The organism is Flavobacterium sp. XS2P24, assembly GCF_030010285.1.
Classification (GTDB): Bacteria; Bacteroidota; Bacteroidia; order Flavobacteriales; family Flavobacteriaceae; genus Flavobacterium; species Flavobacterium algoritolerans.
In genome coordinates this window covers 1-57671 of sequence record NZ_JASCRU010000010.1, presented here as the reverse complement: position 1 = coordinate 57671, position 57671 = coordinate 1, and the positions used below count along the sequence as shown (strand labels likewise).

Genomic DNA, 57671 nt, shown 5'->3' with positions numbered 1-57671 from the left:
TTGATATTCTTCAGGTTTGAAAATAGGGTCGTAACCAAATCCTTGATCTCCCGATTTTTCTAACGTAATTTCGCCTCGTGCAATTCCTGTAAAAAGATGCTGTTTTCCGTTTAAATTCAATGCAATCACTGTTTTGAATTGTGCTTTTCGATTACTTTTATCTGATAAGCATTCTAATAATTTATTCATATTATCATCAGCATTGCGTTGCTCTCCGGCATATCTTGCAGAGTAAACGCCAGGTTCACTATTCAGGGAATCTACTTCCAGTCCGGTATCATCAGCAAAACAATTGTAACCGTATTTTTGTGTAACGTAATTGGCTTTTAGAACTGCATTGCCTTCTATTGTTGCGGCAGTTTCCGGAATATCTTCGTAACAGCCGATACTTTCTAAACTAAGAATTTCAATCGTTTCAGGAAGTATACTTTGTATTTCCAGTATTTTATTTTTGTTGTTGGAAGCGAAAACAAGTTGCATTTTATTGGGTTTAATTTTAAAGTTCAAAGATACATTTTTTTAGACAGTGTGTTATGATGTGCGAATAACTGTATGAAGAGTCTATATAGTAATAAGAATAGCTGTGTATTTGGATTTTAAAAGTATATTCGGTTGTAATTAATTGAAATTCAGTACGTTAATTAATAGTTAAAGTGTTGAATTTTAATTATTTAACGAACATAAGTTGTATCTTTGAGTGTGATTTTGATTAATCACTTGAATAAAAACTATCTGCAAGGAGAAGAGTATTCAAATTGTCATTTCATACTGAACGGTATGTTTGATAAATGGTAAATCAAAATTTACAATCGGAGGTCCTTTAAAAAGACCTCCTTTTTTTATGGTTTAATTCTAAGGATTTTACTTTTTCAAATAAGAATTAGAGAAATAATTTTTAAAGGTATGGAATGATTATTTTATTGTGATTTCTAACGCAATGAGCTTGTGCGTTAATTATTAGTTAAACGTATGTTTTTCAATGTTTTGAATGAAATAAGATTGTATCTTTGAATGTGGTTTTGATTAATTACTTGAGTATATCAATCTTGCAATAAGATATGATAATTCAATAGTCAGCTATACTAATATAATTGTATGAGTTGATAATGGTAAATCAGAACCGACAATTGGAGGACTCTAAAGGTCCTCCTTTTTTGTTTTAATGTTTTTGAACACTTTTTAAATTATCAGGGAAATACAAATCAGATAAATGGGCAAACTCATCGCCACGCATGAAAATGTTAATGTCAACATCGGCAAAACTTTTTTTGCCTGCAGCAGCAAGAAGTTCGTTAGCTGCGTGTAAAGTGTTTTTATGAAAATGATATACACGCTCTGATTTGTCCGTTACGACCAGTCCTTTCATAAGCATTTTATCTTGTGTCGCAACTCCGGTTGGACATTGGTTATTATTGCATCGCAAGGCTTGAATACAACCTAATGAAAACATGAATCCACGTGCGCTGTTGCACATATCTGCTCCAAGAGCTATCGCTCTAAGGATTGAATATCCAGATATGATTTTGCCGCTACAAATGACGCGTATCTTGTCTCTGATTTCATAACGGACTAAAGTTTTATTTACAAAAATAAGCGCTGGTTCAAATGGCATTCCCACACCATCAGCAAATTCTAGTGGAGCAGCACCGGTTCCACCTTCGGCGCCATCAACAGTGATGAAATCAGGAAAGCAATTTTGAGAAATCATTTCTTGGCAAATCATTTCAAATTCACGGGTTTCTCCAATGCATAATTTAAAACCAATGGGTTTTCCATTAGACAGCAATCGTAATTTTGCAATAAATTCTACTAAACCTTTAGTGTCAGAAAACGCAGAATGGCTGGGAGGAGAAAGGATAGTGGTGTGTGGTTGCACGCCTCTTATTTTGGCTATTTGTTCGGTGTTTTTTGCAGCTGGTAAAACGCCTCCATGACCCGGTTTTGCGCCTTGTGATAATTTGATTTCAATCATTTTTACTTCTGGTAAGTTCGCTTTTTCAGCAAATTTACCTCCGTCAAAACCACCTCTGTCATCACGGCAACCAAAATATCCTGTTCCTATTTGCCAAGTTACATCGGCTCCTTGTAAATGAAATTCAGTTAATCCGCCTTCGCCTGTATTGTGATAAAACTTGCCTTTTTGCGCTCCTTTGTTTAATGAAACTATGGCATTTTCGCTTAAAGAACCAAAACTCATTGCAGATATGTTTAATAGAGACGCAAGATAAGGTTGCGCGCAGTCTTGGCCTCCAACCAGCACCCTTGGTAACTCTTCGTTGACAGCTGTAGGGAAAATAGAATGTTTGATTCCTTCGTAGCTTGATTGATTCAAGTTTAATTGAGTTCCAAAAGGGGTTGTCGAATCAATATTTTTGGCTCTTTGATATACAAGAGAGCGTTGGTTTCTGGAGAATGGTTTTCCATCAGTGGATCGTTCTATGAAATATTGCTGAATTTCCGGAGCAATCATTTCAAATAAATATCTAAAATAACCCAAAACAGGAAAGTTTCTTAAAATGGCATGTTTGGTTTGAATGCTGTTTGCAAATCCAATTAATAATAAGAAAAATGAAATTCCCATCAAAAACAGACCTGTTTTAAAATAGAAATAGACAATTAGAGTGATTATAAATGCGGTAATTCCTATAAAGAAAATTTTTTGTCTCATAATAAAAGTTATTTCAATGACTAAATTAGTAAGAATATTAAATATTTTCTTCTTTTGATGTTATTATTTAGAATGAATTGTTTTATTTCACAAAACGAAAGATTAAGAATAAAAAATGATATACTTAAAAAACTAAAAGACTACTTTTTTACGTATATCATTTAGGTAGATTATAATTTATTATATATGGGTCAAAAAACGCACAAACAATTTTACATTACTCTAAGATTAGTACTATTTATGCTGTTTTTTTCAAAGACATATTCACAATATGTCTTTAGAAGTGATACGCTTACTAAAGATATTTCCCTTCATAATTATACTACAATTACAGATGTAGGCCAAAGAAATTTAGATATTAAATACGTAATTAATAATTATAACACATTAAATCCTAAAAAACTTAAGACTGAAAATGATGATTTAGGCTTTACGCAAAGTAATTTTTGGGCAAAAACAGAACTTAATAACCCGACAGATTTGGTATTGAACTATTATCTGGAAACGGCGCGTCCCATAACTGATTTAGTAGAGTTATTTATTGTGGATGAAGTTTCAGGGGAAATAATTAAAAAAGTCAGTGGTGATAATATAGATTATTCTAAACGTAGTTTTGATAATCGTAAAACTATTTTTAAAATTGAAATTACCCCAAGATCTAGCTTGAAATTATTTTTACATCTCAAAAGTGATGGTGAAGTTATAAAAATGCCAATAATGCTTCATTCATCAGAAAGCTTTATTAAGACTATTTCTAATGAGCAATTGATGTTTGGTATTTTTTATGGTATTCTGACTACTGTTTCTATTATTTACTTTTTTTTCTTTTTTGCTTTACGTACAAAAACATTTCTATACTATAGTTTATATGTTGTTTTCATCGGGTTAATGCAATTTTCTTTAGATGGTTATTTTTATGAATTGATTACACCGGGGGGCGGGTGGTTTTCAAATCATGCTGTATTGTTTTTTGCTATGATGGCAGGTTTTCTATTAGGGAAATACAGTGAAGTTTTTTTGAAGATAAAAAAATACAATAAAACGATTTACTTTCTTTTTAACGTAGTTTATTTTTTAGCTTTCGTTCTTATATTGTGTATTCTTTTTGTTCCAGCGGCATTGGCTATTTCTTATCCATTAGCTAATGTACTTGGTTTACTGATTCTAATCTTGATTATTAGCTCTGTTATTTATTTATATTATAAAAAGTTGCCTGTTGATTCTTTCTTTACTGTAGGTATTCTTTTTTTAATTTTAGGCTTTGGTATTTTTATTCTTAATAATTTCGGTCAAGTTGCTAATTCTTTTTTAACACAAAACAGTTCAAAATTAGGAACCGGTTTAGAGGTTATTTTCCTTTCGCTTTCGATGGCAAATTTGATCAGAAATCTTAAGAATGAAAAAAACGAGCTCAATCGACTTGCTTTGGTTCGTTCTGAAGAAATGAATGATTTGAAATCCTATTTTTTATCGAACATCAGTCATGAATTAAGAACGCCTTTGAATGCCATTATGAATATGATTGATTCAATTTCTGTTGAGGTTCAGGATGATAAGATTAGAAAAAATTGCCAAATTATAAAGTATTCGTCGCATAGTTTATTAAGTTCTGTCAATGATATTTTAGATTTTTCTAAAATTGAGAAAAAGGAATTAAAATTGGAATCCGTTAAGTTTGATCCCTCGAGAGTTCTGGAAAATTTAAAAAATAATGCAGTTAATAGAGCTAATGACCAAGGATTAGATTTTCAATTTTCGAAATCAGATACAATTCCTGATTTTGTAATTGGTGATGTCAACCGATTAGTTCAAGTTGTGAATAACGTATTAAATAATGCCATTAAATTCACTCCTAAAGGGTTTGTAAAATTTGATATAGACTGCATGATTAAGGAAAATAATCGTGCATGTTTAAGATTTACAGTTTCAGATTCCGGAGTAGGAATTCCCAAAGAAAAAATGGATAGTATTTTTGATTCGTTTTCTCAAAATAGTATAGATAATAAGCGAAAGTTTGGAGGGCTAGGATTAGGACTTTACATTGTAAAGACTTTAGTGGATATGCAGAACGGTACCATTGAAATGGAAAGTAAAGTTAACCAAGGCACAACTTGTATAATTACTCTTGATTTTGATATAGTTCCGCAAGAAAACAAGACAGAAGTTATAGCTACACCTATGGTTTACGATTTAGAAGGTAAATCAGTTTTAGTGGTAGAAGATAATCCGATTAATCAGATGGTTATTAAAATGATCACTAAAAAATGGTTGAATACGACAGTAGTTTATGCTAATAACGGTAAGGAATGTTTAGATGCGTTTAAAACAAATCATTTTGATATTGTATTAATGGATCTTCAAATGCCGGTAATGGACGGTTACGAAGCAACTATAGCGATTAGAAATGGGGAAGCAGGAGCGGCGAATGCTTCTGTCCCCATTATTGCAGTAACGGCTGATGTGATGGAAAGTACTAAATTACGTGTGGCAGAAATTGGGATGAATCATTATTTATCTAAACCAATTAAGAATGACACTTTATATCGTGCGGTAAAAAACTTAGTTTAACTAAAACGCAATCGTACATAAACGTGTTTGATGCCTTTTTTATCTGAATCTCTCTCGTCGATTTCTAGAATATCGGTAAGTGACTTTAGCATTGGAGTAAGTTTAGAAAAACCATAATTTCTTGGATCGAATTCTGGTTTTTTCTTTACAATAAGGTTTCCTACATCCCCAAGAAATGCCCAACCACTATCATCACCAATATCTTCAATGGTAGATTCTATTAATTCTATAGTTTGTAAATCAATTTTATTCAGGCTTTTTGGAGTTGCTTTTTTAGCATCGGAGGCAGTTCGTTTTGGTAACTTCTTTTTGATAGCTCCGTCCAAAACTTCAATATAAATAAATCTGTCGCAGGCAACAATGAATGAATTTGGCGTTTTTTGTTCTCCAATTCCAATGACTTTCATGCCGGATTCGCGGAGTCGTATTGCGAGTCTTGTAAAATCAGAATCACTGGAAACAATACAAAAACCATCCACTTTATCCGAATATAATAAATCCATAGCGTCAATAATCATGGCAGAATCCGATGAATTTTTCCCTACGGTATAACTGTATTGCTGGATTGGTGTAATGGCATGTTCTAATAAAACACTTTTCCATCCACCGGCATTGGGTTTGGTCCAATCGGCATAAATACGTTTGGTGGTTGGTGTTCCAAATTTGGCAATTTCCTCCATCATTCCTTTTACATTACTGTACGGAACGTTGTCAGCATCAATGAGAACGGCCAGTTTTAATTCTTTTGTATCTTGTGACATAAATTTCTAATGTTGAAATATTTATTCAAATATACAAAGTTTATTGATGAATACGCTTTTTAGCCCTGATCGAAACGGCATCCTTTTGTGCCGTCATTGCTAGGGACGAAGCAATCTTCTTTGACGGCACAAAAGATATAGTGGAGAGCAGGAATTAGCTCCTGAAAAATAAATTTACTTTCAATACCATTATAAAATTTAAATAATTATTTTTGCAACTTCTTAAAATTAAAATTATTACTTAATATATCATGGTAAAAGATTTATTCGAAAGGATTCAAAACAATAAAGGACCGTTAGGGAAATGGGCTTCACAAGCAGAAGGATATTTTGTATTTCCAAAATTAGAAGGAGATTTAGGCCCAAGAATGAAATTTCAAGGAAAAGAGGTTTTGAATTGGAGTTTGAATGATTATTTAGGTCTAGCAAACCATCCCGAAGTGCGTAAAGCAGATGCGGATGCAGCGTTAGAGTTTGGTGCAGCGGCTCCTATGGGCGCTCGTATGATGAGTGGTCATACTAAATATCACGAACAATTAGAGAATGAATTAGCTGCTTTTGTAATGAAAGAATCGGCTTATTTATTGAATTTTGGTTACCAAGGAATGGTTTCTATAATTGATGCTTTGGTGACTAGAAATGATGTGATTGTGTATGATGTTGATGGGCACGCTTGTATTATTGACGGAGTTCGTTTGCATAGTGGAAAACGTTTTACGTACAAACACAACGATATCGAAAGTATGGAGAAAAACCTGCAACGTGCTACCAAAATAGCTACGGAAACAGGCGGAGGAATCCTTTTTATTACTGAAGGTGTTTTTGGAATGCGTGGACAACAAGGAAAGTTGAAAGAGATTGTAGAAATGAAAAAGAAATACAATTTCCGTCTTTTGGTTGATGATGCTCACGGTTTTGGTACTCTTGGTAAAACAGGAGCTGGAGCAGGTGAGGAGCAAGATTGTCAAGATGGAATTGATGTTTATTTCTCGACTTTTGCAAAATCGATGGCTAATATTGGTGCTTTTGTAGCGGCTGATAAAGATATTATCGATTACTTAAAATACAACTTACGTTCTCAAATGTTTGCTAAAGCATTACCAATGATTCAAACAGTTGGTTCGTTGAAACGTTTGCAATTGTTGCGTGATAACCCAGGATTGAAAGACAAACTTTGGGAGAATGTAAATGCTTTGCAAAATGGTTTGAGAAGCAAAGGATTTAATATTGGCGATACCAATACTTGTGTTACACCAGTTTATTTGGAAGGAAGTGTACCAGAAGCGATGGTAATGGTAAATGACTTAAGAGAGAATTATGGTATTTTCTTGTCAATCGTAATTTATCCAGTTATTCCAAAAGGAATGATTTTATTGCGTGTTATTCCTACTGCTCCTCATACATTGGATGATATTGACGAAACACTAACGGCTTTTGAAGCTATTCGTGAGAAATTAGTAAACGGAACATACAAAGAAATTGCAGCTAAAACTACAGTAGATTTAGATGCTTAGTTTCTAAAATTAGTACAATTTTAAATTTATAAAAATCCATCAGCTTTTGTTGATGGATTTTTTTTTGAAATAAACTTAACCAATAATGAGTATATTTATAGAATCTAAAATTTGAATTTTATGAAAAAAGTAATTTTATTGAGTGTCGTTTTTATGAGTGTTTTTGTCTCTTGTAAGAAAGAAAAAGAAATGGAAGAAATGCCGGCTCCATCTGAAGAAATAGTTATAGAAGAACCAGTTTCAGAAGAATGCTATAGTGCAATTATTAAAAAAGACACTATTTCTATGTCTTTGAATATTAAAGGAAATCAAATTGCTTCTGGAAAACTGAGTTATAAATTTTTTGAAAAAGATAAAAATGAAGGTACTTTAGTGGGGGAAATAAAAGGCGATACGCTTTTTGCAGACTATACTTTTATGTCCGAAGGAGTTTCGTCAATACGTCAAGTTGCTTTTTTGAAAAAAGGAAATACCTATGTTGAAGGTTATGGAGATGTTGTAGATGACAATAAAGGAAGAGTCACTTTTAAAGACATGAAACAACTAAAATTTGAAGGAAATATCGTTTTGTCAAAAGTTGATTGCAAAATGTAGTTTTCATTATAAAACAGCATTATTTAAAACACAAAATCCATTCGCCGCGGCAAATGGATTTTGTGTTTTAAGTAGTACAATCTAAGTTGTTATAAATTCTTTAGGAAAGTACATCTTCGTTTGTGAACAACAGGATTGAAATGTTTCCATAAGTTATGAATGGCAAGGTTATCCGCTAATTCTGGAGTTCTGAAACAGTTGACAACTCCTTTTTCTTTAAAAGTATGGTAATATTCATTGAAAATTATCGCTGTAACCGCTTTGTTTTGATAATCAGGATGAACGCCTATCAAATAGAAAATCATATCCTTGCTTTGATTTTTTGCTTTAAGCAAATGAAGGAATCCAAATGGGAATAATTTTCCTTTTGATTTTTGCAACGCTTCAGAAAAGGAAGGCATTACAATACTAAAAGCAACAATATTATGGTCTTTATCTTCCACAAATTTGATAAATTCGGGATTGATAAAACTGATGTATTTTTTCTTGAAATATTCTTTTTGAACATCAGAAATAGCTACAAAAGAGGATAAGGAAGCATACGATTCGTTGAATAAATCAAACATTTTATCTACATGCGGCATCACTTCTTTGGTAGTTTTGAAATTAAGCGGACTTAATTGGTATCTTCTTTTTACCAAATCATTTGCCTTTTCAAAAAATTCCGGTTTTACGTTTTCGAAAGGGAATTTACTTTCTAGGTATTCTTTTTCTACGCTATATCCTAATTGTTCAAAATGATTGGCATAATAGGGATGATTGTACCACGTAATCATAGTTCCAATCTCGTCAAAACCTTCTGTTAAGACACCAACTTTATCTAAATTGGAAAATCCCATTGGACCTTCAACATGGTCTAAATTGTTTTTTCGACCTAACTCATATACTTTTTCCAAAAGTGCTTTTGTCACTTCGATATCATCAATCACATCAAACCAACCAAAACGAACTTTCTTTTTTTGTTGGTCATTTACCTCGCTCCAATTAATGATTGCTGCAATTCTGCCTACTATTTCATTGTTTTTGTAGGCAATATAAAAATAGGCTTCGGCATTTTCAAAAGCCGGATTTTTTGTTTTGTCGAAGGTTTCCAATTCGTCGGCAATGATTGGCGGAACCCAATATTTATTGTTTTTGTATAGGGAAAAAGGGAATTTGATATAATCCGTTAATTCACTTTTTGTTTTAGCTTCTTTTATTGTAATCATTATCCTTTTTTTGTCTTTTTTGCTCTTTTTAATGCTTTCTTATCAGAATCCTTATTGTCAATGTTTATTCTTACTTCTTGGTAATTGGCATCATAACGCCAAGAAAAACCAATACCGCCATAAAGTGCAGAAGGAGTGTCTTTAAGGCTTGTACTTATCGATGCGTCAATTTGCATGTCTTTATTCAACAGATAAGCTGCGCCACCACGAACAATGGCATCGCTGTAAAAATCACTTTTAAATCCCTGATTTTCTACAAAACCAGACCATTTGTCATTAAATCCTCTTGTTAAGGTCAAGACATAGCCATAGCTTGGATAGTCTGTTGTTACATAATCGGCTATGATATTGGTAACAAAAACCCATTTTCCATCACCCAAGTGGTTTTGGGTAATTAATATAATTTTTGGTGATATGCTGGATTCTGGTGAAAAAGAATAGGGGTTGTCTGCCATAGTAAAATTAGCTCCAGCAAATACTGAAACGGCAGGAATTAATTGGCGCCAATTAAATGCTCGATTGGCTTTCCAACTGTATATGTTTACCTTTTTTTCATAATTTTTGAAAGGATCGTAAATCAAATATTTGGCTCCTAAAACAGTTTGTTTGAAATCTGCTCGATTGGAACTGTTGAATAAGGTGGTGTATTTTTCATTTTGGTATTGTATATCGGCTATCAATTCCAGTTTTTCCATGAATAATCCCCATCGCAAGGTGGCATCGATTCCAAATCCATTGGCATCATAATTCAATAAACTGTGATTTTGTTTTATTCCGTAAACGCCTGTTTCTATTTGGATTACTGATTTTCCAACTGCGTAAGCCGACATGGTTTCGCCCGGTCTGTTAGAATTTATTTGATCGGTATGTTGGCCATAATGAATACTTGGAATCATTGAAATAGCAGCGATAAGTAAGATTTTAATTTTGGACATATTATTTTTTTTGGGTTAAAAAGTAATAACGCTTTTCAAATGTACTATATTTTATTATTTATTTAAGAGAGATATTTTAATTTTGAACGGTTGATTTATTAATTTTGGAAAAAATTACACTTATATGCAAACAGCTTCTTTCACTGGTTTTATAAAAGCGCTTTTTTATATGATCGCTTTCTATTATATTTTTAGATTTCTAGCAAAACTATTTTTGCCATTATTGGTTAAAAAAGTAGTTGAAAAAGCGGGCGAAAATATGCAGAAGCAGCAACAGTACGCGCAAGATAATACTTGGAAAAAAACACAAAGTAAGGATGAAGTAATATACAATACGGCAAATGCTAAAAATCCACGCGAAACCAAAAAAGTGGGAGATTATGTTGATTACGAAGAAATAGATTAAATTTGTCGTTATTAGCACCGTTTTTACTCTAATCCAAACCATTTTACATTGAAAATAATAAATAAGTTCTATCCACACGCCTTAGCCATATTTGGTTTTGTTGTAATTTCTCTCCTATATTTTTATCCTGTATTGCAAGGAAAACAAATTTTCCAATCCGATATTGTGCAGTACACCGGAATGGCCAAAGAACAAAATGACTTTAGAGCCACTGATGATGTTGAACCGTATTGGACTAATTCTGCTTTTGGAGGAATGCCAACGTATCAATTGGGAGCCAAATATCCACACGATTATATTGGCGCAATAGACGATGTATTGCGATTCTTACCGCGTCCAGCGGATTATTTATTTTTATATTTCCTTGGATTTTATGGTTTGATGCTGGTATTGAAAGCCGATCCTTTGAAAGCCTTTTTTGGTGCATTAGCCTTTGGTTTATCTACCTATTTGATTATTATTCTTGGAGTTGGCCATAATGCCAAAGCGCATGCGATTGCTTATATGCCGCTGGTTATTGCCGGATTTATTCTGGTATTTCAAAAAAAATACATTCTGGGAGGTTTGATTACGCTTTTTGCGACAGCATTAGAAATCAATGCGAATCACTTCCAAATGACGTACTACTTATTGATTTTCCTATTGATACTTTCTGCTTATTTTATATATCAGCAAGTAAAAGAGAAGGAATATAAATCCTTGTTGTATTCCTTTGGGATATTGGTAGCGGCAGGAATTTTAGCTATTGGTGCCAATGCTACAAATCTATTAGCAACTTCTGAATATGCTGATTTTAGTATTCGTGGGAAAAGCGAACTGACATTCAATCCAAACGGTTCAAAAAACGAAACTACTTCTTCAATGTCTAAGGACTATATAACGGAGTACAGTTATGGGGTAATGGAAAGTTTTAATCTTATTGCACCCCGACTTTTTGGTGGTTCTAATAATGAGGCTGTAGGTAAAGACAGTAATATGTATGAATTCATGATAGGTCAGGGAGTTCCGGAGGATCAGGCAACTGATTTTGTTTCGGGAATGCCAACGTATTGGGGAGATCAGCCTATTGTGGCAGCTCCTGCATATATTGGAATAGTAGTGTTCTTTTTGGCGATTTTGGCTTTATTTATCGATAAAAGAAAGATTAAATATGTTTTTCTCTCTGGTTCAATAGTTGCGTTAGTTCTTTCATGGGGTAAAAACTTCCCTGTTTTGACTGACTTTTTTATTGATTATGTTCCAATGTATGATAAATTCAGAGCGGTATCTTCTATACAAGTTGTTTTGGAATTGTGTTTCCCAGTTTTGGCTATTATGGGATTACAGTCTTTCTTCAAATTAGACAAAAAACTACAATGGAAAGCATTATATGAAACCACAATTTTAGGTTTAGGAATTATTTTGATTTTATTTTTAAGCAAAAGTATGTTCAGCTTTTCAGGAGGAAACGATGCTTATTTTCAAGAAAGTTACGGTCCTGAGTTTGTCAATGCGCTTAAACTGGATCGAATGAGTTTATACAGCGCTGATTTATTGCGTTCAGGCTTTTTTATTGTATTGACAGCCGGTGTTTTATGGTTGTTCATTAAAGACAGATTTGCTCAAAACACAGCCATTATAATCGTAGGTTTATTGATGGTTTCCGATTTGTTTTTTGTAGATAAAAAATATGTTTCCGGGAAAGATTTTGTAAGCGGAAGTCAAGTTGAAGTGCCTTTTCAGGAGTCGCCTTCTGATGCTGAGATTCTAAAAGACACGGCTAATTACCGCGTTTTTGAAGTGGGCGATATTATGGGGGCAAGAGCTTCTTATTTCCATAAATCTATTGGTGGTTACAGCGCCGTAAGACCTAGAAGAATGCAGCAATTAATTGACTATCAAATTTCAAAAAATAACATTGAGGTTCTTAACATGCTTAATGTAAAGTATGTTATCCAAAAGGATAAAGAAGGAAAAGAATTCCCAGTATCAAATCCGGCTGTTAATGGAAATGCATGGTTTGTGAGCCAGGTAAAATTGGTGAATTCTGCTGATGAAGAGTTGAAAGCGTTGGATAGTTTGGATTCTAAAAATGTAGCAGTTGTAAATAGTAAAGATTTTGAAATTAAAAATACGGCTTTCGCCAAAGACAGTTCAACCACTATAATTTTAGAAAATTACAAACCTAATTACTTGAAATATGTGTCTAATAATTCAAAAGAAGGTTTAGCCGTTTTCTCCGAAATGTATTATGGAAAAGGTTGGAATGCCTACATTGATGGAAAAAGTGCAGATCATATTAGAGTAGATTATGTTTTAAGGGGATTAATAATTCCTAAAGGGGATCATAAAGTAGAATTCAAGTTTGAACCTCAAGTGATAAAAACCGGAAGTACAATTACGTTGATAAGTTCAATAGGAATGCTGTTACTTTTAGCAGGTGGGATTTATTTCGAAAGGAAGAAATTCGTGTAATTAGTTAGAGACGCACTGTAGAGACGCACTGCAGTGCGTCTCTACTAACATAAAAAAATTAAATTGAAACCAGAACCCAATAAACTCTTAATCATTACCTATTATTGGCCACCGGCTGGAGGACCTGGAGTACAGCGTTGGCTTAAGTTTGTTAAGTACTTGCCGGATTTTGGTATTCAACCAATTGTATACATTCCGGAGAATCCAACGTATCCTATTGTTGATGAGAACTTGGTTAAAGAAGTTTCGGATAAAGCGATTATTCTGAAACAGAAGATTTTTGAACCGTATCAACTGGCTTCTTTTCTTTCGAAAAACAAAACCAAGAAAATCAGTTCAGGAATTATTCCAAATCAGAAAAAACAATCTTTTCTGGATAAAACATTTCTTTGGATTCGTGGAAATCTTTTTATTCCGGATGCACGTGTTTTTTGGGTAAAACCATCGGTTGCTTATTTGGAAAAATACATTTTAGAAAATAATATTGACACCATTGTTACTTCTGGACCGCCGCATAGTCTGCATCTTATTGGATTGGAATTAAAACAAAAATTAGATTTAAAATGGTTTGCCGATTTTCGGGATCCTTGGACTACTATTGGCTATCATAAATCCTTACGATTGTCTCGTTTTGCTGCCAAGAAACACAAAGCATTAGAGCATCGGGTTTTGAATACAGCCGACACAGTTATAGTAACCAGTAAAACTACCAAAACTGAATTTCAAGCGATTACCACTAAGCCTATTGTGGTAATAACGAATGGTTATGATACGGAAGAAGTTGGAAAACAAACCTTGGATTCAAAGTTTAGCTTAGCGCATATTGGTTCTTTTCTTTCTGAGAGAAATCCTCTGATTTTATGGGAAAGTTTGGTTGAATTGCTTCATGAGATTCCTGATTTCAAATCGTATTTGGAAGTGAAATTGATAGGAGCTGTGAGTCAGGAAGTCTTGGAAACAATTACTCAATTTGGGCTTAATTCCTATTTGAATAATTTGGGTTATGTTTCGCATACAGAAGCGATTGCGCACCAAAGAAAATCTCAGGTCTTGTTGCTTATAGAAATTGATTCTGAAGATACTAAAAGCATTATTCCTGGGAAATTATTTGAATATATGGTTTCAAACAGACCTATTGTTGCGATTGGTCCTAACGGTTCTGATTTTGCCGAAATCATAACGGAAACCAATACAGGCGTGTTTTTTGATTATTCAGAGAAAATGAAACTTAAAAGTGTAATTTTGGACTTTTATAATCAGTTTTTGGAGGGTAAATTACAAGCAAACGGAGTTGGATTACAACGCTATTCCAGAAAAAATCTTACCAAAGAATTGGTACAATTAACCCAATAAAATTAGAAGTTCGATCTACTTTTAACCTTAAACTTTAAACGCCTAAAATGGGAATAGTATTAAATCAATCTTTAAAGAATACGATAATTACCTATTTGGGTTTTGGAATTGGGGCAATCAACACACTTTATTTATATCCATTTTTTTTAGGAACAGTATTTTATGCTTTAACAAACTATATACTTTCTTGGGCAAATATTATTATGCCTTTATTGGCTTTTGGGATGCAAAATACTTTGGTGAAGTTTTATACTCAATATAAAACAGAAGAAGAACGCTCTCAGTTTCTATCATTTACAGTGCTAATCCCTTTATTATTATGTATTCCTTTAGTATTGATTGGCTTATTCTTTTTTGAACCTATTTCATTGTACTTGAGCAAGGAAAATCCTGTAGTTAAGGATTATTTGTGGCTTATTCCATTTATAGGGCTGAGTATGGCATATTTCGAAATTTTTTATGCTTGGGCAAGGGTTCACATGCACTCAGTTTTTGGAAATTTTGTTAAAGAGGTTGGACTTAGATTATTTTCTTTATTTGCGTTGATTGGAGTCTATTACAAATGGATTACTGTTGTAGAATTTATTTATGTTACGGCTATTATTTATTTTCTGGCTTTTATTATTACGATGTTTTATGCTTTCCGAATAAAAAAACCTGCTTTTCAGTTCTCCATTCCTCAAAATGTGAAAGATGTTTTAGTATACACTTTTTTCATTATTTTATCAGGTAGTGTAGCGGTTATGTTGCTGGATATTGATAAGATTATGCTGAATCAGTACATTAAAATTGAGAATATAGCCTATTATTCTGTTGCGACTTATATTGCCTCTGTTATTGCTGTTCCCAGTCGTGCAATGCATCAGATTACCTATCCAATAACGGCTAAATTGATGCATGAGAATAAACACGATGAATTAAATGATTTGTACAAAAAAACATCCATCAATTTACAAGTTGTTGGAGGTTTTGTGATGTTGTGTATTTTTGTTAATATCAATCAGTTATATGTAATGGTTCCAAAAGAATATAGTGGAGGAATTCTTGTGGTATTTTTGATTGGTATATCTAAATATTTTGATTTGATTTTAGGAAATAACAATGCTATAATTTTCAATTCAAAATATTATCGAATGGTTTTGTTTTTAGGATTATTGCTTGTTTTTTTGACAGTAGGCTTAAACATGTTTTTTATCCCTAGATATGCCATAACAGGAACTGCAGTAGCTACTTTATTATCTATAACTTTATACAGTTTGGCTAAATTACTTTTTGTTGTCAAACGAATGCATTTGTATCCATTTACAAATCAGACATTGTATTCTCTTGGAATTACTTTTGGAATATTTTTGGCATTTTATTTTTGGGAGTTTCCTTTTAGCCCAATAATTAGCATTGGATTAAAATCAATTTTAGTTACCCTTTTGTATGTTTATATAAACTACAAATTTGTTATTTCTATTGAAATTAATCAAGCTTTAGATGTTGTTTTGAAAAAGTTAAGAATCAAGTTGTAATTTTTTTCAGTTCAGAAAATACGACTAATCTTAATTTTTAAAATAATCTTTCTAACAAAATCTCACCTCAAATTTGGGTTTTCTCTCTTGTAAAATAATGATACAAGTCTTTATTGTATTAATGATTAAGGAAGTCGGTATGTGAATATTATAACTTTAAATAATTATTGTGTAACTTTTGAGGAATCTAAAAAAAATATATTTGTAGAGAAATTTAATTATAAAAGTTAATAGTCGTTTAATTGTTTTGCAGTGATCAAAAATCACTAAAAGTGGGTATTGTACAAATAAGCGACTATCCTTATTTTTGCAGTTGTTATCTTTAGAAAAGACAATAATTAAATAGCTAAAGTAATTTATCCCAATAATTATGAAAAGCAATCCATACATTAACGAAGAAAGCTTACAAAAATTCTCTAGTATCATAGCTAATAGAATCCACCATGGATTTACTATTATAGAAAAAAATGATACTTTACCTTTTGCTGTTTTATCAAAAGGCAGGAAAGAGGTCGATCACGGGTTTAATTTTTTAATTTGTTGTATGACATTAGGAGTTTGGTCAGTTGGCTGGATTTATTTAACTTATGTTTCTTCAAAAGAAAAAAATATTGTGATAGCTATCGATGAAGATGGAAATACATTTGAAGAAAAATGCTATTCAGAATAGCATTTTTATAATTTTTCCTTTAAGTATTTTCCAGTAACGGAACCTTTTATTTTTACTATTTGTTCAGGCGTTCCAACGGCTAATAATTTTCCACCATTTTCTCCTCCTTCCGGACCTAAATCAATAATCCAGTCGGCACATTTGATGAGATCAAGGTTGTGTTCAATTACTAATATAGAATGACCTTTATCTATCAATGCATCAAAAGAAGCCAATAATTTTTTGATATCATGAAAATGCAATCCGGTTGTAGGTTCGTCAAAAACAAATAAAGCTTTGTCTTTTGTGGCTCCTTTTACTAAGAATGAAGCGAGTTTTATACGCTGTGCTTCTCCACCGGAAAGTGTAGAAGAAGATTGTCCTAATTGTACATAGCCCAAGCCCACATCTTGTAAAGGCTGTAATTTTTGAGTGATTTTAGTTTGTTTATTAGCTATAAAAAAAGCAATTGCATCATCTATCGTCAGGGTTAGAATATCATGAATATTTTTACCTTCAAAAGCGACTTCCAGAACTTCTTTCTTAAATCGTTTTCCGTTACAGGTTTCACATGGTAATTGCACATCGGCCATGAAAACCATTTCTACATTTATGGAACCTTCTCCTTTGCAGGTTTCACATCTTCCTCCATCAACATTAAAAGAAAAATGTTTGGCTTGATAGCCTCTTATTTTTGATAGTTTTTCTTTGGCATACAATTCCCGAATATCATCATACGCTTTAATATATGTCACAGGATTAGAACGGGAACTTCTTCCTATTGGGTTTTGGTCTACGTATTCAATATGTTTAATTTGCGAAAACGAACCTGATATTTCGCTGAATTGCCCTGCTTTTTCACCAACATTTTCGAGCTTTTTTTGCATCGCCGGAAAAAGGATTTTTTTAACAAGCGTACTTTTTCCGCTTCCTGAAACTCCGGTAATAACAGTTAATACATCCAGAGGAAAAGTTACATCTATATTTTGAAGATTGTTTTCTCGAGCTCCTTTTATTTCGATAAAATTCTTGAAAAGTCTGCGTTTTTTGGGAACAGTAATTTCTAAGTCTCCATTCAAATATTTAGCGGTCAGTGAAGTTGATTTTAGAATTTCATCATACGTGCCTTGTGCTACCAAATTACCACCAAAAGTGCCTGCTTCCGGTCCAATATCAATAATCATATCTGCGGCTTTCATGATATCTTCATCATGTTCTACCACAATAACCGTGTTTCCTAAATCTCTTAAAGATAACAGTACTTTTATCAGGCGTTCCGTATCTTTTGGGTGTAAACCAATGCTCGGCTCATCCAGAATGTACATAGAACCCACTAAACTGCTTCCTAGAGAAGTTGCTAAATTGATACGCTGCGATTCTCCTCCGGAAAGTGTTGCTGAATTTCTGTTTAATGTCAGATAATCTAGACCTACTTCGGTTAAAAAAGATAAACGATTATTAATTTCTACCAGCAATCGTTTGGCTATTTGTTTTTCATAAACATCTAAGTCAATATTTTCGAAAAAAGTAACCAAATGTTTAATAGGCAAATCAACTAAGTCAGAAACTGTTTTTGAGTTAATTTTTACATACGAAGCTTCAATTCTCAAGCGTTTTCCTTTGCAGGAATGACATTTGGTTTTGCCTCTGTAACGCGAAAGCATAACCCTGTTTTGAATCTTATAATTTTTTTCTTCCAGTTCTTTGAAGAAATCATTTAAACCTTGAAAATAGCTATTTCCATTCCAGATTAGCTCTTTTTGATCTTCAGATAATTGGTAATAAGGTTTGTGAATAGGGAAATCAAATTTGTAAGCGTTATTTACTAATTCGTCGCGAAACCAACTCATACTTTCACCTCTCCATGGGAAAATAGCATTTTCAAAAACGGATAAAGTAGTATTTGGCACCACTAATTCGGCATCAATTCCTATAATATTTCCATAGCCTTCACAAACGGGGCATGCTCCATATGGATTGTTGAAACTAAATAAATGAACGTTTGGTTCTAGAAATGTAATTCCGTCCAACTCAAAATTATTGGAATAGGAATACTTTTTATCGGAGTTTAATTCTTGTAAATGACAGATTCCTTTTCCTTCAAAGAAAGCCGTTTGCACCGCATCACCCAATCGATTGTAGAACTCTTCTTCGTCTTTGACCACAATCCTATCAATAATGAGCTTTATGTCTTTATTGTCTAAAGAATGTTGGTCAATTTCGTCTAAACGAATCATTTCATTGTTTACCAAAATCCTCGCAAAACCTTGTTGTAAAAGTACTTTTAGTTTGTCTTCCAGTTTTCGTCCTTCTTCTAAATGAATAGGAGCAATAAGCAACCATTTGCTGTCTAGTTCAAAATTTTTCACATCGGTAACTACATCGGTAACCGTATTTTTTTTGACCTCACGACCAGAAATAGGAGAATATGTTCTTCCGATTCGGGCAAACAGCAATTTTATATAATCATATATTTCGGTTGAAGTTCCTACTGTAGAACGTGCGTTTGTCGTATTTACTTTTTGTTCGATAGCAATCGCAGGAGCAATTCCTTTGATGTATTCTACTTTTGGTTTATCTAATCGTCCAAGAAATTGTCTTGCATAGGAAGACAAACTTTCTACATAGCGGCGTTGCCCTTCGGCATATAAAGTATCGAAAGCCAAGCTTGATTTTCCGGAACCCGAAAGTCCTGTGATAACCACTAATTTATTTCGGGGAATCGCAACATCTACATTTTTTAGGTTATGTACTTGCGCGCCTTTTATGATGATATTTTTCTTTGGATCTAATTTCGAAAGGTCAACTTGCATAAAAATGATAATTTTTACAAAAGTAATCAATTTTCAACTGACTAAATGGATTGAACAAGTCACAAATAATCATTAAAAGTGTGGTTAATAAGTGATTTTTCTTCTTGTATAGTTTTTATGTTTTCTATCATCTAAAAAAATAGTATTTTTAAGATTATTTTTGAAAAAAATTAATTTCACCATACCATTGAAAACAAAACTATACATTTTTCTTTTTTTAATGTCCTTTTGTGCTTTTTCTCAAGAATTGCCGCCAATTGTAAAATATGCCTCAACAACTTATGGTGCGGGAAACCAGAATTGGATGATTTCACAAGATCAAAATCATTATGTTTTCTTTGCTAACAATGAGGGATTATTGGAATTTAACGGATCAAACTGGGAATTATATCCATCACCAAACGAAACTATCGTTCGTTCTGTAAAAGTGATTGGAAATAAAATTTATACGGGTTGCTACATGGAATTTGGTTTCTGGACGCGACACACAAATGGAAAACTAAAATACACTTCGCTTAGTAAAACAATAAAAACTCAAATTCTTAATGACGAACAGTTTTGGAATATATTAAACTATGAACAATGGGTTGTTTTTCAATCTTTGGACAGAATATATATTTACGATACCAAAACGGGAGGTTTCAAAATCATTGCTCCTAAAAACAATATTACTAAATCGTTCCGTACAAAAAATGCAATTTATTTTCAGAGTATAAATGAAGGACTTTTTGAAATTGAAAGCGGAAAAGGACGCTTGGTATCTAATAATCCAATTTTACAAAACAATAGGATAGTCAACATTTTTGCTATTGAGGAAGGGCTTTTAATCCAAACACAGCTGAATGGATTTTATAAACTTATAGGAACTGTTTTGACTAAATTTTCTACCGAAGTTGACTCGGAATTAGCATCCAGTAGCGTGTATAGCAGTCAATTGCTGTCGGATGGAAGTTATGCTTTAGGAACTGTCTCTAATGGGATTTTTATCTTAAACAATAACGGGAGAATTAAATATCACATCAATCAAAACAAAGGGTTGAGTAATAATACAGCCTTGTCTTTATATGAAGATGCCGATAAAAATCTTTGGGTAGGATTGGACAACGGAATCAATTGCATTAATCTGCAATCTCCGATACAGAACTTTGTTGATGACACCGGAATTTTAGGAACCGTTTATACTTCAAAACTTTATAAAGGTAATTTGTATGTAGGAACCAATCAAGGTTTGTTTTATAAAAACTATCTGACTAATGATGAATTTAAATTTGTAAACGGAACTAAAGGGCAGGTTTGGTCTTTGTTTGAGTACGATGGGACGCTTTTTTGTGGTCATGATTCTGGAACATTTGTGATTGATAACGCTGTCGCAAAAAATATATTTTCTGCATCTGGAACTTGGAAATTTGAAACTGTCCCCAATCAAAAAGGGCTCTTACTCCAAGGGAATTACTATGGAATTTCTGTTTTGGCAAAAACGAATAATCAATGGAGTTTTAGAAATAAAATTACAGGATTTGATTATTCCTCAAAATATTTTGAAATCACGAATGCGCTGAATGTATATGTAAGTCACGAATATAAAGGAGTTTATAGGCTGGAACTAGACGGAAAACTGTCAAAAACAAAACCTTTTGTGACCTATAAAACACCCGAAAAAGGTAAAAATGCCAGTCTAACTAAGTTCAACAACATAATTTACTATGCTAATAAAGAAGGTATTTTTAAATTAAATGAGAAGACAAAACAATTCAGTAAGGATAATTTATTAAGTTCTGTTTTCGAAAAAGATGAATATACTTCGGGAAAATTGATTGTTGATAATTCCAATAAAATATGGTTGTTTTCTAAAAATTACATCCATTACTTTTCATTGAGTAAACTAAGTAATCAACTGAAACAAAATGTAATTCCGATTCCCGCTTCATTAACAAATTCGATGTTAGGCTACGAAAATATTACTCAAATTTCCAATTCCAATTATTTGATAGGAACTACTGATGGGTATTATATTTTGAATCTTAATGAATTGAGTTTTAAAAATCATAACGTCTCTATTTCCGCAATTACAACAAATAAGTTAAATGAAACTTCCGAAAACCGTTCCATTCAGGGAGAAGGTAGTTTTAAATACGATGAAAATAATATAACCATTAATTATACGGTTCCTGAATTTAATAAATACATCAATGCTGAGTTTCAATATTTATTAGAAGGATTTCAAGAGGAGTGGAGCGAATGGAGTGCGAAATCAACGGTGAATTTTAAAAATTTGCCCCCTGGAGAATATACTTTTAAGGTGAGAGCTAAATTTGCGAATTCTACTTTAGAAGATACAGCTATGTATACTTTTACTGTTGAAAAACCTTGGTATTTAACCAATATTGCTCTTTTTTTCTATTTTATTTTTGTGATTGTGATGGCTCGATTTATTCATAAGGCCTATAAAAACTACTATCAAAAACAAAAAGAGAAATTGATAGAAGAGAATAATTTGTTATTAGAGATTAAAGAGCTTGAAAACGAGCAGGAATTAATGCGCATTAGAAACGAACAGCTTTCACAAGATGTAGATACTAAAAATAGAGAGTTGGCTGTTTCTACGATGAGTTTGAATAGTAAAAATGAGTTGCTGGCTTTTATCAAAGATGATTTAAAGAAAACGCCTGATGATGGTAACAGGAGTATAAAATCAGTCATTTCTACAATTAATAAGAACATAACTGAAGGAGATAGTTGGAGTGTATTTAAAGAAGCCTTTGATAATGCCGATAAAGACTTTTTGAAAAAAATGAAACTGGCTCATCCGTCCTTAACTCCAAACGATTTGAGATTATGTGCTTACTTGAGATTAAATCTTTCCTCGAAAGAAGTGGCGCCTTTGCTAAATATATCTGTACGAAGCGTTGAGATAAAAAGATATCGTTTGCGTAAGAAAATGGAATTGTCGCACGAACAAGGACTTGTAGAGTATATTTTAGCTGTATAGTTCCTTCTGAATTTTACAAATAAAACTATACATTACCACAACAATACCGTTATTGTTGTGGTTTTTTTGTTTTTAGAGAAAATCTGAATTTCTTAATTTCTTCTTAATTTTCAACCCTTTTTTAAATATTATGAATTAAACAAGTGATTTTTTGCATTGTATGTTTTTTGTAGAGGTTCTTTTTGATTTATTATTAGTTGTTCCGATTAATTTTATAATTCACAAAAAATATAAATTATGAAGTCAAACTATCTACTAATCCTTTTTCTATTTCTATCCTCTTTTGGTTTTGCCCAAGGATATGATGTAGGAGGAGTTGTTAAAGAAACCGGTTCTGGTTTACCTATACCTGGAGTAAATGTTCAAGTTAAAAATTCAACTATTGGGACGGCGACAGACATGGATGGTCGTTTTTCTCTAAAAGGAGTTTCCTCTGGCGCAACTTTAATATTTTCATATTTAGGATTTAAAAATTTTGAATATAAAGTAGTATCTAATATAAGTACTCTTTCTATTTCGTTACAGGAAGATTCTAAAGTATTGGATGAAGTTGTAGTAATTGGATATGGAAGTCAAAAAAAGCGAGAAGTAACAGGAGCAGTTTCGGTGGTAGACAGCAAAACTTTGGAAGCTTTAAAACCAGTTAAAATTGAGCAAGCTTTACAAGGAACTGTTTCCGGAGTGAATGTTACAACTACTTCGGGTGCTCCAGGTGCCGCTTTGGATATTCGCATCAGAGGTATTGCAACCAATGGTGAAAATAGGCCTACAACTATCATCGATGGATATGTTGGAGAGCTTGGATTATTAAATCCAAATGATGTCGAGTCCATCACCGTTTTAAAAGATGCACAAGCAGCTATTTATGGTACTATTGGTGCTAATGGGGTTATTCTTATCACGACAAAATCTGGGAAAAAGAATTCTAAATCAAAAATTAGTTACAATACCTATACAGGTTTTCAGGAAACGTCAAGAACATTACCAATGCTTAACGCTACTGAATATGCTTTATTATTGAATGAAAGTTATGCTAATGGCGGTAACGCAATTCCCTTCCCTAATGTTTCTGGTTTAAGCAAAGGAACAAACTGGCAAAATGAAGTTTTCAGCACCAGTGTTCCTATTATCAATCATGACATTTCCTTTTCTGGTGGATCAGATAAAATTACCTATGCGGTAAGCGGTTCTCATTTAGATCAGGAAGGAATTATTGGAGAAAGTAAATCTGGGTTTTTAAGAAATACAGCCAGAGTTTCTGTTGGTGCTGATGTCACTGAGAAATTGAAATTGAAAACAAACGTAATCTATACTTATTTTAATAGAAAATCATTAAACGAAAGTGGTTTAGGTTCTGTTTTGTTCAATGCTTTGAATACACCATCAACACTAACACCGTATGATGCAAATGGGGATTTTACAAAAGTGCCTACAAATACTGGGTTAGGAATTGAAATTATAAATCCATTGGCTCAAATTGCAAATACTTATAATGATTACAACTTCAAAAAAGTCAATGGTAATTTTGGATTAGATTATAAAGTTTTCAAGGATTTTACCATTTCAAGTTCAATTGGTTTTAATACATCAAACAGTGAGTCTAAATCGTTTGCCAAGCAAATTCTATATTGGATAAATCCTTCGGATAAGGTATTTGATGTTTTGAGAAGTTCGGTTTCTCAAAGCGCTATTAATGATAATGATTATTCATTTGATTTATTTGGAACCTATACTAAGAAAATTGGAAATCACAATGTAGTTGCAACTGTAGGAAATACTATTTTCAAACAATACGGAAACGGGTTATTTGCAACTGGATTTGATGTTCCTTACAATTCATGGGAATTTGCAGATATAGCATTGACTAAAGGAATTTCTGAAACCGTACCAAACGGCTCCTATAATTATGATGAACGAAGACTTTCTTATTTTGCAAGAGCACAATATGATTACAAAGGGAAGTACCTTTTTTCTGCGATGATACGACGTGATGCTTCGACAAAATTTGGACCTGGAAATAAAGTGGGTTATTTTCCATCTTTTACTGCGGGTTGGGTAATTTCTGATGAAGGTTTCTTTGGTGAAGACAAACTAATAAACTTCATGAAATTGAGAGGAAGCTACGGTACTTTAGGAAATGACCAGATTCCAAACAATGGTTATGTTTCGCAATTAAGCGGAGAAGCGACCTATGTTTTCGATGATGTTTTAGTGAATGGTTTAGCTACAGGACAAATTCCAAATCCAAATTTGAAATGGGAAGAAGCCAGAAAATTTGACGTTGGTTTAGACCTTAAATTGATACAAAATAAAGTTTCTATTGTTGCGGATTATTTTATTGATACCAGAGCCGATTTGTTAATCCCATTTATACCTGTTTCTGGAATCAACGGAACAGCAGCTCCTGGTGCAGGTTCACCAACGATTAATGCAGGAACGGTAAGAAATTCAGGTTTAGAGTTTGCGATAGATTACAAGAACAAATTCTCGGAGAATTTTTCGATGAGTGTTGGGTACAATGTTACGTTCCTTAAAAACGAAGTATTAGCCGTAAACAACGGGATAGGATATATTGAAGGAGGTTCATTTGGCGTAGGCCAACAAGCACCTTCAAGAATGGAAGTAGGTCAGCCAATAGGTTATTTTTATGGCTACAAAACAGACGGAATTTTTCAAAACCAGTCAGAAGTTGATGCACATCCGTCTCAATTATCTTTGGGTGCTGACGCCAGTCCTGGAGACCTTCGTTTTGTAGATGTAAATGGAGATGGAATTCTTAATTCAAGCGACAGAACGAATATTGGAGATCCAATTCCTGAAGCTACAATGGGTTTCAATTTACAAATGAATTACAAAAACTTTGATTTTGCAGTCTATACTTTTGCTTCCGTAGGGAATGATATGGTAAGGAATTACGAAAGAAACCTTACAGATGTCAATCGACTTAACTATGTTTTAGACCGTTGGACTGGCGAGGGAAGTACTAATACTACTCCAAGAGTGACTACAAGTGCTACAGGAAATTCTACTTTCTCTAGTTATTTTGTTGAAGATGCTTCCTATTTAAGAATCCAAAACATGCAATTGGGATATTCAATAAATTCTAAATTTTCTGAAAAAGCAGGAATCACAAAACTGCGTTTGTATGCAGGTGTAAATAATTTATACACGTTTACAAAATACAAAGGTTTTGATCCGGGTGCTTCTAATGGAGCTCCAATTGGCGGAGGAATTGACTATGGTTTTTATCCAATCCCAAGAACCTATTTGTTAGGTTTAAACATTAATTTTTAATTCGTATTAAAATGAAAAAGTATCTATTTATTACCCTTATATCGATAACAATCTTCTCAACTGTAACCATTTCCTGTAGTGATGATTTTGTGGATCGACCTATAGAATATTCGATTGATTCTGAGAATTATTTTAATTCAAAATCAGATTACGACAATGCCTTAATTGCAGCGTATGATTTATTACAAACCACATATCTGAATGCATTGTTAGGCGAAATAGCTTCAGATAACACTTTGGCTGGAGGCGAAAGTCAATCAGATGTGCCCGGTTTTCAGCAAGTGGATAAAATGATTCATACTCCTGTAAACAGTAATTTAAAAAATTTATGGGACTGGATGTTTGCGGGTGTTCAAAGAGCCAATTACATTCTAGAATTTAAAGATAAGACTGACTTTCAAGGAAAAAATCAAGTGATAGGCGAAGCTCGTTTTCTTAGAGCCTATTATCATTTTGAATTAGTAAAATGGTTTGGTGGAATCCCATTGAAAGGGGACGCAAGATTCAGCTCTGGTGACGAGAAAATAATTCCGCGTTCATCCGTTTCAGAAGTGTATGCTTCCATTGAAGCCGATTTAATTTTTGCTTCTCAAAACTTATCTGCAACAGCAGCCCAAAAAGGAAGAGCAACAAAAGGTGCGGCATTAGCATTATTAGGAAAGGCATATTTGTACCAAAATAAATACGCGCAAGCAGCAGCAACTTTCGAAAGTTTAATAGGAACTTCTTCGTATTCATTGGTTTCAGATTACAATACTATTTTTGAAAATGCTGGAGAGAATGGATTAGAATCGGTTTTCGAAGTACAATACACGGATGTAGAAGGAGCAGGTTTTGGATGTCTCCAATGTAGCGAAGGAAATGTAGCCGTGGGTTTTAGTGGACCAAGAAATTATTCAGGTGATTTATTTACTTCGGGTTTCAGTTTTAATGTTCCAACTCAGAAAGTCGTAAACGCATTTGAAGCCGGAGACAGAAGAGAAGCGGTAGCAATATTAGATATTGAAGCTTGGGCGACAGCAACAGGAGCTACTTTTGGAAAAGGATATGAACACACCGGTTTTTTCAACAGAAAATACATTCCAAGAAAAAGAAGTGCCAACGCACAAGGAGATTTAAACCTAACTAATCCTAATAATTACAGAGCCATTCGCTATGCAGATGTTCTTTTGATGGCGGCCGAAGCTTACAATCGTGGAGGAATCGATGACACTAAAGCAAGAGGATATTTGAACCAAGTTAGAAGACGTGCTTTTGGTGATTTGAATCATGATATTTCGTCTTCTGGAGCAGCTTTGACTGACTTTATTTTAGCAGAAAGAAGATTGGAATTAGTTGGTGAAGGACACCGTTTCTTCGATTTAGTACGAACTGGTAAAGCAGCTCAGGAAATTACTGGATTTACTGCCAACAAAAATGAATTGTTTCCAATTCCTATCGAGGAAATTCAATTTGCAAATGGAAATTGGACACAAAATCCAGGATATTAAAAACTAATATTATTTAAATATGAAAAACTTAAAATTAATACTAAGTCTTTTTGCTCTAATCCTCTTTTTAGGATGTTCAGACGAAAATAATGACGTAGATCTGGATGGAGTAAATGCTCCTTCAAATATATCTGCTCTGACGACCATTACTCAGGATAACTCAGGAAATGTTACTTTTTTGCCTCGTGGCGAAGGAGTTACTCAATTCGAAATTTATTTTGGTGACACAACTACAGCTCCTGTATATGTAAATCCAGGCGGTACCATTACTCATAAATATAAAGAAGGTAAATTTCAGGCAAAAATTGTAGGGGTAACTATAAATGGTAAAAAAACCGAAACGATTCAAGAGGTAACGGTTTCTTTTTTAGCACCAACCAATTTTGAACCTACTATAACTATTGGAAGTAATCTTTCGATTAATGTAACTGCCAAAGCGGAATTAGAGACCTTCTTCCAGGTTTATTTTGGAGATGTAGCAAATGAAGTTCCGGTAGATTTCATGCAAGATGAGGTGATTACGCATACGTATTTAAATCCGGGAACGTATCAAGTAAAAGTGGTTGCACTAAGCGGAGGAGTTGCTACGACACAAAAAACACAAAGTGTAACAGTAACTAATTTATTCGCTGCGCCAGTTCCTACAATTCCGGCAGCAAATGTCATTTCAATGTTTAGCGACAGTTATACAAATGTTGCGGTTGATACTTGGAGAACTTCTTGGTCACAGGCAAATCTTGAAGATATTGATATTAGTGGCAACAAAACTAAAAAGTACAGTGCCTTGAATTTTGTTGGTATCGAAGCAACTACAACTCCAATCAATGCTTCGGCTATGACTTTCTTTCACGTTGATATTTGGTCGTCTGATTTTACAGAGTTTAAAGTTAAACTAGTCGATTTTGGAGCTAATGGAGCTTTTGGTGGAGGAGATGATAAAGAACATGAAATCACGATTTCTAATCCTGAAAAGGAGAAATGGGTGAGTTTAGATATTCCGTTAAGTGACTTCACCGGATTGACTACTCGTTCTCATATTGCTCAATTAATCTTTGTTGGTGCGCCTTCTGGAAATACTACGGTTTATGTGGATAATGTTTTCTTTTACAATCAAGCAGGTTCTATCACAGCAGCGCCAACACCTACTGTAGCGGCATCTAAAGTGATTTCTATGTTTAGCGACGCTTATACAAATGTTGCTGTTAATACTTGGAGAACTTCTTGGTCAAGTGCCACGCTGACGGATTTGAGTATTAATGGAAATGCGACAAAAAAATATAGTGCATTAGATTTTGTTGGAATAGAAGCGACTACAACGCCTATAAATGCTACTGCAATGACGCATTTTCACACTGACGTTTGGTCCTCAGATTTTACACAGTTCAAAATAAAATTAGTCGATTTTGGTGCGAATGGAGCTTTTGGAGGAGGAGATGATGTAGAACATGAAATTACAATTCCGTCACCAGCTAAAGGATCTTGGGTAAGTTTAGATATTCCGTTAAGTTCTTTTACAGGATTAACTACGCGAGCACACATTGCACAGTTAATTTATGTGGGTGCGCCTTCTGGAAATAACACTGTTTATATAGATAATGTTTATTTTCATAATTAATAAAAGATAGATATTAGTAACTAATTATGAATTTAAAATGAGTTGGTATACAACGAGTATCACAATTATATTTTTTAAAAAAATATTTAAAATGAAAAAAATAATCATAAATATAGTATCCGTTTTTGTCCTTCTTTTGATGGTCAATTGTCAGGAAGATAATTTAGGTTTTGGAGCATTAGACACGCCAACAAATCTTCAAGTTACAGCGGAAATAATAGGGAAATCAGCTGCATTTCCAAACGGAGATGGTTCCGGAAAAGTAAAATTTACCAGTACTGCAGAAAATGCTATTTCGTACAAGTACATTTTTAGTGATGGGACTTCAAAAAATTCACCAAGCGGTATATTCGAAAATGCTTTTGCAAAACCAGGTACAAATACGTATACAGTGACTGTAATTGCCTCTGGAGCAGGAGGAGTTGCTACTAATGTTACTTTGGAAGTAACAGTTTTTAGTAATTTTAAAGATGAGCAAGCGGTACAATTTCTAACAGGTGGTGCTTCCAGAAAATGGTATTGGGCACAAACAGAACTAGGGCACTTGGGCGTTGGTCCAAACGTAGCGTGGTCTGATCCTACTTTTGGAACAAAAAATTATTACCCGGATTTTTACTCCGCTAAAGCCAATGAGAAATCAGCTACCTGTTTGTACAATAGTATAATGACTTTTTCTTTAGTTGGTGATCAAATGAAATTTGAGTTGGATAACAAAGGTCAAACGTATTATAATGGTGCTTTTAAAGGCGGAGGAGAGGATGCCTGTTATGATTTAAATACCAGTGGAGCAAAAACTGTGACTTTGAGTAAGTCAGACTCTTTTGTGACAATGAATCCGGATAGTGCCACGCAGACCAGAGGGACTACAATAAATATTGCTGACGGAGGTTTTATGGGCTATTATGTTGGGTCTAGTTCTTACGAAATTTTATCAATTACAGATAATCGTATGGTTGTGCGAGTGATTCAGTCTGGAAATCCATTTTTAGCTTGGTATCATATTTTTACGACAACGGCTACTGGTGCAGTTGTAACTCCGACTCCGACAACAAATTATACGGTTTTGAAATTTTCTGACGAATTTAATGTTGACGGTGCTCCGGATCCTACAAAATGGGGATATGACCTTGGTGCTGGCGGTTGGGGAAATGGCGAAGCCCAAACGTATACAAGCGCTTCTGATAATGTAATTGTACAAGGCGGAAATCTAAAAATTACGGCTAAAAAATCAGGAACAGGGTATACTTCCTCAAGACTAAAATCAGAAAATAAATTTGAATTTACTTATGGTAAAATTGAAGTAAAAGCCAAACTTACTACTGGTGCAGGAACATGGCCTGCAATATGGATGTTAGGACAGGATTATGCAACAAATACATGGCCAGGTTGTGGTGAAATAGATATAATGGAATTTAAAGGTAGTGAACCTACTAAAATACACGGAACACTCCATTATCCAGCAGTTTCTCCAGGAGCGGGTAATACTAATTCAACAACTATTGCAAATGCTTCTTCTGAGTTTCATATTTACAAAGCCATTTGGAGTCCTACTTCAGTTCAGATCTTTGTGGATGACAAATTATATCATACAGTAGCAAATAATAATTCTTTACCATTTAATAAAGATTTCTTTTTGATTTTGAATGTGGCAATGGGAGGAACTTTTGGAGGAGCAATTGATCCTGCTTTTTCGCAGTCTTCAATGGAAATTGATTATGTAAGGATTTATCAATAAAATACGTAATGAGTTTATAAAGGTCGGTTCTTTTACCGACCTTTTAATTATAACAAAAAGGATAAAGATGAGAAATAAATCACTGTTAGCATTATTTGCTATTACAGCTTTAATAGTTGCAGGCTGCAGCAATAAAATTTTAAAATCACCTGTTTCTTATTCCAAAGAAAATATTTTAGATACTAAAGTAGATTCTGTACTCAAATTGATGACTCTGGAAGAAAAAGTGGGACAACTCAACCAATATAACGGATTTTGGGATATTACAGGTCCAACTCCAAAAGAAGGTCAGGCAGCTAAAAAATACAAAGACCTGAAAAAAGGTTTAGTGGGATCGATGCTGAATGTAAAAGGAGTTAAAGATGTAAAAGCGTTGCAAAAAATTGCGGTAGAACAAACACGATTGGGAATTCCGTTACTTTTTGGGTTTGATGTCATTCACGGCTATAAAACCATCAGCCCAATTCCACTGGCCGAAGCAGCAAGTTGGGATTTAGAAGCAATAAAAAAGTCGGCGGCAATAGCGGCAGAAGAAGCGGCTTCCGTAGGGTTGAATTGGACTTTTGCACCCATGATTGATATTTCTAGAGATGCTCGTTGGGGACGTGTTATGGAAGGAGCTGGTGAGGACACTTTTTTAGGAAGTAAAATTGCCGTAGCTCGTATACAAGGTTTTCAAGGCGAAGATTTAGCCGCTACGAATACTATTTTGGCTTGCGCCAAACATTTTGCAGGATATGCGTTTGCAGAATCAGGAAGAGATTATAATACGGTAGATATAAGTGAAACGGTGTTGCAGAATACAATTTTTCCTCCTTTTAAAGCGGCGGTTGATGCTGGTGTGCGAACGTTTATGAACTCTTTCAATGAGTTGAATGGAATTCCCGCAACAGGAAATGCCTATTTACAAAGAGAAGTTTTAAAAAGAGATTGGAGATTTGATGGTTTCGTAGTTTCTGATTGGGGTTCTATCAACGAAATGATACCACATGGTTATGCCAAAGACAGTAAACATGCTGCCGAAATAGCAATTAATGCCGGTTCAGACATGGATATGGAATCCAGTGCGTATGTGGAACATTTGGTAGCATTAGTGAAGGAAGGTAAAGTCAAGGAAAGTGATATTGATGATTCGACAAGACGCATTTTGAAAGTAAAGTTCGAATTGGGTTTGTTTGACGATCCATACAAATATTGTGATGAAAATCGAGAATTGGCAACCGTTGGGAAACAAGAATTTCAAGAAGGAGTTTTGGATGTAGCCAAAAAATCGATTGTGCTTTTGAAAAATGAAAAGGAAGTATTGCCTTTAAAAAAATCAGGTCAAAAAATTGCATTAATCGGTGCTTTGGCAAATGATAAAACGAGTCCTTTGGGGAGTTGGAGAATCGCTGCTGACGATAATTCGGCAGTTTCAGTTCTGGAAGGATTACAAAAGTATTCAGGGAACCAACTTACTTATGCTAAAGGAGCTGATGTAGCCGAGGGAAGAACACAATTCATTTGGGAAACTAAAATCAATACAACTGATAAGAGCGGATTTGCAGAAGCCATTGCGGTTGCAAAACAAGCCGATGTGGTAGTTATGGTTTTGGGAGAACACGGGTTGCAATCAGGTGAGGGAAGAAGCAGAACTGATTTAGGTTTGCCGGGTGTTCAGCAAGAATTGTTGGAAGCAATTTATAAAGCCAATCCTAATGTTGTTTTGGTTTTAAATAACGGCCGACCATTAGCAATTCCTTGGGCTGATGAAAATATTCCTACAATTGTTGAAGGATGGCATTTAGGAACGCAAAGTGGTAACGCAATAGCACAAGTTTTATACGGTGATTATAACCCAAGCGGAAAATTGCCAATGACTTTCCCTAGAAATGTAGGTCAGGTTCCTATTTATTACAATTATAAAAATACAGGAAGACCGTTGATGAATGAGCCCGAAAGTGTATTTTGGTCGCATTATATTGATGAAAAGAACACTCCTTTGTACCCTTTTGGTCATGGACTTAGTTATTCTAGATTTGAATACTCTAATTTGCAATTATCATCTAATGCATTTGCTAAAAATGGTAAAATTGAAGTCTCTGTAACTATAAAAAATACTGGAAAAGTTACCGGAAAAGAGGTTGTTCAATTGTATATTAGAGATTTGATAGGAAGTATTACCCGTCCGGTAAAAGAGTTGAAAGGATTCGAAATGATCGAATTACAACCTAACGAAACCAAAAAAGTAGTATTTTCAATCGATGAAAAAACAATTGAATACTTCACAGCCAATAAAAAATGGGAAGCAGAAGCAGGAGATTTTAAAGTATTCATCGGAGGAAGTTCAGTAACAAAGTTGGAAGGCGATTTTCAATATTCTAATTAAAATAAAATGAAAAAAATACTAATATTATTGCTTGTGGTTAATTTTTCTTTTGCACAACAGAACAAACGAAAACTAGTTTGGGAAGAAAATTTTGATGGCACCACATTAAACGAAAATAATTGGAATTTTGAGCTTGGAGATGGTTGTCCTAATTGTGGTTGGGGAAACAACGAACGACAATTGTACACGAAACAAAACCACACGGTTGCGAAAAATCAGTTAGTTATCACGGCCAAAAAGGAAGGTGATAAATACACTTCAACAAGGATTACCACCAAAGGCAAAAAAGAGTTTCAATATGGACGCTTCGAAGCTAGAGCAAAGTTGCCTGTTGGGCAAGGAGTTTGGCCGGCTTGGTGGATGTTGGGTTCAAATATCAGTGAAGTCGGTTGGCCAAAATCTGGAGAAATCGATATTTTGGAATATGTAGGGAAAGAACCCAATATGGTTTTTACTTCTTTGCATACACAAGACAGTCATGGAAACACTATAAATACCAAGAAAACAAGATTTGATGCTATCGAGGAAGGTTTTCACATTTACGCTGTAGAATGGACAAAAGATAAAATTAATTTTTTTGTAGATGATACTTTAGTGTATACCTTTCAACCTGAAAATAAAACAGAAGCGATTTGGCCATTCAACCAGCCTTTTTATTTTATTGTCAATATGGCTATAGGAGGGAATTTTGGAGGCCCCGAAGTGGATGACAATATACTTCCGCAGGATTTTATAGTTGATTACATTCGAGTCTATCAATAATCAGAAATAATAACTAAAATAATTAAAAGTAAAACAAGGTTAGGTTGTAATTAATTGATAGTCAGACTTTGTTTTGTTTTTTCTAGTTTCAGATTTCATTTTTAGTAAAAGACTCCTAATTGTTATTCGTCAGCATCCTATTTTTATAGGAATGTAAAAAAAGAAGAAAAATTTTAACAATTTTCAGTCTTGTTCTGTTAATTTTTATTAATTTTACTTGCATGTTAAAACAATAATTAGTTAAATTTGAAAACTTAACAAACCTAAATAAACACTAGCCTATAATAGAAAACTACTTTTTAGAGACATCTCTTATTTTATTTTAAAACTAAAAAGTATTATTATGGTTAATATACAACTCCCTGATGCGTCATTGGTAAAGGATTATGTCGCAGGTAATGAGGATGCCTTAGCTAAACTAATAAAAAGGCACGAATCAAAAATTTATGGTTTTATTTATTCGAAAATTCCGGATAAAGATATTACCAACGATATTTTTCAAGATACTTTTATCAAAGTAATTAAGACTTTGAAATCAAATTCATATAACGAAGAAGGTAAATTCTTACCATGGGTTATGCGTATATCCCATAATCTCGTTGTAGATCATTTCAGGAAGACAAAAAAAATGCCCATGTTTAGAGAAACCGAAGAGTTCTCTATTTTTTCCATAATGTCAGATGATTGTCAAACGATAGAGAATAAAATAATTTCGGAACAAGTCGAAATGGATTTAAAAAAACTAATCGAAGGACTTCCGGCTGATCAAAAAGAGGTGTTGGTGATGCGAATGTATCAGGACATGAGTTTTAAGGAAATTTCGGAATCGACGGGAGTTAGTATCAATACCGCTTTAGGGAGAATGCGTTATGCTTTGATGAATTTGAGAAAAGTGATAGATAAACACCAAATTGTTTTGACCAATTAACAATATGTTTAAACTTGCTGCGTTGTAATGTAAAGAAAAATATATATTACTCTATGGCAAAAATTTACTCAAAAAAAGAATCAGTTTCAAAAAACAGGAAACCAAGTAAAGAAACAATTTCTTTCTTATTAAGCTATTCCAAAGCGTTGAGCATAATAAAAATAGACAATAAAAGTTTCGAAATCATATCGAATTAAAAACACCTGATTCCAATTATAGTTGGTCTTAAGCGTATTTAATTTGGTTTTTTAAATTATTAAAAAATCCCATTATTTTAAAAAAAAATAATGGGATTTTTTGTTCAATGAGGTTTTATTTTTTGTTGTAGGAATCAAGGACTGTTTTTCTGCCAATTGTTTTTGTGATAATATCTTTGTCTAAATCCCAGCCACGAGCCGGAGAATATTGCCTTCCGTACCAAATAATCTGAAGGTGTAAATCATTCCAAAGTTCTTCAGGAAAAATACGTTTCGCATCTTTCTCTGTTTGGACAACATTTTTTCCGTTTGTCAAATTCCATCGATACATCAATCTATGGATGTGAGTATCAACGGGAAAAGCAGGAACTCCAAAGGCTTGCGACATTACAACACTTGCCGTTTTATGTCCTACCGCAGGTAATTCCTCTAAAAACTCAAAACTTTGAGGTACTTTTCCATCATGTTTGTCAATTAAAATATGGGATAAACCATGAATTCCTTTTGATTTCATTGGTGATAAACCGCAAGGGCGAATGATTTCCTTAATTTCCTCCACGGACATTTTTATCATATCGTATGGATTGTCAGCTTTAGCAAAAAGTAAAGGTGTAATTTGGTTCACGCGAACATCCGTACATTGTGCCGAAAGTAAAACAGCAATCAATAACGTATAAGGATCCTTATGGTCTAAAGGAACTGGAATCGTTGGGTATAACTCTTTTAACGTATTTATAACAAACGTTACACGTTCTTGTTTATTCATTATTCATTAAATTTGATTTGTAAAGAAAAACAATTTCATTGGCAATAGCAAAATTCAAATTCAATTCAAATAAATAAAAAACATAAATAATGACAACATTAAAAAAAGGAGATAAAGCACCTAATTTTTCTGGTCTGGACCAAGACGGGAAATCACATCAATTAGCGGATTATGCAGGTAAAAAATTAGTCGTTTTCTTTTATCCAAAAGCAAATACGCCAGGTTGCACTGCAGAAGCGTGTGATTTAAGAGATAATTTCGAACGATTCCAAGCTAATAATTATGAGCTGTTAGGGGTTAGTGCCGATGCTCAAAAAGCTCAAGCTAAATTCAAAGAAAAATTTGATTTTCCGTTTCCGTTACTTGCTGATGAAGATAAATCTGTAATTGAAGCTTTTGGAGTTTGGGGACCAAAGAAGTTTATGGGAAAAGAATATGACGGTATTCACAGAACAACATTTGTAATTGATGAAAAAGGGATTATCGAAGATGTGATTTCAGATGTGAAAACTAAGGCTCATGCAGCTCAGATATTGAAGTAAGTGTTCAGTAATCAGTTATTAGTGTTCAGTTACTGCAATTACAAATAAGTATACAAAGACTGAAATTAAATTTTGACAAACAAAATAAAGTCCAGAGTTGAGATGTTAAATGACCTCAATTCTGGACTTTGTTTTGTAATTTAAATCGAAATTTCATGACTGATTCCGATAGTTATTAGGACTAGCAACTGAACACTAATAACTGATTACTGACCACTATTCGCTAATTGCTTTCCTTTAAAACTTTGTTTGGGTCATACCCAAAAAGACGGTGTTCTTTGATTATTTCTGCAATACCAGTAGGAAGCATTGTTTCCCAACCCGGTTTTCCATTATTAATCATATTTAAAACTTCACGAGAGAAAACTTCTAAAATAGAAGGGTCATAATCATCTATATCAACTACTTTTCCGTTGAATTTAAAGAATTTGTATAATTCTTTCATTCTAGGATGTACTTTTAAGTTTTCTGATGTGATGATTTCTCCATCTTCTCCAATCATTGGATACAAGAAAACTTTCATATCGCGATAGAATAATTTTCCAAATGCTTCTAATATTCCACCGCTTAAATGACGGTAATATTTCTCATCAAAAATGTCTACTAAATTATTCACGCCCATGGCTAATCCCATTCTGGCTTTGGTATAATTAGCAAAATACTCCACCACTTTATAGTATTCTTGGAAGTTTGAAATCATTACTGTTTGCCCAAGTGAACACAGTAACTCCGCTCTATCCATAAAATCTCTTTCATCAATTTCACCATCAGAACGTAAGTTTGATAATGTAATTTCAAAAACTACCAGTGTGTTTTCGACATTTACCTTATTTTCATTCAGGAACATTTTCAATGATTTCTCATACATGTCCATGTTCACTTTTGTAACGGGACGAAAACTACCTCTAAAAGCAAGAATATTTTTCTTGTATAAAATTGCTGCAGGAAGAATGTTTTTACCTTCAGGGTTAAACATTACCGCATCAGTCATTCCGTTTTTTACTAATTGTAAACTCATCAAACGATTGTCAACATCAGCAAAACGAGGTCCTGAGAAATTTATAGTGTCTATTTCTAATTGATCTTTATCTAGGTGATCGTATAAATAACGCAACAATCGTTTAGGATCATTGTATTTATAATATGCTCCATAAATTAAGTTTACACCAAGAATACCAAGTGTTTCTTGCTGTAATCGGACATCAGTTTCTTTAAATCGAATGTGAATAATAATTTCGTTATAATCCTCATCTGGTTCAATTTGATAACTAATTCCAACCCATCCATGTCCTTTGAATTGTTTTGCAAAATCTATCGTAGCTACAGTATTGGCATAACTAAAAAACATTTTGTTAGGATGTTTTTCTCTGCTCAATCTTTTTTCTATCAGATTTACTTCATGAGAAAGCATTTTTTTAAGTCGGCTTTCGGTTACGTAACGGCCGTCTTCTTCAACGCCATATACGGCATCACTAAAGTCTTTGTCATAGGCTGACATTGCTTTTGCAATTGTACCCGAAGAACCACCAGATCTAAAAAAATGTCTTACAGTTTCTTGACCAGCTCCAATTTCTGCAAAAGTTCCGTAAATATTTTCATTTAAATTGATACGTAGTGCTTTGTCTTTAATCGAAGGGATTTGTTCGATGATTTTGTCACCTTTTAATTTTATTTCTGTATCCATTTTCTTTTAATATGGCTAATATGTTGCAAAGTTAATGAAATAGGTTTCTAATGAAAGATAATTAACCCTATTTTTGTATATAAAAGCAATAAAATTGAAGGTATATTTTTTAGGAACTGGCACATCACAAGGGATTCCTGTTATTGGAAGTAACCATCCAGTATGTAAAAGCACTGATTTTAAAGACAAAAGACTGAGAGTTTCCGTTTGGATTTCTTGGGGAAACCATTCTTTTGTTATCGACTGCGGACCTGATTTTAGACAGCAAATGCTTTCTTCAAATTGTCAAAAAGTAGATGGAATCCTCTTTACTCACGAACATGCTGACCACACAGCAGGAATAGATGATATTCGCCCGTTTAATTTTAAACAGGGAGAAATACCTATTTATGCCCATCAAAGGGTTGTCGATAATCTGAGAAGGCGGTTTGATTACGTTTTTGAAACGGTAAATAAATACCCGGGCGCACCTTCTGTTGCAACTATTGAAGTTGTCAATAATGAACCATTTTCTCTTGGAAATAAGACGGTGATTCCTATTGATGTAATGCATGGAAATCTTCAGGTTTTTGGGTATCGAATAGATGATTTTGCCTATTTAACGGATGTGAAAACTATTGAAAAAAGCGAAATCGAAAAATTAAAAAATTTAAAAGTATTGGTTATAAATGCTTTACGGGAAGAGCCTCATGATACGCATTTCAATTTGAAAGAAGCATTAGATTTTATAACTTTGGTCCAGCCAAAAACCACTTATCTTACACACATTAGTCATATTATGGGATATCATGAAGAGGTTCAAAAAAATCTTCCTCCAAATGTTTTTCTAGCGTACGACAATTTAGAAATTACACTATAATTCAATTCACAATGAAACAGTCATTATTCCTTTATCTCACTATTTTAGTGGTACTTTCTTCGATTTTCACTTATATGTTTTTGAGTAAACAGGTCGAGTTTGAACAAAAAAGATATGAGAAAACTACCAAAAAGTTAAGAGACAGTCTACGTTTAGTTTCGAATCAGCTGACTGATGCTAACTATTTTTCTTTGGAAAAAAATGAAAATGCGCAAAATTATTTTGATTCAGGAAGTTCAGAAAAAATAATTCAATACGAGAAATTAATTCCTGTTGTTACTGAAAAATTATTGGATTACAACTCTAACCCAAAAGGAAATCCTTACACTGGGCAAGATCAAATAGGGGCAAATAAATTTATTGTCAATAAAGTAAGAATCCTAAACCACAGATGGATTATCGCAGACTTTAGTGACGGTGAAATTTGGGGAGAGGTTTTATTAAAATATTTTGTAAATGCTGATGACAGTATTTCTTTTGAAGTAAATCAATCATTGTTATATCAAAAATAAACATGAAAAAAGGATTATTGTTTTCGGTAATGATCATTTTTGCTTTTTCTTGTGCAAAAAAGATGGATCAAAAAAAGGAATCCAAGACTACAATTCTAAAAGAAGAAAAACCACAATTAACAGGCGGAGATTTGGATGAACATGGTTGTAAAGCTTCTGCCGGTTATACCTGGTCTGCGTTGAGGAATGAGTGTATTCGAGTTTTCGAAATCGGAACTAGATTAAATCATTATGAACAAGAAAGTGCGACTACATCAGCTTTTGTAATTTTTGAAGCTAATAATGGAAATAAAGCAGAATTGTTTCTGGATACCCAAAAGGAATCTATTATCTTAGAACGAAAAGCCGAAGGCCAACCATGGGTTAAGGATGATTGGCAATTGATTCCTTGGAAAGGTTATGTTTTGAAAAAAGCCGAAGAAATTAAATATACAGGACAATAAAATCAGTTAGTTGTTTAGTAACCAATTTTTAAAGTCATAGAAATTTTGTGGCGCCACTCCATGACCCACAGGATATTCCTTATAGGTTATATTTATTCCTAAATTTTCTAGTATTGCAGGTGTTTTTCTAGCCCATTCTACGGGGATTACTTGATCTACTGTTCCGTGTGAAGCAAATATTTTCAAGTCAGTAAAGTTGTTTTTAAGATAATCCTCTGCCACAATTTCTAAATTTAAATAACCACTCATAGCTACTACTTTTTGAACTTTTTCTGGGTAAGAAAGTGCTACTGCATAACTTAAAATAGAACCTTGGCTGAAGCCAACCAAAGCAATTTGTGTTGCATCGATTGGATAATTAGCGACTAACTCATCAATAAATCCAGCGATTATGTCTCTTGAAACTTTAGCTTGCTCATGGTCTGAAAATTTATTTTGATCCGCATCAAAGTTTATCGCGTACCAAGCATAACTGCCGTATTGCAAGTCATAAGGCGCACGTGCTGAGATGATATAATATTCCTCTGGAAGTTCGGTTGCAAATGAAAACAAATCTTCTTCATTGCTGCCATATCCATGTAATAAAAGGATAAGAGGATTTTTGTCTAATTTTATTTTAGGTTCTCGTATTTTATATTCTAAAGATAAATTCATCGGATTATGATATGTTTTTAAGCCATTTTTGAAAATAAGTTCCCAATAAAGGAACTGGTTTTATTTCTCCTTTTATAGCACTCGTAATGCCGTAAGACCATAAAACAAATACAAAAATCCACATAGGAGCTGAAATCATTAAGCTGTCAAAATTGCTGATGATTAATCCCAGTGATATAAAAGTTAATGTGAGACCCAGTCCTTGGCGAATGTGAAAAGAAGCAAATGCATTTTTATCTTCGGAGTTCATGGACATCGCTATAAACACACCAATTCCTAAAATATAGCTTGTTATGGCGGCAGTCTTTCCCGACTCAGAATTATTATTATTATTATTATTATTATTATTATTATTATTATTCATTTTCTATGCTAAAATTAATTTTCCTTGATTCACAATTCCGATAACTTTTCCTTTCATTTCTGTTTCCAGAAACGCTGAGTTTTTCGATTTGGATAAAATGGATGATTTTGTGAAAGTACTTTTTGGTTCAGGGTTAAATAAGGTAATATTTGCTTTTGAACCTTCATTTATGACTTGGATATCGATACCGAATGTAGATTTTCCAGCAGTCAATTTATCTATTACGGTTTCTAATGGCAAGACGGTCATCAAAGCACCAAAAGCACTTTCCATTCCAATTGTCCCATTTTTGGCACCATCAAATTCCATTTTCTTGTGTTCAATGTCTATCGGATTATGGTCGGATGTAATCATATCAATTGTTCCGTCTTTTATCCCTTTCAACAATGCTTTTCTATCGGTTTCAGTTCTAAGTGGTGGTGAAACTTTATAACGGGTATCAAAACCTTCCAGTTTTTCATCTGTTAAAACTAAATTATGTACAGCAACGCTACACGTTACATTTAGGCCATTCGCTTTAGCCTCTTTGATTAATTGAACTGATTTTTTAGTCGAAATCGTAGGAATGTGTAGTTTTCCTCCGGTATATTCTAGCAGAAATAAATTTCTTGCGATTTGTAATTCTTCGGCAAGATTTGGAATTCCTTTCAAACCTAATCGGGTAGAAACAATGCCTTCGTTTGCCACTCCGTTTCCTTTTATATTTTCGTCTTGGGAAAAAGCAAGAATTAATCCATCAAAATCCTGAACGTATTGTAAAGCGATCTTTAGTAAATTAGCATTATCCAAACTTTTATTGTAATCTCCAAAAGCAACTGCTCCTGCTTTTTTCATATCATACAATTCAGCCATGTCTTTTCCGGCGCTTTCTTTGCTTAAAGCGCCAATAGGATAGAGTTGAGTTGCAAATCCGAGTGCTTTGTTCAATACAAAATTTACTTGGGATTGATTGTCAATAATAGGGAAGGAGTTGGGTTGTAATGCGATTGCGGTAAAACCACTCTTGGCAGCTACAGTAAGTCCGTTTGATATCGTTTCTCGGTCTTCAAAACCAGGTTCTCCTAAAGAAACGCTGCTGTCAAACCAGCCTTGTGAAACATGTAAATTATCAAGTTGTATTTCGTCTGCTTTATCTGGATTTGGAAGTGATGTTTCAATTTTTTTTATAAAACCATCAACAATTAAAATATCTGCAGTCTTATTATGAAAGGGACTTTTTGAATCGATAATTTTGGCGCCTCTGATGATTAATTTCATATGTAGATAATATTTGTTTTTAATGGAATATGGCATTCGCACAGTCGTGTTAACTTTTACGACCAAATTACGGTCATGCTCATTTCATATTAATTTTTAAGTATTGGACTTTCGTTAATTACTTTACGAATCGTATAATTGCCATTTCGGTTATCAGAAATAACAGTGCAAAGATAACAAACCATTTCCAAATTTGATTATCAGTTCTGTCAGTTTGTAAAGTGTTAAATAGCGATGGGATTGATTCGATTGTTTTATAGTCAGAAAGAATATTGTCATTGGCTGAAGCCAAATCACTTTCGGTTCTATTGTAATTGAAACTGATGTTTTCAATCCATTCTTTTTTATTGTAAATGCTGAAATTTCCCGCTTGTTCCGGATAATCATTGAAAGTCATTTTTACTTTATTATTCAGGATTTGTTGGATAGGAATGAATTGTTCATCTAAGCCTTTTACCGTTAAAATAGCATCTTTGTTTAACGATGCTTCTGTTAAGTGCGGGTTGTTATTTCCAATTATCAAAGTATTTACGCCATTGTTTTGATTGTTCATCGCCATCTTGTAAAATGTAGGAACAATTAATGGAGATTGCTGGAAATTTGAATTTTCAATATTGATAGGAGCTGCAAAAATTGCAACTGCTGAAACCGAATTCGCTATCGAAGTCAAGAAAACACTTTGGTCCTCATAAGACAAAGCAGCTGGACTGGAGCTGGATATTCCAAATGAACTTTTTGTTTTTGGATACTGAAAATTAGTCACTTTATTTTCAAAAACACTATTGAATATAGGATGATTGAAGTTAATTTTAGTAATCAATTTTTCTCTGTTTTCTAAAGAATTGAATGTAAGTTTTCCAAAATTTGATACAAAAGAATTCATATTCGGAATTGAACTTATCGCCGAAGGAATCACAATTAAATTGCCACCTTTTTCTACAAAAGATTTCAAAGTGGTTGCCAAAGCTTGCGGGATTTCATCCAATTCATTTAAAACAATCGCATCTTGTTCCTCCAATTTATTGTAATCCAATGCGCTTAAAGTATAATTGCTAAAATTGAATTCTTCACTGGTGTAAATTCGGGAAAGGAAATTACTTTTCGCCGGTTCTCCAATGCTGATAATGTTGGTTTTCTTCGTTTTTGAAATGCTAAAATACAACGTGTTATCATAAGACAACCCATTGTCAACTATGGAAAAATAACCATGAAAGGATTGTTTTGGAATCGTAAAGTCTAAGTTTTTTTTCTTTGTGTCTAATGTTACTATCGTCTTTGCAATGAGCTTGTTTTCATTGTATAACGAAATAGGAATCGGGTTAAAATCATCTCCATAACCAGATATTTGGACGCTAATTTCATAAAAATTTTCTAATGTTTTATTGATGAAAACACTGTCAATAGAAATATTGTTTTTTTGTTCTGCTTTTGGGATTATAAATAAAGGCGAATCAGTTGCATCACTATTTTTCAGTTGTTTTTCATCAAGACCAACAGCGTCGGTAATGATAACGATATCCTTTTTGAAAGCCGATTTATGTGCTTTTATTTTTGCTATTATATTATCTAATTGGAACGGAGTAGCGCTGTATTTTAGATTTTGCAAAGCACCACGAACCGATTTTATATCTGTGTTCCAATAATTTTCAGAATTGGTAAGCAAAGAAAAATTTACATTTTCAGGAGTTTCTTCAAGCAGTTCCTGAACAGCTCGTTTTAGCAATTCACCTTTTTTACCTTTAGCTTGCATGCTAAAAGAATTGTCTAAAATAATATATAATTCGTTGTTTGCATTTTTACTGTCTTTTGACTCAAAAAAAGGTTGTGCAAATGCGATAATAATAAAAGCTAGTAGCAATAAACGAGAGGCTAGAAGCAACCATTTCTTGATTTTAGAGCTTTTTCGGGTTTGTATGGAAAGTGCTTTTAAGAAACGAACATTGGTGAAATATTCTTTTTTGAAACGGCGTAATTGAAATAAATGAACCAAAATTGGAACAATCAACAAGAACAGAAAGTATAAAATTTCGGGATGTTTAAAATGCATTCTGAGGTTGAGTTTACTTCACTGGATTTTATTTTCAATGGAGTTCATTGAATTTCGTGAGTCAAAAATACAAATTTGTTGGCAGTTTTAGATGAAGTTGTTATAATTTTTCAAAGGAATAAACAATTGACATTCATTATGAATATAATGTGTATTTTAGCTTTTCAATAAAATATAAAAACATGAAAAAACCGTTTGCTGTTATTCTATTCATTTTCATTTTTACAAGTGTACAGGCACAAAAAAATAAATTTAATTTACTGATTGGAACCTACACTCAAAGCTGTGATAGCGAAGGAATTTATGTATATGATTTTAATTCAAAGACAGGTGATTTCAGTTTTAAAAATGCAACTGAAAAAGTTATAAATCCGAGTTATTTGACGGTTTCAAAGGAGAATGACTTCATTTATGCCGTAAATGAGTTTGGTGCTGAAAGTACGGTAAGTTCTTTTAGTTACAATCCGTCAAGCGGAAAATTAGACTTAATCAACAAGCAAAGTTCAAAAGGTGCTGATCCTTGTTACATCATTAATGACGATAAAAATGTGATAATTGCCAATTATTCTGGTGGGAATATCTCCGTTTTTGGAAAAAATAATGACGGAAGTCTTGCAGAAGCAAAACAAGTTGTGCAACATTATGGTAAAGGAATCAACGCGCAAAGACAAGAAGGTCCGCATGTGCACATGGTTCATTTTTCTCCGGATAAAAAGTTTGTTTTGTCTAACGATTTAGGGAATGACAAAGTATATTCGTATGCCTATAATCCTAATGCTGCAAATACTGTATTAGAATTAAAAGATAGTGTTTCAGTGAAATCTGGAAGTGGACCAAGACATTTAACTTTTAGCAAAGACGGTAAATTTGTTTACTTATTACAGGAACTTGACGGAGCATTAACGGTATTTAGTTATTCAAACGGAATATTGAAAAAGATTGATGAAACCTCCATTTTAGCAAAAGACTTCAAAGGAACATTTAGCTCTGCAGATATTCATATTTCGCCTGACGGGAAGTTTTTATATGCTTCTAATCGCGGTGAAGTAAACACGATTACAATTTTTAAAATTCTAAAAAACGGAAAATTACAATTACAAGGGCAAACCAGTACTTTAGGAAAAGGACCTAGAAATTTTGCGATTGATCCAAGCGGAAATTTTCTTTTAGTTGCACATCAATATACTAATGACGTAGTGATTTTTAAAAGGAATAAAACTACGGGAGCACTTAAAGATACTGGCAAAAAAATTGCTTTATGTTCTCCAGTTTGCTTGGTTTTTACAAAGAATTAAAATGAAATTATGATTACAAAAAAAAGGCTAAAAATGAGTATCATTTTTAGCCTTTTTTTTGTACTATTTATTCTTGTCTTTTCTCTTTTTATCTCTGGTTTTTAGCATATTCCTATTGACAGAACCATGTGTTTTTTTCTTGGTTACACCAGGTCCGCCGAGGTTGACTTTTTTGTTCTTTTTACTTTTTTCTTGAAAAGCTCCATCTCCTGCCAGTTTTTGTTTTTTCATCAAAAACTTAATCGGTTGTCTGTCTTTTTCAGGTTCGATTAATTTTGCAGAAACTTCAACTGTTTCCGGGAAAGGCTCGATTGCTAATTCCATATTCATAAGTACTTCGACTTCCACTTTGAATTCTTCTTCACGAGGAGCGATAAGACTTATAGCTGTTCCTGCTGCATCTGCACGGCCGGTTCTACCAATTCTGTGCATGTACAATTCCGGCATTTCTGGCATTTCAAAATTGACAACGTGGGTAATATTTGAAATATCTAAACCTCTTGCCATAATATCAGTAGTAATCAAACCACGAAGATTTCCTTCTTGAAAGGAAGCCATTGTACTCAAACGATAATTTTGTGATTTATTGGAGTGAATTACACCAAACTGACCATCAAAATCTTCTTCGATTCGTTCGTGTAACATATCCGAAATCTTCTTATTATTGACAAAAACCAACACACGACTCATGTCTTCGTTAGATTCTAATAAGTGTTTTAATAGATTTACTTTGGTATTGAAATTGGGAACATTATAAGTAATTTGCTTGATGTTTTCCAATGGAGTTCCTGATGCCGAAAGCGTAACTTCTTCCGGATAATCAAAATAGTCATTCAAAATAGCATCTACGTCATCTGTCATAGTTGCTGAAAAAAGTATGTTTTGACGTTTTTTAGGCATCATGGCCAAAATAGCGGTCAATTGAGTTCGGAAACCTAAATTAAGCATTTCATCAAACTCATCGATTACCAATTTTTGCATTTCTTCAAAACGAATAACATTGTCCAGCGTTAAATCCATGATTCTTCCTGGAGTTCCCACTAGTATGTCGCAACCTTGATAAACAGTTGTTTTTTGAGTATTGATGTTTACCCCTCCAAAAATACCAACGGTACGAACCGACATGTATTTTGTCAATTTTTCTACTTCTTCCACTACTTGTACTACAAGCTCACGTGTAGGAACCAGAATTACTATTTTAGGAGTATGTCCCGGAGTAAATTTATATAATTTTAATAAAGGCAATAGGTATGCAAATGTTTTACCAGTACCGGTTTGTGCAATTCCCATCATATCTCTTCCAGACATTATCACAGAAAAAGTTTTTTCCTGGATGGGAGTTGGAGAAGTAAATCCTAAATCATCTATTGCTTTTTGTACAGATTTAGGGAGATTGAATTGTTCGAAAGTACTCATTTGCTTAAATTTTGTGCAAAGGTACACTAAATTTTAGACTTCATTAGATTCTTATATTTTTAGATTTCAGGTTTTTAAAATTAATTTGAAAATTAAATAGTCAAACTCCTTTAATTTAAAATTTTTCGAAAACACCTAATCCAAATAATGCGAAATCATATTTCACCGGATCATTTGCGTCAAATTCACGAAGTTTTAAATCTAATTCCGCTAAGGCTTTTCCATCATTTTGTTTTCTAGTCAGCAATCCTAGTTTTCGTGCGACGTTACCAGAATGCACATCCAATGGACAGGATAATGAAGCAGGAGAGATAGTTTTCCATATTCCTAAATCGACACCTTTAGTGTCCTGGCGTACCATCCAGCGTAAATACATGTTGATAAGGGTAATTAAGGATGCTTATTTTTAGGCCAAAGACATGAAGCATAATCAGCATTACCAATCCCTAGAGGTAATCTGTCTAAAGAATGTGGTTCAGCATTAAATATTGCTTCTTTTTGAAGTATGAAATTAACCAAAGGAACCGATAATTCTGCCCCAACCGCTTTTCGTATTTTTATCAAAAGCCATCCTACATCAATAATTTGATTAAGCCAAATTGTTGCTTCTTCAATTGTTATTACCAAATGAGGCGGGTCAAAATGCATCATATGGTTTCTTAATTCACGTAAATTATTAACACTTTTTATACAAGATTCTGCCCCCAAGTGATTGCCCGAAATTTTATATATCCATCCAAGTTTATCTTCGAATTTCCTGCCGTGTCTCACGCCAAGTTTTTCAGCATCAAAATTCCAATGTGGCAAAGGATTATATTGTGCCTTAATATATATTTGATGTAGTGTAATCTCAATAAGGGATATAGTATCACTAATTAACCCCCTTAAATCAAAAAACCAGTCATCGGTTAATGCTTCATAAGAATTATCTACTAGTTTAGTTCTAGATTTTACTATTCGATGCAATAATTGAGGCTGTAAGCTAGTATATGTATGTCCCTCTCTAATTAATTTTGGAGTTATAGGATAATCTTCACCATATATTTGTTTTGTATATCCATCAGCAATCGTCAATCCTTCAGGAGCTGTGTGGTCATGAACATGGAAGTTTATTTTACCTTCAAATGTTGAATCAAGCCAAAAACACTTAAAGACAGGTAATTGAAAAGTATCAGCATCAAAGCCTCCCATTTGTCTTATGAACTTGGCAATTTCTAAATAATTTATTGGTTTACTTGTTATATCATTATTTGCAATATCCTTACCATGAATATTATACAACTTTTTATCTTTTCGCCATTGATTGAGAGATAAATTTTTACCAAAAACTTGATTGGTAATTAATAAACTTGCGTCACTCATACTTCCTGTTCGGGGAGTATCTGAAAATATTATATATTGATGGCTGTTTAACATTTAAATAATTTATGACTGAGTGAAATATATGAATTATTATAAATATATCTATAATATTACAATTTAATACATTAAAATCCTTTTTAATTAATTTATACAATTATAAGGGATTTAATATTAAATTTATCAATTATTATAATTTAAACATATGAAATCTCCAGGTGAAGTTGCTGCTATTTACGGATATAATAAACAATATAATGTATTTGCAGTTGAAATTTACAATGCATTACTTAATAATGATTTAGAATGGCTAGAGCTTGCAAGTAACGATGCAGGGAAGTTGGATGATGTATTAATAGGTTCTAAAAAAGATATTAAAGCTTTTCAAGTTAAAGATATTACAGGTAATCTTACTTATCAAAAATTTATAAGTTCTGAAACAGAAAGTATCTTCAAAGGCTGTTATAGGGGATGGGTTAAATTGAAAGTGAAATATCCCGAAAAGAAAATATCAGCTAAATATATTTCTAATGAACAACCATCATCAAACGATAAAATTTTAAAATTTATTGGATTAGAGTCTCCTTCTTTTAAAGAATTTTATCAATTATTTTGGAATAGAATTAAAAATGAAAATCTAGACATAGATACCATTCCTTTAGAATGGAAAGAAGTATTTAACGAATTAAAAACTGAGGCGGATTCAAGGGATGCGGGTTTATTGGAATTTATAAAATCTTTTGATTTTGTTTTGAGTAATGATTATAATGTATATGAAAACATGTTGGGAAACAATAATTCCCAACGATATAGAGATATAGAAAAAATTTCTAAACATATATTTAAAATTGTTGGCACACAGGGAACAACAAAATTTGACAGGAAACAATTTCTCAAAGAATTCGGATTATTATCACGTTATGAAACTCATTTTAAACATTCATTTTTTGTTGATGAAGAACATTATCAACCAATTACAGATACAATTCAAAAGTTAGAATTAGTAATAAATAACACCTCAAAAGGATATATAGCAATAATAGGTAATGCAGGTTCAGGGAAATCGACTTTATTGACAAAGTGGCTAAAAGACCGTAAAGAAAAGGTTTTAAGGTATTACGCTTATGTAAATGAAGAAATGAATGGTGAATATGGTTATCGAGGCGAAGCTGAAATTTTTTTAAAAGACCTTATAATTCAAATTAGAGAACACCAATATTCTTCAGTGGAAAATTTACCCTCAGAGACTTTGCCTGAATTACAAAAACAACTTTCTAGAGAACTCGAAAAGTTTAAACATGAAGGAAGAAAGGTTTTTATAATTGTAGATGGATTAGACCATATTGAACGAGAACAAAACGTAAATAAAAGTTTAATCGATATATTACCTATACCTGACCAAATTCCTGATAATGTCTATTTTATCTTAGGGTCAAGAACCACAAAAAATTTAACAAATTTACCAGAGAGAATAAAAATTGGTTTGGAAGTTGAAGGAAGAACAATTGTTATAAATCCTTTATCTCTGTCACAAATTCAAAACTTATTAGTAACTCATAAAATAAACTTAACTCAAAATCAATTAATCCGCATTTGCAAAAACACTCTTGGACACCCTTTATTCCTTCGATATACTATAGAAGAACTGCAAAACGTATCTAAGGACTTATATAGTAGTTTAATTAATAGTAAAAGCTTTAAGGGGGATATTTATGAAGAGTATAAAATATTTTGGAATAAGAATAAATTAGAAGATAACTTTCTGAACATTCTTGGTGTTATGTCTAGGTTTAGGTATTCTTATGTTGATATAACTTTACTTCCAAAGTTTGTAAATTCTAGAGCAGATTGGAATAAAGTTGAGCAATTATCTGAGCATTTCTTTTTTAAAAAAAATAACATCTGGCAGTTTTTCCACAATAGTTTCAAAGAGTTTTTAAAAGAAGAAACCGCAAAAAGTTATATTACAAATGAATATGATGAAAATATAGATGCTAGTTTTCATATTAAAATTTATGAGGTAATTGCTAATTCTAATGCAGACTATAAATGGAACATTTTATTTCATTTGTTTCATGCTAAAAATTACGATAAGCTACTTTCCATTCCTACACAAGAGTTTTTTCGTGAGCAATGGTTTGATTTTAGAAACCATCAACATATTTATGATGATATTAAACTAACTTCTAAAGCTTCATATATAACCAATTCTCCAAAAAAATTATTCTCTTGTATTTTGGCATATTATGAAATAGGTCAAAGAATTAATAATTTCAATTTGAGTAATTATTATAAAACTTTTCATCAGCTAAATAAAATTGACATTGCTAATTCCTTCATTTTTAATAATACAGAATTATTAGTTTCTAACACTCAAGTTTTAGAATATGGTTTAGAAATTTATAAAAAAGGTAATTATGAATTAGCTTTAGAATTACTTAAAAGAGCAGAACCAATTTATATATTAAATATTACAAAAGAAGTTTCACCCAATCGTTATGATAGAGATGAAATGAATGAAATCGATGAAGTAGAAATAATTAAAAATTGGGCAATATTAGCTAGTTTGTATTATCCCGTAGAAGAGATTTTTGAAAGAATTTCAAAAATTAATATATTTTATGAAAAACATAGAGGAAATGATGAAAGAAACCTTTTAGAGGAAACAATTAATGGAATTACAGATTTTTTGATAGAAATTGAGGATTGGGAAAAATTAAATAGCCATTATAAAACGATTAGTGAAATTCCAGAAATTAATCTCTTTCATTTCTATTTTGATATAGTTTGGGAACTCGATAATAATAATGAATTGTATGATATATGTTTAAATAAACTTACTACATGGGATGATAATAACGATAATCCTATAAACAGAAGACTTGCTCTTGTTGAAGTATTTATTAATAAAAACATTGAGAATGGAAAAAAATGGTTTAAAAAATTAACACATCCGAAAGAAATTACAGTTAATGATTATCATTTATATTCAACTTTAAATTATGTTTATGATTACTCTAGATTATTCTATATTACATCTAAAGATTTTGATATTGATTCCTCTTCTTTGGTTCCAAATGCAAAAAAAGAAATCCTTGTTGGATTTTATTCCGAATTTGCGGAATTAGGAAAGTCAAGTGCTTATATATATTATCGTAATAATGAAGCTTCAAAAGGGTTTGTATTTAGGTTTAAGCAAATCTTAGGATACTTTAATCACTCAGTTTTAGATTTTGATTATGAATACGGTATCCAAGAAAACAAAGCTGATTTAATAAATTTAATCTTAAATATTAGTTCTAAAATTTCTAATGATTTTTTTAATCAAATTTTAATTGAAATTTCTACTGAATGGAAAAAAAAATCTAAATATTGGAAAAAGAAAGATAGACAAGAAGTTATTGAAAATGTCATTAATTCAAAGATAAATTATGAATGGTGCCTAATAGAACTAAGTCTATTAAATAACTGTTTATTTGAATATGGTGATAGGCATTCAAGAATTGAAGACGGTATTAAACAAATAGAATTATGGTCAGCAGTAGGACAAATTGATAAAGGTGAAGAAATTTTAAATAAACTTTTAGAAATTTCTTTGGATATAAATTACGATGATGACCATCAACTAGATTACATTATTGATTGGTTTGTTAAAAAGGATAATATTGATTCTAAAGAAATCGATTTTTTTATGAAATGTCTAGATTCAGTAAAAAATAAGACAAGTAGTGCATCAGAACATATGGCTAAAAAAATATTGAGTCTGTCTTTGAATAAAAATAATGGATTTGAAATTTTTAAACATCTCTTGTTTGAAGGTCTTGTAAATTTTAATGATGGCTTAGAAATTGTACTAATTTATTTTTTTAATGCTTTTCCCAGAAAAAAAGACTTATGGATTAAAATGTTTACAAGAATAATTTTAAATTTTGACAATGATTATTCATATAGGTCACCTTTTTTGAATGAATTATTTGAATCTAAAATTTTACAATCTAATTTAAATCTATTGGTCAATGAAATCAATATTCATTGTGTTTTAGAACATCGCTATTCATATTTGAATTCTATAAGAATTTTTGCTCAGGAAAATCAGTTGGAATTTAATGAAATATTGAATAAAAACGATGATGACGAAAAAAACAGTAATGATTATTCTGAATTGAAACTAAAAAATGGGCTAAAAATTGATAAAGAACAAGCCATAGATAATATGAATTCTTATACTGATATTATTGATTTGCTAATGCAAGAAGATAAAAACAGTTACTTTAAGTGGACAATTCCAATAATAAAAAATATTGAAAGAATAAAAAGCGATGAAATAAAGGAAATCATTAGAAAAAAAGATTTTAGTAGCATAGAATTGGTTGAAATAGCAAAAGCTTTTAATGAAAAGCATAATGATATTGATTTTACAAAAGAACTTGTAAATGAAGCTCTAAAAAAATCATCATCTTCAGGCTGGATTAGACATTACGATGGTGGTAGTAAAATTAAATCTTATGATTTATTAAAAAAAATTGATAATAGTAATAATGAAGTTAGTAGGTTAATTTTTAAAGATTTTGCAGATAATATTGATGTATCTAATTCTGGAATAATAAGTTCTATACACGAAATACTTAGTTTAATAGATGAAGATTTTAATTTTAACGATTATTATAGTAGTATAGAATCATATAAAAATGAATTGCTAAAAACTCATTACGCAGAGTCAGCTAATCCTAAAATTGAAAGCAATGTAGATGATAATGATTTTTTGAATCAAGTAATATTTTTTTTATTAGAATTTCCTACTGGCTTTGATGATATTATATTTGAGATTTTAATTGAAGAATTTGATGACAATAGAAATTTAATTGATACCATTTTAGATTATTTATATACTGAAAATTATAAATACCAGTTCATAAAGTTGTTGTCTGCTATTAGCTTAAAAGACTTAATATTTATAAAAAAGTATGAACCGAGAATTGTTAAATTATTAAACCATTCTCGATTTGACATTCATAGAATTGCAATTAGGATTTTAAAAAGATTGAATATTGATTATAAAAAAATATTTAACTCTAGAACTAAAGAAATTCCACTAACATACAAGTTAGAATTTGAATATAAGCCTGAATTAGTAGTTTCTGAAGAAGAGAAAATTAAAAGGCTTAATAAGACAGGTTATTTAAGGGAGACAAATGACCCAATTGAAATTTGTAATTTGTATAAATCTGAAATTAAAGTTTTATCCAAAGAAACAGGATTTAAAATGATAAATATAGCCACTAGAATAGTGGATTTAGGGAATAAATTTTATAAACAACCAAATTGGTATGAAAATTTGTCTGAAAAGGAAATTAGGGACATTTATGAACATAAATTTGATTTAAAAATTTCATATAAAAGACCCAGATATCAAAAAGTTTGGACAGGACTAATGATGGTTATCAAAGAACTTTGGGAGATTGGTATACTAGACAGAGGGCTTGCAAATTACATATCTACCCATTTTGACGAAAGCACCTATTTTATTAAGCCTCAGAAAAAGCCTTCTTTTATTTCATCAATACTTAAAGAAGACAACTATGCACCATCAGTAAGTGAGAAATGGGTTTATGAATTGTCGAATGATTATCTTAGAGATAATTTAAAATTAATTGAAAGCGGATTTTATATTTTAGCAGAGCATTCTATCATCCAAGGTCAAGGAGATGGATATAATCAAGAAACTAGACAATCATTTATTGATTTTGAAAAGGTTGATTTTGATGGTGATTATATGATTTTTGAAAAAGCTTATGGGGAATTGATTTCAAATTATTTAAATGCTGAAATTGAAGGGTTATGCTTTTTCAACTCAAAATTAACAGTTAATAAAAAAACAAATTGGTTAGCCTTCAATCCTCAAATAGCTTTTTTTATGGGACTTGAATTAAGTGAGGAAGGTATTTTTAGATGGGTTGATAAATATAATAATACAGTAGTTGAATCCATTTTTTGGAAAAATAATGATGATAGAAACCGAAGTAGAAACCTCCATTCAGAATGTGGCTATGGTTGGTACGTTCAAATTACTAAAGAAGGTCTTGCTAAATTAAAAGAGTTAGAATTATATCCTAAATATCACCATCAAAAAATTTCTAGAGATATAACTTTTATTCAAAATAGATATAATACTTACATAGAAAACCGAAATGATGCAACAAATATTTTAGAAATAACTATATAAATATACCGAGATAGAAATGTTTGAATTAAAAAAAGATGAATTAAAAGACTTCCTCAATGCCAAAGTCCTTCAATACAATACCATTGACTTCATTGAGCCAGACCCTATAAGCGTACCTCATCGCTACTCTTTAAAAGAAGACATTGAAATTGCTGGATTTTTAGCTTCAACTATAGCTTGGGGTAATCGTAAAATGATTACTAAAAATGGTCACCGTATGATGGACTTATTAGGTGATTCACCCTATGATTTTGTTATGAGCTATAATGATTATCAATTGGAGAGATTAGATGGTTTTGTGCATAGAACTTTTAACTCGGAGGATTTTAAATACTTCATAAAAGCTTTAAATCATATATATACCAACAAAGGTGGATTACAACAAATTTTTATTGACAACCAAACAGAGACTTCACTTCAACCAGCTATTCATGCTCTAAATGAAGCTTTTTTTGAGATTCCACATCAATCCCGAACTAGAAAACATATAGCAGACCCAAACAAAGGTTCTGTAGCAAAACGGATTAATATGTGCTTGAGGTGGTTCGTAAGAAATGATAATACAGGTGTAGATTTAGGTATTTGGAAAAACATTTCACCATCAAAACTTTCTTGTCCTCTCGATGTACATTCTGGAAATGTAGCAAGGAAATTAGGTCTCTTAAAAAGAAAACAAAATGATGGTAAAGCTTTATTAGAATTAGATACTAATTTAAGAATTCTCGACCCTAATGACCCTGTAAAATATGATTTTGCTCTTTTTGGTTTAGGAATATTTGAAGGATTTTAAATATAGTATTTTTATTTAGGAGTCTCAGTTAATTCAAAATCAAATAGTTCTTTAGGTGACACCTCTAAACCTCTAGCAATTTTAAATATAGTACTGACAGTAGGGTTTGTTTTTGCAGTTTCAATTCTTGCAATCTGTGATAATGTTATATCACATTTGCCAGCTAAGTCTTCTTGTGACATTTTTTTTTCAGAACGTACTTCTTTTAATCGTTTCGCTAACGACTGTAATCCTTCTTCATCAAAGATTAATATTCTGCTTTTTGAATCATTTTTTTTCACTTATCAAAGTGAAGATATTTTAGATTAAATAATTATAGCACTTGTGCTATAATTATATATATTTGTAAAATTATACTCTGAACCTTAAAATCGAAGACCAAACTATGATTATAAAAATGAAAATTACGACTAAAATTATTGTATACATTTCAATATTATTTTTACTGCAATCCTGTATATCCAATTCTAAAAAAGATAACAGTGCTAGTCCATCTGAGAATAACGAAACTAAATTTAATGGAGAAGAAGAACTCGCAAACATCAACAATTATATTGTTGAAAAACATGCCGATAGTGTTTCAAATAACAATTACAAATACTGGCTCAAAGATGGAAGAATAATTAAATTGAATGTTGTCGAGGGAGACGATGAAAATTATAACATAGAAGAAGATTATTATTTTAAAGATAATAATACCGTTTTTGTATATCAAAAAAAAGAATTGAATTTTCCTAATGCAATAGATTATAAGGCATTAATTTATTTTGATGGTTCAAAAACAACAAAAGAAGATTATTGGATTAGTGATGTCAAAACAACAAAAAAAACAATTGAAGACCAATTAAAGAAAATTGGCTTTTCAATTCAAAATGAAATTATTCTTGATATGGATACAAATAAATCTAAAGGATTATTAACACTTTTAGATTTGTCAAATCGATATGGTTTTGATTCACAAACTAGAGAAAAAAACAGTGAGAATGAAAATACAAAGCCATTCGACGAAATTCAATTAACTCTAACAGATGCAACATTAAAAAAAGCTAAAATATATTTAGGCGAACCTGACAAATATGAATATTATTTTGGTCACATTACTAAAGGTTTTGCCATATACTATAATAAAGTTGCTAATCAAGGTGGAAAATCAAAACATTTGATTCTTTTTTTAAGAAAGAACCCAATGGGAACGAATCATGAAAAAAAAATTGAAGAGATTTATAGCATTGAAGATAATGAAAAAGCTTGTTTTGGCATTCATTGTATTTTGATTAAAAATCAAATAATCTACACTAATGTACCTGATTTAATTCAAAATGAAGGTTATCAGCAATTATGATATCTATAATTTCAACTTCCAGTGTAATAAAAAAAACTATTAAAAAAAATGAAACAAATTATTTACATTTTAGCTCTATTTGGTAATTTAAACTGTTATTCCCAAGATAATTCTACAGATACAATTTCAAACAATATCCAACCTGAATTAGACAGAATTGAACTTGCTTTATTGGAAAGAAATACAATAACAGATAGTAGTAAAATTGGTTCATATATTCATTTTTACGAGATTGATAATCATGGTAATGGTAAATGGGTCAATATATATAAAGGACATTGGGCTGATTATTTTGGGAATAGATATTTCGCACAATATTTGAAAAAAAAGGAGATTTTGAACTGGGAAGAGTGGTACGAGAAGTATAAAAAAGGAACTGTTGCTGGAGAGTACTATGAAGATGTGCCTGGTGATTCTAAAATTGTCTTTATTAAGTATAAGGGCGATTTGAAGGAAAATAAACCACATGGAAATTGGATTGCTATTCAAGACGAGATTGGAATAATAGTTAGAGGTAATTTTAATGAGGGAAAACCTGAAGGTGAATGGATTTACTCTAAGAATACTAAATTAAATGATGGTACTGTAAAAGAAATAATTTTTCGAAAAGAGTTTTATCATAATGGAATTCCAGATGGTAAATGGGTATGCTCGGAGAAGGATTTAATAATAGAGGAAAATTTTGTTAATGGTAAGCCAGTAAGTAGTAGAAATGTTTATTATGACCCCAAAAAAAGTATGAATATTTTCACTAAGGGAGATTTAATGATTCAATCAAATTTTTTAGATGGTTATCCTAATGGACAATCTAATTATTATGGATATGTAAACAATAAAAAAATATTAGTTGTTAAAGCTTTATATAAATTGGGCAAACCAATTGAGTTTATACTTAGTGGAGAAGAAAATGATATAGCAAATAATAATTCATTTAAAACTGAATTTATAGAAAACACAAATATAGTTCGTAATCATAAATATAACAATGGCAAACTATTGAAAACTATTGAAATCGATAGGTCAAAAAATGATTTTAGATATATCATGCGTAAGTTCATGCCAGATGATTATTCATTTGGTATGTGGAGGGCATTTATGTTGGATGATGCACGTTAAAAGTTTGGAATTGATTTAATAGATAAGAATAAGATAAAGAGCTTAAACGATTGAATTATATAAATCAATTTGATTGTCCGCAATTACCCATAATTAAATAAAAGGCTTATATTTGATAAAAAAAGAGCGATGAATCTATTCAATTTTACAGCAAATTTTGGGAGTGAAGAGTCTTGTAGACTTC

At 32.3% G+C, this 57671-nt stretch carries 40 protein-coding genes and 1 pseudogene (1 of these 41 running past the window's edge); 25 read left to right on the top strand and 16 right to left on the bottom strand.

Annotation, left to right across the window (positions count from 1 at the left end; all coding sequences use genetic code 11):
- Positions 1–480 carry the 5' portion of a non-canonical purine NTP diphosphatase gene (locus QLS31_RS08945; protein ID WP_282743572.1) on the bottom strand. The gene continues 99 nt to the left of window position 1, outside the view, so the window shows 480 of its 579 coding nt (coding positions 1–480); it begins with the start codon at positions 478–480; the stop codon falls past the left edge of the window.
- Positions 481–1159: 679 nt separating this feature from the next.
- Positions 1160–2668: an FMN-binding glutamate synthase family protein gene (locus QLS31_RS08940; RefSeq protein WP_282743571.1), complete on the bottom strand. Its 1509-nt coding sequence runs from the start codon at positions 2666–2668 to the stop codon at positions 1160–1162.
- A gap of 186 nt (positions 2669–2854) precedes the next feature.
- Between QLS31_RS08940 and QLS31_RS08935 the strand changes: the two genes are divergently transcribed.
- Positions 2855–5236: a hybrid sensor histidine kinase/response regulator gene (locus QLS31_RS08935; RefSeq protein WP_282743570.1), complete on the top strand. Its 2382-nt coding sequence runs from the start codon at positions 2855–2857 to the stop codon at positions 5234–5236.
- On the opposite strand, the gene QLS31_RS08930 is transcribed toward QLS31_RS08935, so the two are convergent.
- Complete coding sequence (locus tag QLS31_RS08930; protein ID WP_099714738.1) at positions 5233–5997, bottom strand: NYN domain-containing protein; 765 nt, start codon at positions 5995–5997, stop codon at positions 5233–5235. The genes QLS31_RS08935 and QLS31_RS08930 overlap by 4 nt on opposite strands.
- A 251-nt stretch (positions 5998–6248) precedes the next feature.
- Between QLS31_RS08930 and QLS31_RS08925 the strand changes: the two genes are divergently transcribed.
- Complete coding sequence (locus QLS31_RS08925; RefSeq protein ID WP_099714739.1) at positions 6249–7511, top strand: pyridoxal phosphate-dependent aminotransferase family protein; 1263 nt, start codon at positions 6249–6251, stop codon at positions 7509–7511.
- Between the two features lie 120 nt (positions 7512–7631).
- Entirely contained in the window at positions 7632–8105 is a 474-nt protein-coding gene (locus QLS31_RS08920; RefSeq protein WP_282743569.1) for a hypothetical protein, read from the top strand.
- Positions 8106–8194: 89 nt separating this feature from the next.
- On the opposite strand, the gene QLS31_RS08915 is transcribed toward QLS31_RS08920, so the two are convergent.
- Complete coding sequence (locus QLS31_RS08915) at positions 8195–9313, bottom strand: GTP cyclohydrolase (protein WP_282743568.1); 1119 nt, start codon at positions 9311–9313, stop codon at positions 8195–8197.
- Entirely contained in the window at positions 9313–10248 is a 936-nt protein-coding gene (locus QLS31_RS08910) for a transporter (protein ID WP_282712363.1), read from the bottom strand. Before QLS31_RS08910 ends, QLS31_RS08915 begins: the two co-directional genes overlap by 1 nt.
- A 124-nt stretch (positions 10249–10372) precedes the next feature.
- Between QLS31_RS08910 and QLS31_RS08905 the strand changes: the two genes are divergently transcribed.
- The 5 genes from QLS31_RS08905 to QLS31_RS08885 all read left to right on the top strand — a co-directional run bounded on the left by QLS31_RS08905 (position 10373) and on the right by QLS31_RS08885 (position 16648).
- Positions 10373–10654 carry a DUF4834 family protein gene (locus QLS31_RS08905; RefSeq protein ID WP_121342559.1) on the top strand — a complete coding sequence of 94 codons (282 nt, stop codon included), beginning with the start codon at positions 10373–10375 and terminating at the stop codon, positions 10652–10654.
- Positions 10655–10702: 48 nt separating this feature from the next.
- Positions 10703–13108: a YfhO family protein gene (locus QLS31_RS08900; RefSeq protein ID WP_282743567.1), complete on the top strand. Its 2406-nt coding sequence runs from the start codon at positions 10703–10705 to the stop codon at positions 13106–13108.
- A gap of 63 nt (positions 13109–13171) precedes the next feature.
- Positions 13172–14461 carry a glycosyltransferase family 4 protein gene (locus QLS31_RS08895; RefSeq protein ID WP_282743566.1) on the top strand — a complete coding sequence of 430 codons (1290 nt, stop codon included), beginning with the start codon at positions 13172–13174 and terminating at the stop codon, positions 14459–14461.
- Between the two features lie 47 nt (positions 14462–14508).
- Complete coding sequence (locus QLS31_RS08890) at positions 14509–15978, top strand: oligosaccharide flippase family protein (RefSeq protein WP_282743565.1); 1470 nt, start codon at positions 14509–14511, stop codon at positions 15976–15978.
- A gap of 370 nt (positions 15979–16348) precedes the next feature.
- A complete protein-coding gene (locus tag QLS31_RS08885) occupies positions 16349–16648 on the top strand; it encodes a hypothetical protein (protein ID WP_099714746.1) in 300 nt (99 codons plus the stop codon).
- A 5-nt stretch (positions 16649–16653) separates the two neighbouring features.
- On the opposite strand, the gene uvrA is transcribed toward QLS31_RS08885, so the two are convergent.
- A complete protein-coding gene (gene uvrA, locus QLS31_RS08880; protein ID WP_282743564.1) occupies positions 16654–19440 on the bottom strand; it encodes an excinuclease ABC subunit UvrA in 2787 nt (928 codons plus the stop codon).
- A 187-nt stretch (positions 19441–19627) separates the two neighbouring features.
- On the opposite strand from uvrA, the gene QLS31_RS08875 reads away from it, so the two are divergent.
- From QLS31_RS08875 to QLS31_RS08840, 8 genes are all read left to right on the top strand, one after another.
- Positions 19628–22429, top strand: a complete 2802-nt coding sequence (locus QLS31_RS08875; protein WP_349238934.1) for a triple tyrosine motif-containing protein — start codon at positions 19628–19630, stop codon at positions 22427–22429.
- Between the two features lie 237 nt (positions 22430–22666).
- A complete protein-coding gene (locus QLS31_RS08870; RefSeq protein ID WP_282743563.1) occupies positions 22667–25723 on the top strand; it encodes a TonB-dependent receptor in 3057 nt (1018 codons plus the stop codon).
- Positions 25724–25734: 11 nt separating this feature from the next.
- Positions 25735–27213 (top strand): RagB/SusD family nutrient uptake outer membrane protein, encoded by a 1479-nt coding sequence (locus QLS31_RS08865; RefSeq protein ID WP_282743562.1) that lies wholly within the window; start codon positions 25735–25737, stop codon positions 27211–27213.
- A 19-nt stretch (positions 27214–27232) separates the two neighbouring features.
- Positions 27233–28828, top strand: a complete 1596-nt coding sequence (locus tag QLS31_RS08860; RefSeq protein WP_282743561.1) for a PKD domain-containing protein — start codon at positions 27233–27235, stop codon at positions 28826–28828.
- A gap of 91 nt (positions 28829–28919) precedes the next feature.
- Positions 28920–30563, top strand: coding sequence for a family 16 glycosylhydrolase (locus QLS31_RS08855; RefSeq protein ID WP_282743560.1), 1644 nt, complete (start codon positions 28920–28922; stop codon positions 30561–30563).
- Positions 30564–30630: 67 nt separating this feature from the next.
- Complete coding sequence (gene bglX / locus QLS31_RS08850; protein WP_282743559.1) at positions 30631–32931, top strand: beta-glucosidase BglX; 2301 nt, start codon at positions 30631–30633, stop codon at positions 32929–32931.
- Positions 32932–32937: 6 nt separating this feature from the next.
- The gene (locus tag QLS31_RS08845) at positions 32938–33693 is read left to right on the top strand and encodes a glycoside hydrolase family 16 protein (RefSeq protein WP_282743558.1); all 756 of its coding nucleotides are present in this window, start codon (positions 32938–32940) and stop codon (positions 33691–33693) included.
- A 343-nt stretch (positions 33694–34036) separates the two neighbouring features.
- Complete coding sequence (locus tag QLS31_RS08840; protein ID WP_099714755.1) at positions 34037–34621, top strand: sigma-70 family RNA polymerase sigma factor; 585 nt, start codon at positions 34037–34039, stop codon at positions 34619–34621.
- A gap of 312 nt (positions 34622–34933) precedes the next feature.
- Here the strand turns inward: QLS31_RS08840 and nth are convergent, their stop codons facing one another.
- Positions 34934–35584: an endonuclease III gene (gene nth / locus QLS31_RS08835; RefSeq protein WP_282715984.1), complete on the bottom strand. Its 651-nt coding sequence runs from the start codon at positions 35582–35584 to the stop codon at positions 34934–34936.
- A gap of 89 nt (positions 35585–35673) precedes the next feature.
- Here nth and bcp point away from each other — a divergent pair, with 89 nt between their 5' ends.
- Positions 35674–36126, top strand: coding sequence for a thioredoxin-dependent thiol peroxidase (gene bcp, locus QLS31_RS08830; RefSeq protein WP_282743557.1), 453 nt, complete (start codon positions 35674–35676; stop codon positions 36124–36126).
- A gap of 223 nt (positions 36127–36349) precedes the next feature.
- Here bcp and QLS31_RS08825 read toward each other — a convergent pair whose 3' ends face one another.
- Positions 36350–37810, bottom strand: a complete 1461-nt coding sequence (locus QLS31_RS08825; RefSeq protein WP_282743556.1) for a TonB-dependent receptor — start codon at positions 37808–37810, stop codon at positions 36350–36352.
- A 94-nt stretch (positions 37811–37904) separates the two neighbouring features.
- Here QLS31_RS08825 and QLS31_RS08820 point away from each other — a divergent pair, with 94 nt between their 5' ends.
- The 3 genes from QLS31_RS08820 to QLS31_RS08810 are packed head-to-tail and all read left to right on the top strand — an operon-like array spanning position 37905 to position 39624.
- Positions 37905–38669 carry an MBL fold metallo-hydrolase gene (locus QLS31_RS08820; protein ID WP_282743555.1) on the top strand — a complete coding sequence of 255 codons (765 nt, stop codon included), beginning with the start codon at positions 37905–37907 and terminating at the stop codon, positions 38667–38669.
- Between the two features lie 11 nt (positions 38670–38680).
- Complete coding sequence (locus QLS31_RS08815) at positions 38681–39181, top strand: hypothetical protein (RefSeq protein ID WP_282743554.1); 501 nt, start codon at positions 38681–38683, stop codon at positions 39179–39181.
- A gap of 2 nt (positions 39182–39183) precedes the next feature.
- Positions 39184–39624, top strand: a complete 441-nt coding sequence (locus tag QLS31_RS08810) for a hypothetical protein (RefSeq protein WP_282743553.1) — start codon at positions 39184–39186, stop codon at positions 39622–39624.
- A gap of 6 nt (positions 39625–39630) precedes the next feature.
- Here the strand turns inward: QLS31_RS08810 and QLS31_RS08805 are convergent, their stop codons facing one another.
- From QLS31_RS08805 to QLS31_RS08790, 4 genes are all read right to left on the bottom strand, one after another.
- A complete protein-coding gene (locus QLS31_RS08805; RefSeq protein WP_282743552.1) occupies positions 39631–40278 on the bottom strand; it encodes an alpha/beta fold hydrolase in 648 nt (215 codons plus the stop codon).
- Between the two features lie 4 nt (positions 40279–40282).
- Positions 40283–40642: a hypothetical protein gene (locus tag QLS31_RS08800; RefSeq protein ID WP_282743551.1), complete on the bottom strand. Its 360-nt coding sequence runs from the start codon at positions 40640–40642 to the stop codon at positions 40283–40285.
- A 3-nt stretch (positions 40643–40645) separates the two neighbouring features.
- Complete coding sequence (locus QLS31_RS08795) at positions 40646–41899, bottom strand: dihydroorotase (protein WP_282743550.1); 1254 nt, start codon at positions 41897–41899, stop codon at positions 40646–40648.
- Between the two features lie 118 nt (positions 41900–42017).
- Complete coding sequence (locus QLS31_RS08790; protein ID WP_282743549.1) at positions 42018–43946, bottom strand: BatA domain-containing protein; 1929 nt, start codon at positions 43944–43946, stop codon at positions 42018–42020.
- 182 nt (positions 43947–44128) lie between these two features.
- Here QLS31_RS08790 and QLS31_RS08785 point away from each other — a divergent pair, with 182 nt between their 5' ends.
- The gene (locus QLS31_RS08785) at positions 44129–45241 is read left to right on the top strand and encodes a lactonase family protein (RefSeq protein ID WP_282743548.1); all 1113 of its coding nucleotides are present in this window, start codon (positions 44129–44131) and stop codon (positions 45239–45241) included.
- 63 nt (positions 45242–45304) lie between these two features.
- Here QLS31_RS08785 and QLS31_RS08780 read toward each other — a convergent pair whose 3' ends face one another.
- The 3 genes and pseudogenes from QLS31_RS08780 to QLS31_RS08770 form a co-directional block, all read right to left on the bottom strand.
- Positions 45305–46657, bottom strand: coding sequence for a DEAD/DEAH box helicase (locus QLS31_RS08780; RefSeq protein ID WP_282743547.1), 1353 nt, complete (start codon positions 46655–46657; stop codon positions 45305–45307).
- 115 nt (positions 46658–46772) lie between these two features.
- A pseudogene (locus QLS31_RS08775) lies at positions 46773–47039 on the bottom strand (DUF2400 family protein); the annotation flags it as partial.
- A gap of 8 nt (positions 47040–47047) precedes the next feature.
- Complete coding sequence (locus QLS31_RS08770) at positions 47048–48073, bottom strand: hypothetical protein (RefSeq protein ID WP_282743545.1); 1026 nt, start codon at positions 48071–48073, stop codon at positions 47048–47050.
- Between the two features lie 148 nt (positions 48074–48221).
- On the opposite strand from QLS31_RS08770, the gene QLS31_RS08765 reads away from it, so the two are divergent.
- Positions 48222–54239 (top strand): hypothetical protein, encoded by a 6018-nt coding sequence (locus tag QLS31_RS08765; RefSeq protein WP_282743543.1) that lies wholly within the window; start codon positions 48222–48224, stop codon positions 54237–54239.
- Positions 54240–54255: 16 nt separating this feature from the next.
- Entirely contained in the window at positions 54256–55029 is a 774-nt protein-coding gene (locus tag QLS31_RS08760; RefSeq protein WP_282743541.1) for a TIGR02757 family protein, read from the top strand.
- Between the two features lie 11 nt (positions 55030–55040).
- Here the strand turns inward: QLS31_RS08760 and QLS31_RS08755 are convergent, their stop codons facing one another.
- On the bottom strand, positions 55041–55310 hold the full coding sequence (locus QLS31_RS08755) for a helix-turn-helix transcriptional regulator (protein WP_282743539.1): 270 nt from the start codon (positions 55308–55310) through the stop codon (positions 55041–55043).
- 116 nt (positions 55311–55426) lie between these two features.
- Between QLS31_RS08755 and QLS31_RS08750 the strand changes: the two genes are divergently transcribed.
- Together QLS31_RS08750 and QLS31_RS08745 are read left to right on the top strand one after the other, a co-directional pair.
- Positions 55427–56371 (top strand): hypothetical protein, encoded by a 945-nt coding sequence (locus QLS31_RS08750; RefSeq protein WP_282743538.1) that lies wholly within the window; start codon positions 55427–55429, stop codon positions 56369–56371.
- A gap of 48 nt (positions 56372–56419) precedes the next feature.
- A complete protein-coding gene (locus tag QLS31_RS08745; protein ID WP_282743537.1) occupies positions 56420–57487 on the top strand; it encodes a hypothetical protein in 1068 nt (355 codons plus the stop codon).
- Positions 57488–57671: the final 184 nt, after the last annotated feature.

What these genes read in the sequence shown, in the direction of transcription:
- QLS31_RS08940 (WP_282743571.1), bottom strand. Translation starts at nt 2,668, where the DNA reads ATGAGACAAAAAATTTTCTTTATAGGAATTACCGCATTTATAATCACT.
- QLS31_RS08935 (WP_282743570.1), top strand. Translation starts at nt 2,855, where the DNA reads ATGGGTCAAAAAACGCACAAACAATTTTACATTACTCTAAGATTAGTA.
- QLS31_RS08930 (WP_099714738.1), bottom strand. Translation starts at nt 5,997, where the DNA reads ATGTCACAAGATACAAAAGAATTAAAACTGGCCGTTCTCATTGATGCT.
- QLS31_RS08925 (WP_099714739.1), top strand. Translation starts at nt 6,249, where the DNA reads ATGGTAAAAGATTTATTCGAAAGGATTCAAAACAATAAAGGACCGTTA.
- QLS31_RS08920 (WP_282743569.1), top strand. Translation starts at nt 7,632, where the DNA reads ATGAAAAAAGTAATTTTATTGAGTGTCGTTTTTATGAGTGTTTTTGTC.
- QLS31_RS08915 (WP_282743568.1), bottom strand. Translation starts at nt 9,313, where the DNA reads ATGATTACAATAAAAGAAGCTAAAACAAAAAGTGAATTAACGGATTAT.
- QLS31_RS08910 (WP_282712363.1), bottom strand. Translation starts at nt 10,248, where the DNA reads ATGTCCAAAATTAAAATCTTACTTATCGCTGCTATTTCAATGATTCCA.
- QLS31_RS08905 (WP_121342559.1), top strand. Translation starts at nt 10,373, where the DNA reads ATGCAAACAGCTTCTTTCACTGGTTTTATAAAAGCGCTTTTTTATATG.
- QLS31_RS08890 (WP_282743565.1), top strand. Translation starts at nt 14,509, where the DNA reads ATGGGAATAGTATTAAATCAATCTTTAAAGAATACGATAATTACCTAT.
- QLS31_RS08885 (WP_099714746.1), top strand. Translation starts at nt 16,349, where the DNA reads ATGAAAAGCAATCCATACATTAACGAAGAAAGCTTACAAAAATTCTCT.
- uvrA (WP_282743564.1), bottom strand. Translation starts at nt 19,440, where the DNA reads ATGCAAGTTGACCTTTCGAAATTAGATCCAAAGAAAAATATCATCATA.
- QLS31_RS08870 (WP_282743563.1), top strand. Translation starts at nt 22,667, where the DNA reads ATGAAGTCAAACTATCTACTAATCCTTTTTCTATTTCTATCCTCTTTT.
- QLS31_RS08865 (WP_282743562.1), top strand. Translation starts at nt 25,735, where the DNA reads ATGAAAAAGTATCTATTTATTACCCTTATATCGATAACAATCTTCTCA.
- QLS31_RS08860 (WP_282743561.1), top strand. Translation starts at nt 27,233, where the DNA reads ATGAAAAACTTAAAATTAATACTAAGTCTTTTTGCTCTAATCCTCTTT.
- QLS31_RS08855 (WP_282743560.1), top strand. Translation starts at nt 28,920, where the DNA reads ATGAAAAAAATAATCATAAATATAGTATCCGTTTTTGTCCTTCTTTTG.
- bglX (WP_282743559.1), top strand. Translation starts at nt 30,631, where the DNA reads ATGAGAAATAAATCACTGTTAGCATTATTTGCTATTACAGCTTTAATA.
- QLS31_RS08845 (WP_282743558.1), top strand. Translation starts at nt 32,938, where the DNA reads ATGAAAAAAATACTAATATTATTGCTTGTGGTTAATTTTTCTTTTGCA.
- QLS31_RS08840 (WP_099714755.1), top strand. Translation starts at nt 34,037, where the DNA reads ATGGTTAATATACAACTCCCTGATGCGTCATTGGTAAAGGATTATGTC.
- nth (WP_282715984.1), bottom strand. Translation starts at nt 35,584, where the DNA reads ATGAATAAACAAGAACGTGTAACGTTTGTTATAAATACGTTAAAAGAG.
- bcp (WP_282743557.1), top strand. Translation starts at nt 35,674, where the DNA reads ATGACAACATTAAAAAAAGGAGATAAAGCACCTAATTTTTCTGGTCTG.
- QLS31_RS08825 (WP_282743556.1), bottom strand. Translation starts at nt 37,810, where the DNA reads ATGGATACAGAAATAAAATTAAAAGGTGACAAAATCATCGAACAAATC.
- QLS31_RS08815 (WP_282743554.1), top strand. Translation starts at nt 38,681, where the DNA reads ATGAAACAGTCATTATTCCTTTATCTCACTATTTTAGTGGTACTTTCT.
- QLS31_RS08810 (WP_282743553.1), top strand. Translation starts at nt 39,184, where the DNA reads ATGAAAAAAGGATTATTGTTTTCGGTAATGATCATTTTTGCTTTTTCT.
- QLS31_RS08805 (WP_282743552.1), bottom strand. Translation starts at nt 40,278, where the DNA reads ATGAATTTATCTTTAGAATATAAAATACGAGAACCTAAAATAAAATTA.
- QLS31_RS08800 (WP_282743551.1), bottom strand. Translation starts at nt 40,642, where the DNA reads ATGAATAATAATAATAATAATAATAATAATAATAATAATAATAATTCT.
- QLS31_RS08795 (WP_282743550.1), bottom strand. Translation starts at nt 41,899, where the DNA reads ATGAAATTAATCATCAGAGGCGCCAAAATTATCGATTCAAAAAGTCCC.
- QLS31_RS08790 (WP_282743549.1), bottom strand. Translation starts at nt 43,946, where the DNA reads ATGCATTTTAAACATCCCGAAATTTTATACTTTCTGTTCTTGTTGATT.
- QLS31_RS08785 (WP_282743548.1), top strand. Translation starts at nt 44,129, where the DNA reads ATGAAAAAACCGTTTGCTGTTATTCTATTCATTTTCATTTTTACAAGT.
- QLS31_RS08780 (WP_282743547.1), bottom strand. Translation starts at nt 46,657, where the DNA reads ATGAGTACTTTCGAACAATTCAATCTCCCTAAATCTGTACAAAAAGCA.
- QLS31_RS08770 (WP_282743545.1), bottom strand. Translation starts at nt 48,073, where the DNA reads ATGTTAAACAGCCATCAATATATAATATTTTCAGATACTCCCCGAACA.
- QLS31_RS08765 (WP_282743543.1), top strand. Translation starts at nt 48,222, where the DNA reads ATGAAATCTCCAGGTGAAGTTGCTGCTATTTACGGATATAATAAACAA.
- QLS31_RS08760 (WP_282743541.1), top strand. Translation starts at nt 54,256, where the DNA reads ATGTTTGAATTAAAAAAAGATGAATTAAAAGACTTCCTCAATGCCAAA.
- QLS31_RS08750 (WP_282743538.1), top strand. Translation starts at nt 55,427, where the DNA reads ATGAAAATTACGACTAAAATTATTGTATACATTTCAATATTATTTTTA.
- QLS31_RS08745 (WP_282743537.1), top strand. Translation starts at nt 56,420, where the DNA reads ATGAAACAAATTATTTACATTTTAGCTCTATTTGGTAATTTAAACTGT.